Here is a 56,495-nt window from a genome sequence, read left to right on the forward strand (position 1 = left end):
TGGCTTCCACCAGCACGTTCGGGCTGATGGAGTTCACCCGCAGACCGCGCGGCAGTTCGATGGCGGCCGCCTTGACGAAGCCGTCGATGGCGCCGTTGACCAGGGCGGCCGAGGCGCCGGTGCGGATAGGGTCGCGGTTCAGAATACCGCTGGTCAGGGTGAACGAGGCGCCGTCGTTGGCATATTCCCGTCCGATCAACACCAGGTTGACCTGGCCCATCAGCTTGTCTTGCAGGCCGAGGCTGAAGTCTTTTTCACTCATGTCGGCCAGCGGGACGAAATTCACGTTACCGGCGGCGCAGATCAGCGCATCGAACTTGCCGGTCTGCTCGAACAGTTTGCGAATCGACGCGCTGTCGCTGATGTCCACATGCAGGTCACCACTGCTACGGCCGATCTTGATGATCTCGTGACGCTGGCCCAGTTCCTCTGCCACGGCCGAGCCGATGGTGCCGTGGGCGCCAATCAATAGGATTTTCATCGTGGGGTTCCTCCAGTGGGTGATTGAGCTTTCAGTCTAGAGTGGATTTTTCCATTGATAAGCGCACTAATAGGCAACCTTTGGTTTTCTTTTGGAAACAATCCATGAGCGAGATGGATGATCTGGCAGCCTTTGCCGTGCTCGTCGAGGCCGGCAGTTTTACCCTGGCCGCCCAGCAACTGGGCTGCAGCAAAGGGCAGTTGTCCAAGCGTATCAGCCAGTTGGAGGCGCAGTTTGCCGTGGTCTTGCTGCACCGCACGACACGGCGTCTGAGCCTCACCGCTGCCGGTGCGGCCTTGTTGCCCCAGGCCCAGGCGCTGGTGGTGCAAGTGGAGCGGGCGCATCAGGCCCTGGCCCGGCTCAAGGACGATATCGCCGGTCCCGTGCGCATGACGGTGCCGGTATCCCTGGGGGAAACCTTCTTTGACGGGCTGCTGCTGGAGTTTTCCCGGGATTATCCCGATGTCCAGATCGAGCTGGACCTGAACAACGGTTTCCGCGATCTGGCACGGGAAGGTTTCGACCTGGCCATTCGCACCGAAGTTGGCAACGACGAACGCCTGGTGGCTCGGCCGTTGCTGGTGATGACCGAACTGACCTGCGCCAGCCCGGCCTATCTGGAGCGTTATGGTGAGCCGCAGACACCCCAGGAACTGGCGAATCACCGGTGCCTGCTCAACAGTCACTACAGCGGTCGCGAGGAGTGGCAATACCATCACCAGCATGAACTGCTACGAGTGCGGGTCAGTGGCCCGTTTGCCAGCAATCACTACAACCTGCTGAAGAAAGCCGCGTTGGTGGGGGCCGGTATCGCCCGCCTGCCGTCCTACGTCCTGCCCGCGGAGCTGGCCGATGGACGTCTGCGCTGGCTGTTGCGGGACTATCGCACCCGCGATATGCCGCTGTACCTGGTGCACCCTTACCAGGGTGGCCTGCCTCGGCGCACCCAGGTACTGGCGGATTATCTGATCGGTTGGTTCAAGCGCAGCGGCGAGGCGCTGGCGCGGCTTCAGCGATAACGCTTGGCGATCAGGTGATCGATGGAAAGCACGCCGGGCCCCTTGGCCATCAGCAGCAACAGGATCGCCATCCAGGTGCCATGGGTCGGATAGGCGCCCGGGTAGACGAACAGCTGGATGGTCAAGGTCATGCCGAACAGCCCCAGCGCAGAGAACCGCGTGGCGAAACCCAGCAGGATCAGTACCGGGAAAAAGTGTTCGCCAAACGCCGACAGATGAGCGGCGATTTCCGGCGACAGCAGCGGCACCTTGTACTCGCTGGCGAACAGCGGGATGGTGGAATCGGCCAGGTGCGGCAGGCCGATATCGAAAGTGCCGGAGACCAGGTCCACGGCAAAGCCCTCGACCTTGGTCTGCCCGGATTTCCAGAACACGGCGGCGATGGAGAAGCGTGCGACAAAGGCAATCAGGCTGTAGGGGATCATCTCGAAGAGCTGGATGATCCGCCCGACCAGGCGCGCGATGGGGTTCTGCGATTCAGTATGAGTGTTCATGGGCGGGCCTTTTGTTCTAGATGCAAGTGGGTGATGGCGCTGTAGCGAATCAACAGGGCAAGGGCATGGCTTGGATCGAATGCCGCGCTGGCGTCATAAGCGTAGGCAAGGGCCAGCTCCAGCGGACAGCCGTTTTGCAGGCTCTGGACGAATACCAGGGTGCCGATATCGATCTTGAACACCTCGACCTGCCAGTGCCGGCGTAGAACCAGCGCGGCTTCAGCCTGGGTCGGGTCGAGCTGTTCCAGAGGGCCTTCGCCTTGATGGGCCTCCCATAACGACACGACCGCATGGGGCGAATTCAGCACGGCAACACTGGGGTGCAGGTGAACCTGCAGGCGGTTGAGGGTCTCGGGGTCGGCGAGGTAAACGCCGATCTGCTCCGGGCTCAGGGGCGTCGCATCGGCGGCGTGATAGGCGTTGATCCGCAAGCGCTCGAGCCGCGCCACGTCGGCCAGGTAAGGCACGCTCGCCGCCGGAGCGAAGCCCTGGATGAAACTGCCGAGGTCCTGGCCGTAATCATTGAGGATCGGGCTGACCGGCGGGAAGTGCTGGACATAAAGACCGGCCATGGAACGGAAGAACGCCTCTCCGACCAAGGCCATGACCACCGGATAGCTGTCCGCCAGGGCATTGATCAATGAGCTTTGGACGTTGTTGCGATACACCGCGAAACGGCTGGCCGGGTCGGCACCATTGGCGCTGCACAGGCCGGGCGGGCAGGCTTGCGAGGTGTCGAGCAGAGCGGCGCTGAAGCGGGCTTGATCGCTCATGCGCGCACCTCGGCTCGTTCCAGGAGGTCTTGGGCGTTCCCGGCTTCGGCCAGGAGTACGGCAAAGGCTGGCAGCTGGTTATCGCGTTCGATCAGCGTGGCCATCGGCCCGATTTTCGCCAGCACCTGTTGATACAACGCCCATACCGCCTGATCGATAGGCGCGCCATGATCGTCGATCAACAGGCGGTCACCGAGGTTGTCGGCATCTTCGGCAAAACCGGCCAGATGGATTTCGCCCACGGCGTGCAGCGGCAAGGCTTCGATGTAGGCCAGCGCATCACGCTGGTGGTTGATGCTGGAGACATAGACGTTGTTCACGTCCAGTAGCAGCCCGCAACCGGTGCGGCGGATGATTTCGCTGATGAATTCCGCCTCATCCAGGGTGGATCGCTGGAATTGCAGGTAGGTGGCCGGATTCTCCAGCAACATCGGACGTTTCAACGTGCTTTGCACCTGATCGACATGTTCGCAGACCCGTTGCAGGGTGGCGCTGTCATAGGCCAGGGGCAGCAAGTCGTTGAGAAACACCGGGCCATGGCTCGACCAGGCCAGGTGTTCGGAAAAGGATTGGGGTTGATAACGCTCGATCAGTATCGCGAGGCGCTTGAGGTGTTCGTGGTCCAGGGGGCCTTTGGCACCGATGGACAAGCCGACCCCGTGCAGCGACAGCGGGTACTGTTCGCGGATCAAACCCAGGTAATGATGAAACGGGCCGCCGGCGACCATGTAGTTTTCGGCGTGGACCTCGAAGAAACCGAGGTCCGGGCGCGTTTCGAGTACCGCTTGAAAGTGTTCGGTCTTGAGCCCCAGCCCGACCCGGGGCGGGAGCTCGGCCCCGCGGGCCTGAGCGCGGTGAAGAGGGGCGGATTGCAGTGGCATGGGCATCTTCGGCGCTCAGGCTGGCGGGTGGCAGGGCTCTGGTTGATCAGGCCTTGGGGGTGAAGGCTGCCAGCTGGCCTTTGCCGGTCGGGGAGGTCTGGCTTTCCAGGGTCACGCAAGTGCCTGCTGGCACGGATTTCCAGGAGTTGGCCTGGAAGTTTTTGGTCGAAGTACCGGCGCAAGTGGTGCCGGCGCCTGCGGCGCAGTCGTTCTTGCCTGCCTGGGCCACACCGAAGCATTTTTCCATGCTATCGGCAGCGTGGGCGCTCATCGGCAATGCGGTCATGCTCAGGGCAGAGCCGAGGGCCAGGGCGAGGGTGGCGGCGGACAGGGTGCGGGTAGTGGAAGTGCTCATGGTCAATCTCCGGTATGTCGTCAATGATGAAAGCAGAGGTTAGATGAGTTTCGTTGCTTTCTTGCCTTACTTGAGCCCTGAGGGCCAGGTTTGTTACAGCGCGCGGCAAAAAATATTCGATTATTTTTGCAGGCGGGCAGGAAAAGATTTTCCTGGCGTTGCAACAGCCAAAGAAAAGCCCCGAAATATCGGGGCTGTTCTCGTTACACAGGGGCATCAACCGCCCAGATACGCCTCGCGCACTTTCGGGTCGGTCAGCAGGTCGTTGCCGCTGCCTTCCATCACCACCCGGCCGTTTTCCAGCACGTAGGCCCGGTCGGCGATTTTCAGCGCCTGGTTGGCGTTCTGCTCCACCAGGAACACCGTCACACCGTCCTTGCGCAGCTGTTCGATGATATCGAAGATCTGCTGGATGATGATGGGTGCCAGGCCCAGGGACGGTTCGTCCAGCAGCAACAGTTTCGGCTTGCTCATCAGGGCCCGGCCAATGGCGAGCATCTGCTGTTCACCGCCGGACATGGTGCCGCCGCGCTGGTTGAAACGTTCCTTGAGACGGGGGAACAGTTGCAGGACCTTGTCCATCTGCTCCTGATATTCGCCCTTGTCGGTGAAAAAACCACCCATGGCGAGGTTTTCTTCCACGGTCAGGCGGGCAAACACCCGACGGCCTTCCGGCACCACGGCAATGCTCTTGCGCATGATGATGGAGGACTCCTGACCCACCAGCTCCTCGCCCATGTAGCGAATGCTGCCGCTGTGGGCGCGGGGCGAACCGCAGAGGGTCATCAGCAACGTGGACTTGCCCGCACCGTTGGCGCCGATCAGGGTGACAATCTCGCCCTGGCGTACTTCGACGTTGACGCTGTGCAGGGCCTGGATCTTGCCGTAGAAGGTGGAAACGTTTTCGAATTGCAGCATTTACGCTTCCCCCAGGTAGGCTTTGATCACTTCGGGATTATCACGGATCTGTTCCGGCGTGCCGTCAGCCAGGGGCGTGCCCTGGTTGATCACGACGATATGGTCGGAAATGCTCATGACCAGTTTCATGTCGTGTTCGATCAGCAGCACGGTGGCGTTGTGCTCTTCGCGCAGTACGCTGATCAGTGCCTTGAGGTCTTCGGTTTCCTTGGGGTTGAGGCCCGCCGCCGGTTCGTCGAGCATGAGGATCCGCGGACGGGTCATCATGCATCGGGCGATTTCCAGGCGCCGCTGTTGGCCGTAGGCCAGGGTGCCTGCCGGGCGGTTGGCGAACTCGGTCAGGTTGACCTTGGCCAGCCAGTACTCGGCGTATTCCATGGCCTCGCGCTCGCTCTTGCGGAACGCGGGGGTCTTGAACAGACCGGCCAGGAAGTTGGTGTTCAGGTGCCGGTGCTGGGCGATCAGCAGGTTCTCGACCGCCGTCATGTCCTTGAACAGACGCACGTTCTGGAAGGTCCGCACCACGCCCTTGCGGGCAATCTCATGGCCGGCCAGGCCCTGGATCGGCTGGCCGTCGAGGAGGATGCTGCCGGCGCTCGGCTTGTAGAAACCGGTCAGGCAGTTGAACACCGTGGTCTTGCCGGCACCGTTCGGGCCGATCAAGGCCACCACTTGTTTTTCCTTGACGGTCAGGGCCACGCCGTTGACCGCCAACAGGCCACCGAAGCGCATGCTCAGGCCGCTGACTTTGAGAATTTCACGGCTCATTTGCGCAGCTCCATGTGAGGACGTTGCATGGGCAGCAGGCCTTGTGGACGCCAGATCATCATCAGCACCATCAAGGCGCCGAACATCAACATGCGGTATTCGCTGAACTCACGCATCATTTCCGGCAGCAGGATCATCACCACGGCGGCCAGGATCACCCCCAGTTGCGAGCCCATGCCACCCAGTACGACGATGGCGAGAATGATCGCCGACTCGATGAAGGTGAACGACTCCGGTGTTACCAGGCCCTGGCGAGCGGCGAAGAAACTACCGGCGAAACCGGCGAAGCAGGCGCCCAGGGTAAAGGCCGAGAGCTTGATCACGGTCGGATTCAAGCCCAGCGCACGGCAGGCGATTTCGTCTTCGCGCAGCGCTTCCCAGGCACGGCCAATGGGCATGCGCAGCAGGCGGTTGATGACGAACAACGCCAGCAAGGCCAGCAACAGCGCCACCAGGTACAGGAACACCACCTTGCTCACCGGGTTGTACGCCAGCCCGAAGAACTCGTGGAAGGTCTGCATGCCTTCCCCAGCGGTGCGCTCGAACGACAGGCCGAAGAACGTTGGCTTGGGGATGTTGCTGATGCCGTTGGGGCCGCCGGTGAGACCGGTGAGGTTACGCAGGAACAGCCGGATGATTTCACCGAAGCCCAGGGTCACGATGGCCAGGTAGTCACCGCGCAAGCGCAAGACCGGGAAGCCCAGCAGGAAGCCGAAGCTGGCCGCCATCAGGCCGGCGATCGGCAGGCAGATCCAGAAGCTCAGACCGAAGTAGTGCGACAGCAGCGCGTAGCTGTAGGCGCCCACGGCGTAGAAGCCGACGTAACCCAGGTCGAGCAGGCCGGCCAGGCCAACCACGATGTTCAGGCCCAGGCCGAGCATCACGTAGATCAGGATCAGCGTGGCGATGTCGACCGCGCCCCGGGAGCCGAAGAACGGCCAGACCAGGGCGGCGGCGATCAGGCCGATGATGATCCAGCGTTGGGTCCGCGGCAGGCTCAGGAATTGGCCGACCTTGGGTGAAATCAACGGGCCACGGGATGACTTGAACAGTACGCCGACCTGCTGGCTGAAGAGCACCCGCAGGAACATCAGGACCGAGCACAGGGCAATCACACCCAGGGTCAGCGGACCGGTACCGTGCACTTCGAGGTTGATCCCGACAATGCTCAGCTTGAGGCCGAGCACCGGGAAGGCCACGGCCCAGACCAGCAAGGCGCTGAACAGCGCCGATTTGAGGTATTTGTTCATACTTTCTCAACCTCCGGACGGCCCAGGATGCCGGTCGGCCGGAACAACAGCACCAGAACCAAAAGACCGAATGCCACCACGTCCTTGTACTCGTCGCCGAACACGTCGGCGCCAAAGGCTTCGGCCACGCCCAGCACCAGCCCGCCGAGCATGGCGCCCGGAATGCTGCCGATGCCGCCCAGTACCGCTGCGGTAAAGGCTTTCAGGCCTACCAGGAAGCCGGCGTTGGGGTTGATCACACCGTATTGCATGCTCAGCAGCACGGCCGCGACCGCCGCCAGTGCGGCACCGATCACGAAGGTCAGGGCGATGATGTTGTTGGTGTTGATCCCCAGCAGGTTGGCCATCTTGATGTCTTCGGCACAGGCGCGGCAGGCGCGGCCCAGGCGGGAGCGGGAGATGAACAGGGTCAGGCCGAGCATCGCAAGCAGCGTGACGACGAACACCACGATCTGCATGTAGGAAATCAGCACTTCATGTGCACCACCTGGCCCGAAGGAGATATTGCCGGGGATCAGGTTGGGGATGGACTTGTCCTTGGAGTCTTGCGCGAGTAGTACGGTGTTCTGCAGGAAAATCGACATGCCGATGGCGGAGATCAGCGGAATCAGGCGATTACTGCCACGCAAGGGGCGGTAGGCGATCCGTTCGATACTGTAGCCATAGGCACTGGTGACGACGATGCTCGCGATAAACGCGGCGGTCATCAGCAGGGGGACGCTGTCGAGTCCCATCAAGCTCAGCCCGGCAATGGCGATGAACGCCACATAGGAGCCAATCATGTAGACCTCGCCGTGGGCGAAGTTGATCATTCCAATGATGCCGTAAACCATCGTATAGCCGATGGCGATCAGGGCATACGTGCTGCCAACGGTCAGGCCGTTAACCAGCTGTTGGAAAAAGTGATAGATGTCAGGCATTAAAGCGCTCCTAAAAACCTGATACGCATTTCACTGGTGGAGTCATTTTCCCGCTCGGACCCCGTGGATTTGCATCCACTTCGGGTGCAAGTTTTGCCAGCGAACCGCTGATGACGGTTTTGAGATTTTCAGGTGGGCGGGTTCCCGGATCACGGAAAGACAGGCCCATTACCTCGTAAAACAAAGCCCACGGCACGCCGTGGGCTTTATTGGCAGTCAGTCAGGGCAAGCCTTACTGAGGCGATACTTCGGTTTTAGGTTTGCCGAAGTGCCACTCGTAGACCACGAATTTGAAGTCTTTGAGGTCACCCTTGGCATCGAAGCTCAGGTCGCCAGTCGGGGTCTTGAAGGTCCCGGCGTGGATGGCAGCAGCCACTTTGGCCGGATCTTCGCTCTTGGCGGCGGCGATACCGCCGGCAATGACTTCAACCGCGGAGTAGGAAGGGAACACGAACGGGCCGCTCGGGTCTTCTTTCTTGGCTTTGAAGGCGTCAGCCAGGGCGACGTTGGCCGGATCCTGGTCGAAGGACTTCGGCAGGGTTACCAGCAGGCCTTCGGAAGCGTCCTTGGCGATCTGCGAGATGGAGTCGTTACCCACGCCTTCCGGACCCATGAACTTGGCCTTCAGGCCTTTTTCCTGGGATTGACGCAGGATCAGGCCCAGCTCAGGGTGGTAGCCGCCGTAGTAGACGAAGTCGACGTTGGCTTGCTTGAGCTTGGCGATCAGCGAAGAGAAGTCTTTGTCGCCGGCGTTGATGCCTTCGAACACGGCAACCTTGACGCCTTTTTTCTCCAGGGTTTGTTTCACGGCGGTGGCGATGCCTTCACCGTACTGCTGCTTGTCGTGGAGTACCGCAACGATCTTCGGTTTCACGTGGTCGGCGATGTAGTTACCGGCGGCAGGGCCCTGGGCGCTGTCCAGACCGATGGTGCGGAACACCATTTTGTAACCACGAGCGGTGATTTCCGGGCTGGTGGCAGCCGGGGTGATCATCACTACGCCTTCGTCTTCGTAAATGTCCGAAGCCGGTTGAGTCGAGCTGGAGCACAGGTGGCCGACAACGAATTTCACACCGTCGTTTACGACTTTGTTGGCTACGGCAACCGCTTGCTTCGGATCGCAGGCGTCGTCGTATTCAACGGCTTCGAGTTTCTTGCCATCAACACCGCCCTTGGCGTTGATCTGTTCGATAGCCATTTTGGCGCCACTGAACTGCATGTCGCCGTACTGGGCCACAGGGCCGGTTTTCGGGCCGGCGATGCCGATCTTGATGGTGTCTGCAGCGAAAGAATGGCTGGCAACCCCGGCCAGAACCATAGCGGCGAACAGTTTGGAAATCTGCTTAGTCATTAGTGCTCCACTCTTGCTGTTGTAGTTTTTAGAGTCCTACGGCCGGAGCTGTGGGACCGGGTCAGATTTAACGCCGATATCCCGGTTCATGCCCCGGCAACTGTACCGATACAGTTTAGTGTGCACGCTTATCGATTGGATAGCGGGCAGCCGGAGGCAAAATCGAGATATGTCGCTTGAGTGAAAGAAAAAGACAGAATAGCGGCAGATTGGCATGCAGATTTTTGTCTGGATGTTGCTAGCTTTCAGCTGCAATCCCTGGCGCCTTCGATCCCCTCGATCACCCCTTCAGTTTCATCTGGGTGTTTCCACGTGAGCCTCGACGTTATGATTGCGTCGATTTTTTCTCAGGTGGAACCCCATGATTCAAGAACCTAGCACCCTCTATGCCAAGCTGCTTGGTGAAACCGCATCTATTCGTTGGGAAGAGCTGCAACCGTTCTTTGCCCGGGGCGCCCTATTGTGGGTCGAGCCGGCACTGGATCTGATCGCCGCCGCCGAGGCAGTGGCCGAGAACCAGGCGGGGAAAGTCGCTGCGTGGCTGGAGAGCGGGGAGCTTGCCAAGGTGTCTGAGTCGCGGGCGCTGGATCTTTTCGAGCGCGATCCGACGCTGTGGGCAGTGGTGGTTTCGCCCTGGGTACTGGTCCAGGAAAGAGCAACAAAATAATTCAGCGCACCCTAATCGTGCATAAGCCTTGTGCGTTTATAGCCGGTCGGTGTGTAGGTCCGTAACTGCGTTGCGCAGTAATGGCAGTTTGCCCGTGGAGAAAATCCACAGTGATGACGGGCTTGATTACGGAGGGGCCCCTGTAGGCGCGAGCTTGCTTGCGATGGCGATCAACCTGTCGACAGCCGTTGGCTGGAAGGCCGCTATCGCGAGCAAGCTCGCTCCTGCAAAAGGCGGGGCAGGGTCTTAGTACTCGGTCTTGCCGGTGTGGTTGTTCAACGAAATGACCTTGGTCTTGCCGATGCGGTGACGGTAGATCTCGCGCAGGTACTTGATCGCCTTCTTCACGCAGTCGCGGGACAGGCGGATATCGTTGATCGAGACAAACTTTTCCTTGTCGTTGATCAGCTCGCGGTACTTCTTCTCGTACATCGGCTTGATCGCGTACCAGTTGGTGTCGAGGATCTTCGCCGGGTTTTCGAACTCGTTGAGCAGTTCGTCGAGACTGTCTTCGTCGAACTCGTCGCAGGTGATGAAGTCCAGCATCGAGTTGTCCAGCGTATCGTCGAAACGGTACGGGTTACGCGCGAAGCAACGCTTGATAAAGGCCACGATCAGCGTCAGGAAATCGTCCGACAGGCACGGGCTCTTGGCGATCAGGGTGGTCAGCGACAGGTTCGCCGAGGCGCCGATCACCAGGGCGTAGCGCTTGAGCGTGGTGTTGGGGAACAGGCTGTTGAGGTGGGTCTTGAGCCGGTTCAGGTCCATATAGGACAGTTTGTAGTCCTTGGGCAGGGAGACGATCGAGACCACCGACGAGCAATTCTTGAAGAAGTGCAAGTCGTGCAGCGCCGCGGCGTCGTAGCCCGAGGTCTTGTATTGCTCCAGGGCCGCGCGATAGCGCTTGGACTCGATCGGCAGCAGGCTGATGCCTTCGATGGCCTGAGTCACCTTGTTGAAATGCGGCAGGTCGATGGAACGGAAGAACAGGTCGTCGATGTTCAGCCGCTGGGGCTCTTTCTCGAACACTTTGAATTTGTCGCCGGTAGGCGCCGGCTGTTCCGGTACCACGGATTCTGCGTAGGCAATGGCCACGGGGCCGGCCAGACTCATAAACAGGTCGTTGGCATCCAGGCGAATGGTCTCGCCGATGTCGATGCCGGCACGTCGGAAATAGTTCTGGTCGTAGTCGGTGGTCACCGCCTGGGCGGTGAGGATGTTGAAAATCTGCTGGGAAATGTACTGGTTGGCGTGCTTTTCCATGGCATTGACATCAATGTTCTGGATGTTGCCGTCATCGTTTTCTTCGGCATAACGCATGATGTCGTTGGAGATCAGCATCATCGCGTTCCACGGACGAATGCGCCCCATGACACTGGCTTCGCTGCCGTCGTCATTGTCGAAGTTATAGGAGAAGTCCCACTCTTCGGACAGGTACTTGCACAACAGTCGACCGGCGTTGATATGCAGTGCTTCGGACATTTCACTGCGGTGATCGGAAATGTTCGGCAGTACGCAGATGCCGCTGGTGAAGATCGGTTCGAACACGAAGGAGTGGCCACTCTTGCTGTCGTGCTCGTCGGCCGGCTTGGTGTCGAAGGTCTTGTTCATGTAGGAGTATTGCTGGGCCAGGCCGAATTCCGAGGCCATGCCCGAACCGGTACCGCCGCCGGCGCTGAAAATCGAGAAGTACAGGCGCGACTGGTTGGCCTTGATCCCGCAGGAGTCGATCAGATACGAGTGGATCATCTTCCAGTCGGGGCTGGAAAAGCGCTGGGTGTCCTTGTTCAGGATGATCTTGGCCAGATACTGGCCGAGGATCGGCGCGTTACCCGCACCACCGGCATGGACTTCCGACAGGTCCATGATCTTCATCTTGCTGTAGTCGCGGATAAAACCGCTTTTTTCGCCCTTGCGCGAGAAACGGATGCGACCGGCGATGTCCTTGTCCAGGTCGCCGAGCATCACCAGGGGTTCCACCAGGAACACCGGCTTGGCGGATTTGTTCTGCACCAGGCGCAGGTTGTTGCGGATCCACTGCGCCGGGCGGTAGCCCTTGTCGCTGACCTTGTCTTCGTTGTTGAACTCATTGAGGTAGAACTTGCGGGCGTTGTACACCAGTTCGGCGACGTCCAACGCAATGTTCGAGCCGCAGCGACCCAGGCCGATCAGGCACACGGACGGGAATTCCTGCTCACGGCGGGCCTCGTTTTCGCCTTCGGTATGGAGCGAACGAGGGAACACCATGTCGCGCAGTCCATCGAGGTTGTCGAGGATGCGGTCAGTGTTGGTTTCCGTGAAGTACAGGTACTGCTGGGTCGACAGCGGACGTGGGGTGGAATAGGCCTTGTAGGTTTTTTCCGCGACCGTGGGCACTATCAGATCGGATACTACGTTGGCTGGAGTATTTTTAGAGGTCATTGTGCGCCATTTGCCTGGTCTGGTTCGGCGGTCGAAAAGATATCAACGCGCCATCACGGAGTGAGAGATCGCGACTGTACCTCGCGATATTGGCCTGAGCGATAGGGTTTATCCCTAGGTTCCCCTAGGGGGGAGCCTTGCTTGCAATACCGAAGGATCGGCCAAAAATTGGCGTTCTTTAATTGGCGGGGAACTTTTTATGAATTTTGTACTATCAGCGGATTGAAGGCGCTGGAGGGGAACTGTCGACGCTGGTTGAGTTGGCGTAGCACCGGCAGCAGCTCTTCGAGCGGAACCGGTCGGCTGAGCAGGTAGCCCTGGATATAGTCGCAGTCGTACTGCGCGAGGAACTCGTATTGCTGTTGGGTTTCGACGCCTTCGGTGACCACTTGCAGGTGGAGGGTATGGGCCATGACGATAATCGCCTGGACGATTTCCATGTCCTGGGTGGATTTGGGGACGTCGATGATGAACGAACGATCGATCTTCAGGGTGTTGAGGGGCAGGCGCTTGAGGTAGGCGAGGGAGGAGTAGCCGGTGCCGAAATCGTCGATGGACAGCGACACACCGAGGCTGCGGATCTGCCGCAACAGCTGCAGGGTGCTGGAAATATTGCCCATCAGGGCGTTCTCGGTGACTTCCAGCTCCAGCCGCCGAGGTGGCACGCCGGCGGTACGCAGGATAATTTCGATTTCATCGGCCAGCTCTTCCCGTGCCAGGTTCAGGGCCGAGCAGTTCACGGCGATTTTCAGTTCGTCGCAGCCGCGCTCGGACAGCCAGGCCAGGTCCTCGCAGGCCTTGCGCATGACCCAGCCGTCGAGCTCGGCAATCATCCCGTTGGCTTCGGCGATGCCGATGAAGCGATCGGGTGAGAGCAACCCGTGCTGGGGATGTTGCCAGCGCACCAGGGCTTCGAGTTTGGCCACCACTCCACTCTTGAGGTCGTAGATCGGTTGGTAATACAACGCCAGGCCGCTGCCGTCGCGCAGGGCGTGGCGCAATTCCTCTTCGAGTTGCAGCTCCAGGGTGGCGCGGGTTTTCAGGTTGGAGCTGAAGAAGTGCAGGCTGTTACGCCCCGCGCCCTTGGACTGATACAGCGCCAGGTCGGCGTTCTTCAGCAATTCCTCGCAGGATTTGCCGTCATCGGGAAATATGCTGATGCCGATGCTGGTGGTCATGACCATGCGCCGACCGGCCAGCTCTATGGGCTCCTTCATTTTCAGCATGATGCGCTGGGCCATGTGCCGGGCTTCGTCACGGTTGTGCAGGCCGATGAGGATGCAGAATTCGTCACCGCCAAAGCGCGCCACCACATCGTCGTGACTGCGGGTCGCGCTCTTGATATGCCCGGCGATGACCTTGAGCAGTTCGTCACCGGCATCGTGGCCGAGGCTGTCGTTGATCCGCTTGAAGTGATCGATGTCGAGGAACATCACCGCCAGCATGCCGCCGCTGGTGCTGCGCTCCATCAGCCGTTCGGCGAAGAGCTGGTTGAAACCGCGGCGGTTGATCAGGTTGGTCAGGGCGTCGTAGTGAGCCACTTGCGCCAGTGACATCCGTGCCTGGTCCAACTGGCTGAGCAGGGCGTTGACCCGTCGCAGGTCGTGTTCCTTGTGTTGCAGCTTCTTGTCCGCCAGGGCCGCGCTGATGCTGCTGCCGATGATCAGCAGGGCGATCAGGGCGATGGTCATGCCCAGTTGCAGGTGATTGTTGTCCGCCAGTGCCGGCAGGGGGCTGCCGGCTGGCAGCATCAGGTGCAGCGACCACATGCCGATGAAGTGGGTGCTGAAGATACCGGCACCCATCACCAGGCTGGCGGTGTACTTGAGCAGTTGATGGAAGATCCCGCTGCCGCTGCGAAAGCGCCGTGACAGGATCAGGGCCGCGAGGCTGGCGCCGATGGCCACCAGCACGGAAAGGCCGACGAGGAGTGGGTCGTAGTACTGCACGGCACTCGATTGCAACGCCGACATGCCGACGTAGTGCATGGCCGCGATACCCAGTCCCATGAACAGCGCGGCGCGCAGGTACTGTGAGGCGCGCAGCTCGGCGTTGCCCAGGGTGTACATGGCCAGGAAGGAGGCCAGCAGGGCGATCAGCAAGGAGGAGAGAGTGACCGGCAGGTCGTATTGAATGTCGATGGGCGCCTGGAACGCCAGCATGCTGATGAAGTGCATGGCCCAGATGCCGCCGGCCAGGCAACAGGCACCGACCCAGCGCCAGACCCGTTGCTGCGAAGGCTTTTCCACATGACCGACGCGTTCGGCCATGTCCAGCATGGCAAAAGAGGCAGCGCACGCGACCAGATAAGCCAGCAGGACCAGCAACGGATTATGGCTGCAATTGAGCAGCAGCTGCCCGTTCTCGGGAAGCTCGTTAACAAAATGCAAGCCCAGCCATTCCATAGCATGCCCCACCTGACGCCTTGGACTACCGGTGCGCTCAGCACCGACCAATGCGTTGGAGTATAGAGGCTCACCTCGGGCCGCAAGGGATCATGGCAGAGTGCTGCCAATGATTTGGAAATGACCTAAATAGCGATTGGTACTAAGAAACCCGATTCCTCCGGCTCCAGCGGGGGCAGTCCGGCCGCTGCCCGGGCTTTGTCGCAGTACTCGTTGTGCACGCCGTCGACCCACGAGGCCTCGAATTCCCGGCAGGTGCTCGAGCGTTGATGGTAGATCGAACAACTGACCTGCTCACCGACTTTACCTTCAAGGGCGGTGCAGCGTGGCGCGGCGCGTTCAGTACCCAGCATGGCCACATGGTTGGGACTGACCTGGGTGACCAGTTCGTCGGGCACCAGGCCTCCGGCCGAGGCACATTCTCCCCAATAGAAAGACACGCGAAAATACGCACAGCAGGCACCACAATTCAGACACGGATTAGCGTCGGGCATGGAAGGTCACGGAGAAAGTGGGGGGAGGTGATCGGCGGCTATTCTAGGCTTCGGCCCGGGCTTTGGTAGGTATTTTTTGCATAACCTTTGCCCGCGTTCCATGGGGCCGACACACGGCGGCAGGGCAGGGGCGCTCGGGGCATTGCCGGGTATCAGCGTCACGAATGGTGGCAGACAGTCCCGGCCATGCTGACTAGATTGAGGATTCCGGGCTCAACGCGTCTGGCGGGCCAGCCCCTATAACAATAAAAGAGACGGACCCCATGCAGAACTCGACCCAAGCGGCGAATGCCTGGCGCATTCTGTTCCTGCTGTTCCTCGCCAACCTCTTCAACTTCTACGACCGTACCCTGCCGGCGATCATCATCGAGCCGATCCGCATGGAGTGGCATCTGAGCGACTTTCAGATTGGCATCATCGGTACCGCGTTCACCATTGTCTATGCGATTGCCGGCCTGCCCCTGGGGCGGATGGCCGACAACGGCTCGCGCAGCAAGCTGATGGGCTGGGGGCTGGCGGTCTGGAGTGGATTGACGGCGGCGAACGGCCTGGTGGGCAGTTTTGCGACCTTCCTGCTGGTGCGCATGGGTGTCGGTATTGGCGAGGCCGCTTATGCGCCGGCGGCCAACTCGTTGATCGGCGACCTGTTCCCGGCGCACCGTCGGGCGCGGGCCATGGGGATCTTCATGCTCGGCCTGCCGCTCGGGCTGGTGCTGGCGTTCTTCACCACCGGCGCGATGGTCAAGGCCTTTGACAGCTGGCGCGCGCCGTTCTTTATCGCGGCGGTCCCCGGGTTGCTGCTGGCGGGGTTCATGTTCTTTATCAAGGAACCGAAGCGCGGTGCGGCGGAAACGGTGAAGGTCTCCCAGGAGAAGGTCGACCGTCCGGTACGTCGCCTGCTGGCGATCCCGACGTTTCTCTGGCTGGTGCTGGCTGGGCTGACCTTCAATTTTGCCACCTACGCCTGCAACTCGTTTCTGGTGCCGATGCTGCAGCGCTATTTCCTCATGCCCTTGCAGGAGGCGGCAGTAGCGACCGGTGTGATTGTCGGGGTAACCGGGTTGCTGGGGTTGACGCTGGGGGGCTGGGTCGCGGACAAGCTGCACCAGCGTATTGCCAATGGCCGGCTGTTGTTCGCCGCGGTGAGCCTGGTGATCTCGACGCTGACCACGGCCTGGGCGCTGCATGCCGGGCGGATCGAGATTGGGGTGTTCGTGGTGGTGTTCAGTATTGGTTGGCTGTTTGCCTACAACTTCTACACCTGTGTTTATACAGCGATTCAGGACGTGGTCGAGCCACGGCTGCGGGCGACGGCCATGGCCGTGTACTTTGCCGGTTTGTATCTATTGGGCGGTGGCCTGGGGCCGGTGGTGGTGGGGCTGCTGTCTGATCATTTCGCCCATGCGGCGATGTTGGCGGCAGGGGCCGAGCAGATGAACGAAGCGTTCAAGGCCGTCGGACTGCATGACGCGATGTACCTGATTCCGGGAGCCTTGTTGTTGACGCTGGCGTTCCTGTTCCAGGCGGCGCGGTGTTTCAACAAGGATGCGCAGCGTATGCGCGAGGGGATGGCGGCGGATGCACCGGCTGGGGCGCCTGTTACCGCTTGATAGCGAACCCTTGCAGGAGCTGGCAAGCCAGCTCCTGCAGAGGAGGGTGGTTGGCTGTCAGCCCGCCACCAACACCCGAATCGCTTCCAGGCGCAGCGCGGCTTTTTCCAGCATCGCCAGGCCTTGTTCACGCTGTTGACGCAACGCCACCAGTTCACTGTCGCGAACACTCGGGTTGACCGCCTGCAACGCTGTCAGGCGCGCCAGCTCTTCATCGGTATCCGCTGCCAGGCGTCGTTGGGCCTCGGCCACGCGCTCGGCGTGACGCGGTGCGATCTTGGCTTCACCGGCGTTGATCTTCGGCGTCAAGCTGTCGCGCTGGGCCTGGATGAACTTGTTGGCGCTGGCCCGTGGCACGCTTTCCAACTGGTCGTTCAGGGTTTCGAAAGCCACCCGGGTCGACAGGTCGTTGCCATTGGCATCCAGCAGGCAGCGCAGTGCCGCCGGCGGCAGGTAGCGGCCCAGTTGCAGCGAGCGCGGCGCAACCACTTCACTGACATAGAGCAGCTCGAGCAACACGGTGCCGGGCTTGAGCGCCTTGTTCTTGATCAGCGCCACGGCGGTGTTGCCCATCGAACCGGACAGCACCAGGTCCATGCCGCCCTGCACCATCGGGTGTTCCCAGGTGATGAACTGCATGTCCTCGCGCGACAGCGCCTGGTTACGGTCGTAGGTGATGGTCACGCCTTCGTCGTCGCCCAGCGGGAAGCTGGCGTCGAGCATTTTCTCGCTTGGCTTGAGGATCAGGGCGTTTTCCGAATGGTCTTCGCTGTCGATACCAAAGGCGTCGAACAGGGTTTCCATATAGATAGGCAGGGCGAACTGGTCGTCCTGTTCATGGATCGCCTCGACCAGTGCATCGCCCTCGCCGGCGCCACCGGAGTTGAGCTCCAGCAGGCGGTCGCGACCGGTGTGCAGTTCGGTTTCCAGGCGTTCACGCTCGCCACGGGCTTCGTCGATCAGCGCTTGCCACTCGCCGTCGTCGGCGTTTTCCAGCAGCGGCAGCAGGCGCGGGCCGAACTGGTGCTGCAAGGCGTTGCCGGTCGGACAGGTGTTGAGGAAGGCGTTCAGCGCTTCGTGGTACCACTGGAACAAGCGCTCTTGCGGGCTGGTTTCCAGGTACGGCACATGCAGTTCGATCACGTGTTTCTGGCCGATCCGGTCCAGACGGCCGATACGCTGCTCCAGCAGGTCCGGGTGGGACGGCAGGTCGAACAGCACCAGGTGGTGGGAGAACTGGAAGTTGCGACCTTCACTGCCGATTTCCGAGCAGATCAGTACCTGGGCGCCGAATTCTTCGTCGGCGAAGTAGGCGGCGGCGCGGTCACGCTCGAGGATATTCATGCCTTCGTGGAACACCGTGGCCGGAATACCGGAGCGCACGCGCAGGGCGTCTTCCAGGTCCATGGCGGTTTCGGCATGGGCGCAGATCACCAGGACCTTGGTGCGCTTGAGCATCTTCAACTGGTCGATCAGCCACTCGACACGCGGGTCGAAGCGCCACCAGCGGGTTTCGTCGTCGGTGTCCGGTTGGGCCTGGAAGCTGACTTCCGGGTACAGCTCGGCGTGTTCGCCCAACGGCAGTTCGAGGTATTCGTCCGGGCAAGGCAGCGGGTAGGCGTGCAGCTTGCGCTCCGGGAAACCCTGCACGGCGGCGCGGGTGTTGCGGAACAGCACGCGGCCGGTGCCGTGGCGGTCGAGCAACTCGCGCACCAGGCGGGCGCTGGCATCGGCGTCGCCAGCGTTGACGGCGTCGAGCAGGGCCTGGCCTTCATCGCCGAGGAAACCCTGGATGGTCTTGTGTGCGGCAGGCGACAGGCGGCCTTTATCCAGCAGTTCCTGGACGGCTTCGGCCACCGGACGGTAGTTCTCGCTCTCGGCACGGAAGGCCTTGAGGTCATGGAAACGGTTCGGGTCGAGCAGGCGCAGGCGGGCGAAGTGGCTGTCCTGGCCCAGTTGTTCCGGGGTCGCGGTCAGCAGCAGGACGCCGGGAATGGTTTCGGCCAACTGTTCGACCAGGGCGTATTGCGGGCTGACCTGCTCTTCGTGCCAGACCAGGTGGTGGGCTTCATCGACCACCAACAGGTCCCAACCGGCGGCAAACAGCGCGTCCTGGGCCTTCTCGTCGTCCACCAGCCATTCCAGGGCCACCAGGGCCAACTGGGTGTCTTCGAACGGGTTGCTGGCATCGCTTTCGATAAAACGTTCAGCGTCGAACAGGGCGACCTGCAGGTTGAAGCGCCGGCGCATCTCTACCAGCCACTGGTGCTGCAGGTTTTCCGGCACCAGGATCAGCACACGGTTGGCGCGACCCGAAAGCAGTTGGCGATGGATCACCAGGCCGGCTTCGATGGTCTTGCCCAGACCCACTTCGTCCGCCAGCAAGACCCGCGGTGCGATACGGTCGGCGACTTCCCGAGCGATGTGCAACTGGTGAGCGATCGGTTGCGCACGCACGCCACCCAGGCCCCAGAGCGAGGATTGCAACTGGCGACTGGTGTGTTCCAGGGTGTGGTAGCGCAGCGAGAACCAGGCCAGGGGGTCGATCTGCCCGGCGAACAGGCGGTCGCTGGCCAGGCGGAACTGGATGAAGTTCGACAGCTGGGTTTCCGGCAGCGTGACGGCTTCGTTCTGCGCATTGAGGCCGTGGTAGACCAGCAGTCCGTCGACATCGTCGACTTCACGCACGGTCATCTTCCAACCTTCGAAGTGGGTAATGGTGTCGCCCGGCGAAAACCGCACGCGGGTCAGAGGCGCATTCCGTAGCGCATACTGGCGGGTGTCGCCAGTGGCCGGGTAGAGCACGGTCAACAAGCGGCCATCCTGTGCCAGAACGGTGCCTAAACCCAACTCCGCTTCGCTGTCACTGATCCAGCGTTGCCCCGGTTGATACTGCTGCGCCATGCTGCCTGACTCCCGCCTTGAAAAAGCCGACTATGTTAACGGAATCGACGCTTTCAGGCCAAAAGAAGCTCACAAATACCGCGCTTTTAGCGAGCATCCCGCCTTTATAGGTGCGAGACCTGGAGGAAAGGGTAGCTCATCGGGATCTCGGGCACCTTTGTGTGTTAATCCGGTCACACTTTGACCATCCCGGGCTCAAGTCGCCGAGCCTGCCGCCGACAGCCTGACGACAGGAGAACGCCATCATGCTGCCACCGATACTACCTCTGAGTGTCGTACCGGTTACGTCCCAGACGGACCCGATTCGACCGCAACCGAACATCCCCCCAGTGGTGCCGGTCCAACAAGGCTCCAATGAGAGCACCATCGATCTGCAAAAACGTGACCCGGATGAGGCCGGCTGGCTGCTGCGCGAGGAACAACGGCGCCAGCAGGAGCAGAGACAGCGTCGCCATGAAGCCGACAACGACCCCGAACTGCACCTGGCCGTCCCGGGCGATGAGCTGAATGCCGACAACACCGTGCCCGTGGTGGCGCTGATGGAAGATCAGCCGCGTCAGGGGTTGCTGGTAGACGTCGAAGTCTGACGGCGCTCGTTGGCCAGGGCCAGCAGGGCCTTGAGCAGGGTGTCGATCTCTTGCGTGGTATTGAGGTGACTGACGGCGATTCGTGCAATGGCCGGCAAGCCCCGGGCCCGCATATCCATTGGCGTATAGGCGGTGCCATTGGCCCCCAGGTTGATGCCGTTTTCGGCCAGTCGCTGTTTCAGTTCAAAAACATCCCAACCCTTGAGCGTGAACGCAATCAGCCCTGATTGTTGTCCGGGCACGCCGAGGTCGCGCAGTTCAAGGCCGTTGATCTGTCCCAGTGCCCGGCGCAGTGGTTGGCTCAAGGCCTGGATTCGCTGGTGAATGCGCTCGATTCCCAGCACTACGGCCTCTTTCAACGCATTTTCCAGCCCGGCCAGCAGCGCCATGGAGACTTCGCTGGTTTCAAAGCGGCGGGCATCGTCCCGTGGAGTGAAGGCTCGGCCGTCCCAGGGCGCCGAGAGTACATCGAGGGTTGCTGGCCTGAGCTGCGTCATGAATCCCGGGCGTATATAGAGCAGTGCCGTACCCCGCGGCCCGCGCAGGAATTTACGCGCAGCACCCTTGAGCACATCGCAGCCGAGGGCCTGGACGTCACAGGGCAGTTGCCCCAATGCCTGTCCGGCATCGATGAAGTAGGCAATGCCATGACGCCGTGCGACTTCGCCGATGGCCTGCGCCGGGTTGATCAGGCCGCCGTTGGCCGGCAGCCAGGTCAGGGCGATCAGCTTCACACGGGAATCGATCATCTGCTCCAGGGCGGACACCGACACCGCCCCGTTCTCGCCACAAGGGATCACCTCAAGTCGGGCGCCGGATGCGAGGGCCTGGCCCATGCAGGCCAGGTTGCCGCCCCATTCGTGCCGTCCCACCAGGATCCGGTCGCCCGGACGCCAGTCCCCCAGGGCGCTGAAGGCCATGCCCCAGGCCGCCGAGCCGCTGCTGGTAAAGGCAATGGCGGCGCTTTCGGTGCCGAGCAGTTGGGCCGCCCATTGGCGAGCCTGCTCCTGCAACCTGGCGCCTTCAACAGCGGCTTCCATGGGCCCGATGTTCGCCTCGCACAGCAGTTGCGCGTTGATGGCGTCCAGCGTGGCCTGGCTGGGCAGGGAGGCGCCGGCGTGATTGAAATGGATCACCCGGGCGCAGCCAGGGGTGGCGGCACGCAGGCGAACGATTTCGTCCGCGAGAGGGTCGTTCATGGCCGTAGCTCGAAAATCGCGTCGATCTCCACGGCTACACCGCTGGGCAGGCTGGCGACGCCGATGGCGGTGCGTGCATGGCGGCCCTGGTCGCCGAGGGCGTTGACCAGCAGGTTGGAAGCGCCGTTGGCCACGGCGCCCTGACGCTGGAAGTCGGGGTGGCTGGCGACAAAGACGCCGAGCCGGACGATCCGCACCAGTCTGGAGAGATCGTCTTCAAGGGCATGGCCCAGCTGTGCCAGCAGACCGAGTGCGGCGAGTTCCGCAGCCTGGGCACCTTCCGCCTCCCCCAGGGTGTCACCCAGACGTCCGATAAAGGCCGGTTTGCCGTCCTGCAGGGGAATCTGCCCGGAAATATACAACTGGTTCTGGCTGATGACGTAATTCACGTAGTTGGCGATCGGCTGCCCAGGTTGCGGCAGCTTCAAGCCCAGTTGGGCGATTCGGTCGGACAGGGAATGATTCATGGGTCAACCTCCGGGAAAGAGGCCTGAGCATGCTGGGCCCGCCACGGTCCGACAAACCCATAGATTTAATCCGACGTATCCAGATAACTCATGCGTCGGCGGCGCTGCACTGCTCCAGCAACCACTCGCAGAAGCATTCGGCGGCGGTGTTCAAGGCTGTGTTGGGTTTGACCAGCCAATAGCCGATCTCGCTTTCGTAGGCCGGCTGGTTGAAGGCCTTCACCAGCGCTCCCTCTCTGAGCCGACGTTCGATCAGGTGCTGGCGCCCCATGGCGATTCCCTGTCCGGCGATGGCCGCTTCGACCACGATGTTGTAGTCATGGAGCATGACGCTCGGGTAGGGCCGCAGGTCGAAGTGATGCCGGCGGGACCAATCGATCCATTCAAACGGTTGCGGTGCCTGTGACATCAGCAGCGGGCCGCGCTCGACGCCGTCGGCCTTGAAGGCCGGGCTACAGACCGGAAAGAGCCGTTCACCCATCAGGCGCACGGCGTTGACATGGGGCCAGCCGCCTTTGCCATAACGAATCGCCAGGTCCACTTCGGCGCCGGGTACGTCGGCGAGTTGAATCGAGGGCTCCAGTTCAACCTTGATCTGCGGGTAGAGACGGATAAAACCGGCCAGGCGCGGGGCCAGCCAGAGTGTGGCGAAGGAGGCGAGCAAACCGATGCGCAGTACCTGGTTTTGCCGGGGCAGGCTGATCAGGCGGCTGGCCTGGGCGATCTGCTCCAGGGCCGGGCGGATTTGCTGGTAGTACCGCTCGCCTTCTTCTGTGAGGTCGATGGCGCGAGTGCGTCGGATAAACAATCGCTGCCCCAGGTGCTGTTCGAGTTTCTGCACCTGATGGCTGATCGCGCTTTGGCTGACGCACAACTCATCGGCGGCCTTGATAAAACTCAGGTGACGGGCCACGGCCTCGAAGGCGCGCAGGGCCATCAAGGGTGGCAGATCCTGGTGCAACGCCACTTCAGCGCTCCTTTGGGTTTGATCGAGACCCGGGGATTGTGCTGGGAAATGGTGTAGCTGCCCAGGCCTTGTTGAGAGGGAAGTCTGGATAACCGGCCGACTTGCCCGCATTATTAGCCCATAGCGCAGGTCGAAGGCGGCCCATAGTGGCCCTTCGATGGAACTCGACGGATAGCGATGTAACCTGACCATGAACCCAGACGACAAGTTGATCGACCTTAATACCGAACGGGCCAAACGTGTCCATGATCTCAATGAAAAGCGCTTGAATGAAGTTCGCCAGGCGTTTGAACAGGCCATGCCATTGGGCAAGGGCAAGAAAAAACCGAAGAACAAACCGAAAAAGCGCTGATAGCCCCGCTGATTCTTGATATGGGTCAGTTATTTCCTTTCTCCCGCGCCCAGCCTCGGGCGGCATTGACCCTGGTCAATTTCTCACTGTGCCTGCTGGGCTAACTTAGCTCCATCGCAACAGGGCAAGTGCAGGAGGCCAGTCATGTTCTTCGATAACGTGGTGATCGCCGGAGTGCTGACAGTCGGACTCATGGTGATGTTCTTCGCCGGTTTTGGAATTTTTATCTGGAAAGACTCACAGAAACGGAAGAAACCGTAGAGCTTCCAGGGAACGAGCACGCAAGGCATTTTGGGCGACTTCGGTCGCCCTTTTTTTTGGTTTTTTTCCAGGCGCAACAGGTATTGGCGTTCCCACTCAATCACGGGAAATAAAAAAGGTGCGGTCCCGACAGGAGCGCACCTTTTTTCGTTAACCGCTCGAGATCAGCTGCCGAGCACTATCGTCGACAGCCAGAACAGGCCGGCGGACAAGCCGATGGTCATTGGCAGGGTCAACAGCCACGCCAGCAGGATGGTCTTGATGGTGCTGCCTTGCAGGCCGCTCTTGCTGGCAATCATGGTCCCAGCCACACCCGACGACAGTACGTGGGTGGTCGAGACGGGCAGGGCGACGATATTCGCCAGGGCGATCAGGCCGGCGGTGGTGATTTGCGCCGACATGCCCTGGGCATAGGTCATGCCCTGCTTGCCGATCTTCTCGCCGATGGTCAGGACTACACGTTTCCAGCCGATCATGGTGCCCAGGCCCAGGGCCAGGGCGACGGCCATGATTACCCAGAACGGTGCGTATTCGGTGGTGGCGGTCAGGTCCTTGCGCAGTTTCTCCAGGTCGGCCTTTTCACGGGAATCCAGGCCTGGCAACTTGCCGACTTGCTTGGCGGTGTCATCCAGGCAAAGCAGGTCGCGACGCACTTCGATGCGCTTGTCCGGCGACAGCGAATGGTAGTCGGTCACACCCGTGAGGTTGCTCATCAGGGCGTTGATGTTCGCTTCGGTCCGTTGCGGGTTGCAACGGAACTTGCCCGGCATATCGTCCGCTACATTCTTGCCCAGGGCGAGGAAGTCGCTCAGGGTGGCGTTGTTACGCTGATAGAACTGACTCAGGTGCAGGGTTGCATCGCGGGTGCGTTCGATCTGATAAGTGGTGGTACTCAGGTCGAGCACGAATTGCGCCGGGACGATACCGATCAGCACCAGCATGATCAGGCCGATGCCTTTCTGGCCATCGTTGGAGCCGTGCACGAAACTCACGGCCATGGCGGAGATCACCAGCACCATGCGGTTCCAGAACGGCGGGTGCTTCTTGTCGTCGAGCTTGCGCCGTTGTTCCGGGGTCTTGTGCATCTTGGACTGCGGGCGCCACCATTTCAGGCCGACCAGTATCAGGCCCGCCAACAGCAAACCGGCAATCGGCGAGAAAACCAGCGAGGCACCGATATCCACGGCCTTCTGCCAGTTCACCCCTTCGCTCACCGGAATACCGTTGAGCAGGGCATTGGCCAGGCCGACACCGAGGATCGAACCGATCAGGGTGTGGGAGCTGGAGGCCGGGATACCGAAGTACCAGGTGCCCAGGTTCCAGGCGATGGCCGCGGCGAGCAGGGAAAACACCATGGCCAGGCCATGTCCGGTGTTGACGTTGATCAGCAGCTCGACCGGCAACAGGTGGACGATTGCATAGGCCACGCCGACGCCGCCCAGCAGCACGCCGAGGAAGTTGAACACACCGGAAAAGAACACCGCCAGGTGGGGCGGCATGGCTTTGGTGTAGATAACAGTGGCTACCGCGTTAGCGGTGTCATGAAAGCCGTTGATGAACTCGAAGCTGAGGACAAAGGCCAGGGCGAGCACCAGGCTCACAAGCACCCAGGCATCCAGTCCGCTGAATAAATCGATCATGAAGGTTTTCTGACCCGGTCATAAGGGGGCGCGATTATGCCAGAAAACTTTCAGCTGAGGGCCTGCCTGACACCATTTGACCTGAGCGGGTGGTCAAGGCCGACGATTGACACGCGGATGGCGTAAGTCTTGGCGTCCAGCGGGCCAGGTATTGTCCGGGTAGGAAAGACCAGGCGGCGACGGGCAGGGCTCGGCAAGGTTCAATACCGATTAAGCCTAAGGCTCTTCGGCCTTGAGTTCCTTTTCCATTTTTTGCAGTTCCTGGGTAAACGCCTGATCCAGAAGACTGGCTCGTTTGCGCCAGGGTTTGCGTTCCGGTTCGGGTTGCGCGGCGTAGGTGGTGACAGCCCCGCCGTAAACATCCTTGTAACGTTGTTCCTGGCGCTCAAGTTCCGCGCGCAGTTCGTCTTTCGTCACAGTACTACCTAATTTGAGTTGAATGATTGTGTTCCATTAAACACAACCGCCCCGGCGAGACGTTCAATGTCGAGCTTGAACGCTGACAGTCGAACCCCTGTCGGGCCAGACGGCCTTGAGGTCGCACAGGGTATTATAGCGGTCGGTTTGACTGACACTATCGCGAAGATAAGGGAGTTCGTCAACTTTGTCGGTGACTTTTGTGATGTAGGATGTTTTAACTGTAACTTGAGGGCGAGGTAACCGCTGCCTGTTTTTTGACGACAATTATCAATTCAAGTTGCAGTGCAATAAGCCCGATACTTGGAAGTACAATCCCGGGTCTGTTGAAAAACCACTGTTCAACTTCTGAAATAGACGGCGTGTGCACGATCGCGAAGGGGAAAAAAACGGCCTCACTTCGTGGGTGAGGCCGGACCGACGGATCCCCCGGTGGGTACCTGACCAGTATCCCGGGAAATCCGTAGCGGCGCGTTTAAGGTATAAGCTGCGGCGATCAGGGTCAATTGCGATTATCGGTCATTGGTTCGATAATCGCACAAAGTTGAAGGTTCCTGGCTTGCCTATCCGCCGGGGCCAGGCCTGTAATGGGTCTCCACGGCAGACAAGGAATTTGCAATGAACGATCAACTGCGTGATGCCTTCGCCTCCGTGGCGCCGCCCATCGTCGCCTCGCCGGCCAAGCGTATCCAGGCGCTGACCGGCGACCCCGACTTCATGACCTCGCTGGCCCGTGGCCTGGCGGTGGTGCAGGCGTTCCAGGAGCGCAAGCGGCACCTGACCATTGCGCAGATCAGCCACCGCACGGAAATTCCACGGGCGGCCGTGCGCCGTTGCCTGCATACCTTGATCAAGCTCGGCTATGCCACTACCGACGGACGGACCTATTCGCTGTTGCCCAAGGTGCTGACCCTGGGGCACGCCTACCTGTCGTCCACGCCCCTGGCGGTATCGGCGCAACCCTACCTCGACCGTATGAGCGATCAACTGCACGAAGCCTGCAACATGGCGACCCTGGAGGGTGACGACATCCTCTATATCGCCCGTTCCGCCACCACCCAGCGGCTGATCTCGGTCGATCTCTCGGTGGGCGGGCGCTTGCCGGCCTATTGCACGTCCATGGGCCGAATCCTGCTGGCGGCCCTGGACGACGCTTCGTTGCACGAGTACCTCGACCACGCCGATTTGCACGCCAAGACCAGCCGGACCCTGCACACTCGCGATGCCTTGCTCGAATGCCTGCAACAGGTGCGCCAGCAGGGTTGGTGCATTGTCGATCAGGAACTCGAACAAGGTTTGCGTTCGATTGCCGTGCCGGTCTACGACGCTTCCGGGCAAGTGCTGGCGGCGCTGAATGTCAGTACCCATGCCGGGCGTGTCAGTTGCAGCGAGCTGGAGCAGCGGGTGCTGCCGAGCATGCTCAAGGCCAGCCGTGAGCTGAGTGCCCAGTTGTTTTCCTGAGCCCCACACCGGCTACGCTTTCCCGGGCGAATGGCTCGAAAGGTAAACCGGTAGCTTGCAAACAAGTTGTTCGATTATCGAACGGTTAATCGATTATCGGATTGTTTGGCCGTCGACCCCCGGCTTACCCTGATCTCATCACGGCGCTGAACCGCGCGCCGCCCTCAGGCTGGTTTAAACCGGGAGTCTGCACCCATGGCTGAAATCCTTTCGCTGCATGAAGCGGTGAAGCAGTTCGTCAACGACGGCGATACCGTCGCGCTCGAAGGCTTCACTCATCTGATTCCGACGGCGGCGGGTCATGAAATCATTCGTCAGGGCAAGAAAGACCTGACGCTGGTGCGTATGACCCCCGACCTGGTCTATGACCAGCTCATCGGCGCCGGTTGCGCCCGCAAGCTGATCTTCTCCTGGGGCGGCAATCCGGGCGTGGGCTCGCTGCACCGCCTGCGCGATGCCGTCGAGAAACACTGGCCACACCCGCTGGAAATCGAAGAGCACAGCCATGCCGACCTGGCCAACGCCTATGTGGCCGGCGCTTCCGGCTTGCCGTTCGCGGTATTGCGGGCCTACGCCGGTTCCGACCTGCCGAAGGTCAATCCGCTGATCAAGACGGTTACCTGCCCGTTCACCGGTGAAGTGTTGGCCGCCGTCCCCTCGGTACGCCCGGACGTCACCGTGATCCATGCGCAGAAGGCCGACCGCAAGGGCAACGTGCTGCTCTGGGGCATTCTTGGTGTGCAGAAGGAAGCGGCCCTGGCGGCCAAACGCTGCATCGTAACGGTCGAGGAGATCGTCGACGACTTGCAGGCGCCGATGAACGCCTGCGTCTTGCCGACCTGGGCCCTGAGCGCGGTCTGTCATGTGCCAGGTGGCGCGCACCCGTCCTACGCCCATGGGTATACCGAGCGCGACAACCGTTTCTACCAGGCTTGGGACCCGATTGCCCGCGACCGCGCCACCTTTACCGCCTGGATCGACGAGTACATCCATGGCACTGCGGACTTTGCCGAGTTCCAGCGCAAACTGGCCCACGCTTCGGAGGTTAAGTGATGACCTACACCACCAATGAAATGATGACGGTGGCCGCGGCCCGTCGACTGAAGAACGGTTCGGTCTGCTTCGTCGGCATCGGCCTGCCGTCCAAGGCCGCCAACCTGGCGCGCCTGACCTCTTCGCCGGACGTGGTGCTGATCTACGAGTCGGGTCCGATTGGCGCCAAGCCCAGTGTATTGCCACTGTCCATCGGTGACGGCGAGCTGGCGGAAACCGCCGACACCGTGGTGCCGACCGGTGAGATCTTCCGTTACTGGCTGCAAGGTGGGCGCATCGATGTCGGCTTTCTCGGCGCGGCCCAGGTCGACCGTTTCGGCAATATCAACACCACTGTGGTCGGTGACTATTTCTCGCCCAAGGTCCGCCTGCCCGGTGCCGGTGGCGCGCCGGAAATCGCCGGCTCGGCGAAAAGCGTCCTGATCATCCTCAAGCAGTCGGCGCGCTCCTTTGTCGACAAGCTGGACTTCATCACCTCGGTCGGTCATGGCGAAGGCGGCGACTCGCGCAAACGCCTGGGCCTGCCGGGTGCCGGTCCGGTGGGCATCATCACCGACCTGTGCATCATGGAGCCGCAAGCCCCCAGCCACGAGTTCGTGGTCACCGCGTTGCACCCGGGGGTGACCCGCGAGCAAGTGATCGCCGCCACCGGCTGGGCCGTGCGCTTTGCCGATCAGGTCGCGGTCAGCGACGTGCCCAGCGAGACCGAGCTGAACGCTTTGCGTGACCTTGAGGTCCGCACTGCCGCGGCCCATGGCCAGACCCCAGGAGAAGCCTGATGCGCGACGTCTTTATCTGTGATGCCATTCGCACCCCCATCGGTCGTTTCGGTGGCGGCCTGGCCGGTGTCCGCGCCGATGACCTGGCGGCGATCCCGATCAAGGCGCTGATGGAACGTAACCCGTCGGTGAACTGGAACGAGGTCGATGAGGTATTTCTCGGCTGCGCCAACCAGTCCGGCGAAGACAACCGCAACGTCGCCCGCATGGCGCTGTTGCTGGCGGGGTTGCCGGAGACGGTGCCCGGTGTGACCCTCAATCGCCTCTGCGCCTCGGGCCTGGATGCCATTGGTACCGCGTTCCGCGCCATTGCCAGCGGCGAGATGGAACTGGCGATTGCCGGTGGTGTGGAATCCATGTCCCGTGCTCCTTTCGTGATGGGCAAGGCTGACGCGGCGTTCTCGCGCAATATGAAACTGGAAGACACCACCATTGGCTGGCGTTTCATCAACCCGCTGATGAAGGCCCAGTACGGTGTTGATGCGATGCCGCAGACCGCCGACAACGTGGCGGACGATTACCAGGTGTCGCGCGCCGATCAGGACGCCTTTGCCCTGCGCAGCCAGGAACGTGCGGCGCTCGCCCAGGCCTCGGGTTTCTTCAGCGAGGAAATCGTAGCGGTGCGTATCGCCCACAAAAAAGGCGAAACCGTGGTCGAGCACGATGAGCATCCACGGGCCGATACGACGCTGGAAGCCCTGACCCGACTCAAGCCGGTCAACGGTCCGGACAAGACCGTTACCGCCGGCAATGCGTCCGGTGTCAACGATGGGGCCGCCGCACTGATCCTGGCGTCTGCCGCGGCGGTGAAGAAACATGGCCTGACGGCCCGTGCCCGGGTACTCGGCATGGCCAGTGCGGGTGTCGCACCCCGGGTCATGGGGATCGGTCCGGTACCGGCGGTGCGCAAATTGACCGAGCGGCTGGGGCTGGCCGTCAGCGACTTCGACGTCATCGAACTGAACGAAGCGTTCGCCAGCCAGGGCCTGGCGGTGCTGCGTGAGCTGGGTCTCGCTGACGATGCCGCGCAGGTCAATCCGAACGGTGGCGCCATCGCCCTCGGCCATCCGCTGGGCATGAGCGGCGCACGCCTGGTGCTGACCGCACTGCACCAGCTGGAACGGATCGGTGGCAGCAAGGGCCTGGCGACCCTGTGTGTCGGCGTCGGGCAGGGGATGGCGCTGGCGATTGAACGGGTCTGAGAGTCGCGGGCAATAAAACAGGCGCCCGGATGATGGCCACGGACTGTCATTCGGGCGATTGTTCTTGTAAAACAGGTCTGTTGCGAAGTATGTCTAAACTGCAACTTACCTCCTTCGAGTGATGACACATGACAACAACAACGATGCCGTACACCCCCGAAGAACGTAACAAAAGAATTTTTGCCATTGTCGGTGCCTCTTCCGGCAATCTGGTCGAGTGGTTCGACTTCTACGTCTATGCCTTCTGCGCCATCTACTTTGCCCCGGCGTTTTTTCCATCCGGCGATCCCACGGCGCAGTTGCTCAACACCGCCGGCGTGTTTGCCGCCGGTTTCCTGATGCGGCCCATCGGTGGCTGGTTGTTCGGGCGCGTGGCTGACAAGCACGGTCGCAAGAACTCGATGATGATCTCGGTGCTGATGATGTGCGCCGGCTCCCTGGTGATCGCCTTCCTGCCGACCTACGCGAGCATCGGTGCCTGGGCGCCGTTTCTGCTACTGGTCGCGCGCCTGTTCCAGGGCCTGTCGGTGGGCGGGGAATACGGCACCACCGCGACCTACATGAGTGAGGTGGCCCTGCGCGGCCAACGCGGCTTTTTCGCCTCGTTCCAGTACGTGACCCTGATCGGCGGGCAATTGCTGGCGGTGCTGGTGCTGGTGATCCTGCAGCAGTTCCTCTCCGAGCCTGAGCTCAAGGCCTGGGGCTGGCGGATCCCGTTCGTGATCGGCGCCATCGCGGCATTGATCTCGCTGTTGCTGCGTCGCTCCCTGAAGGAAACCACCAGCAAGGAAACCCGCCAGGACAAGGACGCCGGCAGCATGCGGGCGTTGTTCCGCGACCACAAGGCGGCCTTTATCACCGTACTCGGCTATACCGCCGGCGGCTCGCTGATTTTCTACACCTTCACCACGTACATGCAGAAGTACCTGGTGAACACCGCCGGCATGACCGCCAAGACCGCCAGTTTCATCATGACCGGCGTGTTGTTCCTCTATATGTGCATGCAACCGTTGTTCGGCCTGCTCTCGGACCGTATCGGCCGGCGTAGCAGCATGCTCTGGTTTGGCGCCCTGGGCACTCTGTGCACCGTGCCGATCCTGCTGACCCTGAAGACCGTGACCAGCCCGTTCCTGGCCTTCGTGCTGATCACCCTGGCGCTGGCGATCGTCAGTTTCTATACCTCCATCAGCGGCCTGGTCAAAGCCGAGATGTTCCCGGTCCAGGTGCGTGCACTGGGCGTGGGCCTGGCCTACGCGGTGGCGAATGCGATCTTCGGCGGCTCGGCGGAATACGTGGCCCTGAACCTGAAGTCGGTGGGGATGGAAAACGCCTTCTACTGGTATGTGACGGTGATGATGGCGGTGGCCTTCCTGTTCAGCCTGCGCCTGCCGAAAGAAGCGGCGTACCTGCACCACGATCACTGATCGGTTCGCGCGCCCTTGATGGGCGCGCATGAGCTGGGTAACCAGCAGGCCATACATTGGGTTTTTACTTGAAGGGGATGAACGTGGGTTTCGTACGACTTGCCGAAGGTGAACTGCATTACCAACTGGAGGGGCCAGCCGATGCGCCGGTGCTGGTGCTGTCCAACTCGCTGGGGACTGATCTGGGCATGTGGGACACCCAGATGCCAGCGTTTACCGAGCACTTTCGGGTATTGCGTTACGACACCCGTGGCCATGGCCGTTCGCTGGTAACGCCGGGGCCTTACAGCATCGAGCAACTGGGGCAGGATGTCTTGGCATTGCTCGATGCATTGCATATCGAGCGGGCGCATTTCTGCGGCCTGTCCATGGGCGGTCTGATCGGCCAGTGGCTGGGGATCAACGCCGGCCATCGCCTGCATCGGCTGGTTGTCTGCAACACCGCGGCGAAGATCGGCGATGCGGCCGGCTGGAATCCACGGATCGAAGCCGTATCGACGGGTGGCCAGGCGGCGATGCTGGCCCTGCGCGATGGGGCGGTTTCACGCTGGTTCACCCCTGAATTCGCCGAGGCGCATGGGGATCGGGTCAAGCCGATCACCGAGATGCTCGCCGCCACCTCGCCCGAGGGCTATGCGGCCAACTGCTGCGCAGTGCGCGATGCGGATTTTCGCGATCAACTGGCGCAGATCCAGCGGCCGTTGCTGGTGATTTCCGGTACCGAGGACGGGGTGACGCCGCCCTCAGGTGGGATCTTTATCCAGCAGCACGTCGAGGGCGCCGAATACGCCGAGTTCCATGCCGCGCACTTGTCCAACGTGCAGGCCGGCGATGGGTTCAGCCAGCGGGTGCTGGACTTTCTGTCTGCCAGGGTGTGAAACATTGCGAGTGAAACCCATCTCTTTTAGATGAAACTTTCGCGATAGCCTGAACACACCCCCGGTGTTGTGCTCTGATGATCGCCATGGCCCTTCTGCCATGGCCTTGATCCGGACCTGCCCAATCCCATGAAGTCGTTTGTTGCACTGCTGTCAGCGCTCGTGATCGCCACGAGCCTGGCCGCTTGCATCGGTCCGCCGATGCCCCTGACCCCGCAAACCGAGCAAGCCCTGGGCTCGCAGCCGCCGATTCGCTTTTTGCTGACCTTCGATGACGGTCCCAGCGCCTCGAGTTTCTGGAACCCGACGGCATCGGTGCTCGATGACCTGGCCCACAACCCCATTCAACCGGGAATCAAGGCGATATTTTTCGTCCAGACCCGTGCGCCCAGGGCCGGCAACAGCGACATCGGCCGTGCGCTGATGCGCCGCGAGCACGCCGAAGGCCATATCCTCGGTTTTCATACCGCGACCCCTTGGCACACCAATCACCGCTCCCTGAACCCAGAGGAACTCGAGCAGTCGCTCAACGATGGCAGTGCGGACATTGCGGCAGTCACCGGCGCGCCGCCGACGATCCTGCGCCCGCCCTTCTGGAACTATGACAAGCGCACCTTCGCCGCCTACCAGAGGCATGGCCTGCACGTGTTGTTGACGGACTTGAGCGCCAATGACGGCAAGGTCTGGGGGATCACCGCCAGCCCACAACGGCGGGCCAATCTGCTCAAGCACCTGGCCGAAGTCCGCGAGCAGATCGCCCAGGGTGAAATGCCGGTGGTCGATGGGGTGATTCCGGTGGTGGTGACCTTCCACGACCTCAATCGCTACACCGCCCGGCATATGCAGGAATACCTGCAGATCCTGATGGACTGTGCACGGGACACCGGGGTGCGGACCGCCGAGCAACCCTTCTATACGGATCGCTCGGCGTTATTGCGGGCCATCATGGCGCGCACGGTGCATGACAGCTCCGTGCCCGTGCACCTGCCCGGGTTGTGGAACTGGTGGTGGGACAGCGATTCGCACTAGACCGATGGCGACCTACAGCAACGAAATCGGATAGCTGATGATCAAGCGGTTTTCGTCGAATTCGTTGCTGTTGAAGTTCTTGCGCAGGCTGGAGTTGCGCCAGCGCAGGCTGAGGTCGCGCAAAGTTCCGCTCTGGATGGTGTAGCCCAGTTCGGACTCCCGTCCCCATTCCTTGCCGTTGCTGAGGGTCGCGGTGTGCACGTTGTCCCCGCTGATATAGCGGTTCATCAAGGTCAGCCCCGGTATGCCGAGCGCGGCGAAGTTGTAGTCATGGCGTAACTGCCAGGACTTCTCCCGGGCATTGTCGTAACTGTTGTTGTAGCTGTCGTTGGCCAGGGTGCCGCCGCTGGTGCCGTTGACGCGCATCCAGGCGCTGTCGCCGGTGAGTTTCTGCAACCCGAGATAGAAGGTGTTGCCGCCGTATCGCGCCGAGAACATCCCGGACCAGGTCTTGTTCTGCAGTTCGCCGGCCCGGGCGCTGCCATCGTCCTTGCCATAGAAGAAACCGAGGTTGGCGCCCAGGGTCCAGTCACCCAGCGCTTGGCTGTGCTGCAGATTGAGGTACTGCTGGCTGTAGATGTCCTTGAGCTGGGCATTCCACACCCCGATCAGGGTGCGCTGGTCGTTGAAAGTGTATTCGCCGCCCTGGAAGTTGAAGCGCTCGGAGGTGATGCCCGGCTTACCGTTCATGGACATGGCGGTCATGCTTGAGTCGTTACGTGGGCTGTTGTCCTGGAACTGGCCGCCGTAAAGGGTCAGGCCATCGATTTCCTTCGAGGTGATCTGACCGCCGCGGAAGGTTTGCGGCAGCGAACGACCATCGTCCGAGCGCAGGATCGGCAGGATCGGCATCCACTCGCCGACTTTCAATTGCGTCCTGGAAATCTTCGCCTTGAAGGCCACGTCCAGGCGCCCGAAGTTGCTGGCCGGGCGTCCGTTGCCGTCCAGCGGCAGCAACTGTGTACCGCCAGTGCCTTTGCCGCCGTCGAGCTTTTGCGAGAAGGTTCCGAGTACATCGACACCGAATCCCACGGTGCCCTGGGTGAAGCCGGAGCGGGCATCGAGGATAAAGCTCTGGGTCCATTCCTCGGCCTTTCCCTGAGGGTAGGCCGGGCTGGTGAAGTTGCGGCCGATGTAGAAGTTGCGCAGGTTCAGGTTGGCCTGGGCGTCCTCCACAAAACCATGATCTTCGGCCATGGCCGGCAGGGTCGCGCCGGTCATGGCGATGGCCAGCAGGGCGTGGGTGGACAGGTTGCTCGTGTTCAGTGGCTTCATGGATCGGTTTCTCTAATTGTTAGGGATGAGGCAGGACGCAGCCGCAACCGGTGGTTGCAGACAGGACGTTCGAACGGGGAGAGGGCGAGTGTGGTCAGCCGGTGAGGGCGAGGTATCGAGACATGGCGGGTTAACCTTGTTGTTATGGTTATTGTTATGGCTATGGGTCAGTGCAGGAATGGTGCTTTGGATTAACCAGGTAGTTCAATTGAGGCTTGGCGGTTCTGGGCGATTATCGAACGGAACAGTTCAGGCATAAAAAAACCCGCCAATGGCGGGTTTTTGTGTCGCGTGAAAGGCTTCAGCCCTTCGGTGGTGTCTCGTCGATCGGGTTGGCCTGACCGGTCTTCTCATACCAGCCACCGCCGAGGGCCTTGTACAGGTTGACCTCGCTGGTGAGCTGCGACAGGCGATCACTGATCAGCGCTTGTTGGGCGCTGAACAACGAGCGCTGGGCATCGAGGAAGGTCAGGTTGCTGTCGACACCAATGCGGTAGCGACGCTCGGCCAGGCGGTAGTAATCCTGGTTGGCGGCGACCAGATCACGCTGGGCCTGCAATTGCTGGTTGAAGGTCTGGCGTGCGGCCAGGCCATCGGAGACTTCCTGGAAGCCAGTCTGAATGGCTTTCTCGTAGTTGGCGACGCTGATGTCTTTCTGGATTTTCGAGTAATCCAGGCTGGCTTTCAGGCTACCGGAGTTGAAGATCGGAATGTTGATGCTCGGTGCGAACGACCAGGTCCCCGAACCGCCCTTGAACAGACCGCCCATGTCCGGGCTCAGGGTCCCGGCATTGGCGGTCAGGCTGATGCTCGGGAAGAACGCCGCACGGGCGGCGCCGATATTGGCGTTGGCCGCCAGCAACTGGTGCTCGGCGCCGAGAATGTCCGGACGCCGTTGCAGCAGGTCGGATGGCAGGCCGGCCGGCATGTCGCTGAGCAGCTTGGCCGACAGCGGCTGGGCTGCCGGCAGGTTGGCCGGTATACCGCTACCGAGCAACAGGGTCAGGCTGTTCTGGTCCTGGGCAACCTGGCGGGTGAATTGCGCCAGGCTGCTGCGGGCACCTTCAACCGAGGTCCGCGACTGGCTCACATCCAGGGCGGAAGCCACACCGACTTCGTTGCTACGCGAGGTCAGCTTGTAGCTTTCCTCGTAGGCCGCCAGGGTGTCCTGGGTCAGCTTGAGCAGTTCCTTGTCGGCCTGCCAGGTCAGGTAGGCGTTGGCCACGCTGGCCACCAGGCTGATCTGGGTGGTACGGCGGGCTTCTTCGCTGGCGAAGTAGGTCTGCAGCGCCTGCTCGCTCAAGCTACGGACACGGCCGAACAGGTCCAGCTCGTAGGAGCTGACCCCGAGGGTCGCCGAGTACTGGCTGTTGATTGTTTCCCGGCCGGTGCTGGAGACATTGGCTGGAACGCGTTGCCGACTGCCACTGCCATTGGCCGTGACCGCCGGGAACAGGTCCGCGCGCTGGATCTGGTACTGGGCGCGGTAGGCGTCGATGTTCAGCGCCGCGACCCGCAGGTCGCGGTTGTTTTCCAGGGCGACCTGGATCAGCTGTTGCAGCGCCGGGTCGCTGAAGAACTGGCGCCAGCCTTGTTCGGCGGCGGCGACATTCGCCGCCTGGGCCGGCGAGTAGGCCGGTCCTTGCGGGTATTGCGCCGCTACCGGCGCTTCGGGGCGCTGGTAGTCGGGGATCAACGAGCAACCGCTGAGCACGAAGGCCGCGACCGCTACACTGAGAAGGGACTTGCTCATTGGCCAGCCTCGTTGCTTGGAGTTTCAGTAGTGTCTGACTTCTTGTGCTTTTTCTCGCCGCCGATGGACGACACCGACACGAAGAACAACGGAACCCAGAAGATCGCCAGAATCGTCGCGGTGATCATACCGCCAATCACGCCGGTACCGATGGCGTGCTGGCTACCTGAACCGGCACCGGTGGAAATCGCCAGCGGCACCACGCCGAGGATGAACGCCAGGGACGTCATGATGATCGGGCGCAGACGCATGCGGCAAGCCTCGATGGCGGCATCGGCCAGAGTGCGGCCCTGCTCATGCAGCTCCTTGGCGAACTCGACGATCAGGATGGCGTTTTTCGCCGCCAGGCCGATGGTCGTCAACAGGCCCACCTGGAAGTACACGTCGTTGGACAGTCCGCGGAAGGTCGTCGCCAGCAGCGCACCGATAATACCCAGCGGTACTACCAGGACCACGGCGATTGGAATCGACCAGCTTTCATACAGCGCCGCCAGACAGAGGAAGACCATCAGCAGCGACAGGGCGAACAGCGCCGGCGCCTGGGAGCCGGACTGTTTCTCCTCGTACGACAGGCCGACCCAGGAAATCCCGACACCCGCCGGCAGTTTCTTGGCAAGGGCTTCGACTTCGGCCAAGGCTTGACCGGTACTGTAGCCAGGCGCCGGAGCACCGAGCACTTCCACGGCGGAAACGCCGTTGAAACGCGACAGTTTCGGCGAACCGTAGACCCACTCGCCCTTGGCGAACGCGGAGAACGGCACCATCACCCCGGTGCTGTTGCGCACGTACCATTTCTGCAGGTCTTCAGGGCTCATCCGTGAACTCGGCTTGCCCTGCACAAACACCTTCTTCACCCGACCACGGTCGATGAAGTCGTTGACATAACTGGCACCCAGCGCAATCGACAAACTGTTGTTGATGTCCGCGATGGACAGGCCCAACGCGCTGGCACGTTCGTCATCGATGCTCAACTGGTACTGCGGTTCATCGTTCAGGCCGTTTGGACGCACCTGGGCTAGCACCTTGCTTTGTGCTGCCATGCCAAGGAACTGGTTGCGCGCGGCCATCAGCTTCTCGTGGCCGATACCGGCCTGGTCTTGCAGATAGACGTCGAAACCGATGGCGTTACCCAACTCCAGTACGGCCGGTGGGGCGAAGGCAAACACCATCGCGTCGCGGAAGGAGAAGAAGTGCTGTTGTGCGCGGGCGGCGAGGCCGAACACGCTGTTCTGGCTGGTGCGCTGGTCCCACGGCTTGAGCATGATAAAGCCCAGGCCCGAGCTCTGACCGTTACCGGCGAAGTTGAAGCCGCTGACGGTAAACACCGAAGACACGGTGTCGCTTTCCTTGGTCAACAGATACTCACGCATCTCATCGAGGACCACCTGTGTCCGCTCGGCGCTGGAGCCGGAGGGCGTCTGCACCTGGGCGAACAATACGCCCTGGTCTTCTTCCGGCAGGAACGAGGTTGGAATGCGCATGAACAACCAGATCATGCCGGCAAAGATGATCACGTAGACCAGCAGGTACGGCGCCTTGTGGCGCAGGATGCTGCCGACGGTGCGTTCATAGCCGCGCACGCTGCGGTCGAAGTTGCGGTTGAACCAGCCAAAGAAGCCGCGCTTGTTCTCGCCGTGGTCGCCCTTGGCAATCGGCTTGAGCATGGTGGCGCACAGGGCCGGGGTAAAGATCAGGGCGACCATTACCGAGAGGGCCATGGCCGACACGATGGTGATCGAGAACTGTTTGTAGATCACCCCGGTGGAGCCGGCGAAGAACGCCATCGGTAGCAATACCGCCGAGAGCACGAGGGCGATACCCACCAGTGCGCCCTGGATCTGCCCCATGGATTTCTTGGTGGCTTCCTTGGGCGACAAACCTTCCTCGCTCATCACCCGTTCGACGTTTTCCACCACGACGATGGCATCGTCCACCAGCAAGCCGATGGCCAGTACCATACCGAACATGGTCAGGGTGTTGATGCTGAAACCGGCGGCCGCGAGGATCCCGAAGGTCCCCAGCAATACCACCGGTACAGTCATGGTGGTGATGATGGTGGCGCGGAAGTTCTGCAGGAACAGGAACATCACCAGGAACACCAGCACGATCGCCTCGACCAGGGTTTCAACCACGCCCTTGATCGATGCGCTCACCACCGGGGTGGTGTCGTACGGGTAAACCACCTGCATGCCGGCCGGGAAGAACGGCTCCAGCCTGGCGATGGTCTCGCGCAAGGCCTTGGCCGTGTCCAGGGCGTTGGCGCCGGCAGCGAGTTTCACTGCCAGGCCGGACGCCGGCTTACCGTTGTACTGGGCGTTGACGCTGTAGTTTTCACCGCCAAGGGCGACGTCGGCGACATCTCCCAGACGTACTTGCGAGCCGTCCTGGTTGACCTTGAGCAGGATCGCCTTGAACTGTTCGGCGGTTTGCAGGCGGGTCTTGCCGATGATGGTGGCGTTCAGCTGTTGACCCGGCATGGCCGGCAAACCACCCAATTGCCCGGAGGCGACCTGGACGTTCTGCGCGGTGATGGCGTCTTTCACGTCCACCGGGGTCAGCTTGAAGTTGTTCAGCTTGGCCGGGTCGAGCCAGATACGCATCGCATACTGGGCACCGAAGACCTGGAAGTCACCGACACCGGCGGTCCGCGAAATCGGGTCCTGCATGTTGGAAACGATGTAGTTCGCCAGGTCGTCGCGGTTCATGCTGCCGTCTGTGGAGACGACACCAATGACCATCAGGAAGTTCTTCACCGACTTGGTCACGCGAATACCCTGTTGCTGCACTTCTTGCGGCAGCAGCGGGGTCGCCAGGTTCAGTTTGTTCTGTACCTGGACCTGAGCGGTATCGGGGCTGGTGCCCTGATTGAAGGTGGCGGTAATGGTCATGCTGCCGTCGGAGTTACTCGACGACTCGATATAACGCAGGTTGTCGATACCGTTGAGCTGCTGCTCGATCACCTGGACCACGGTGTCCTGCACGGTCTGCGCCGAAGCGCCCGGGTAGGTCACGGCAATCGCGATGGCCGGCGGTGCAATGGCCGGGTACTGGTTGATCGGCAACTTGAGGATCGATAGAGCCCCGACCAACATGATCACCAGGGCGATAACCCAGGCGAAGATGGGACGGTCGATAAAAAATTTCGACATGGTTTACTCCCCTTTGCTGCCTGCGGCTTTAACTGTTGCCGGGGCAGGGGCCGGGTTGGCTGCCTTCACGTTAGTGGCTTCGGTGGCCTTGACTTCAACGCCAGGACGCACGAACTGGAGACCTTCGGTGATCACGCGATCGCCGGCTTTCAGGCCGTCTTCGATCAGCCATTGGCTGCCGACGGTACGGCTGGCCTTGAGCTGACGCAGTTCGACCTTGTTGTCCGGGCCGACGACCAGCGCGGTCGGGGTGCCTTTCAGATCGCGGGTCACACCTTGCTGCGGGGCAAGAATTGCGGCGCTGTTCACACCGGCCTGCAACTGTGCATGCACGAACATGCCGGGCAGCAAGGTGTGATCCGGGTTCGGGAACACCGCGCGCAGGGTCACGGAGCCGGTGGTTTCGTCCACAGTGACTTCCGAGAACTCCAGCTTGCCGTCCTGCTTGTACTGGCTGCCGTCTTCCAGGGTCAGCTTGACCGAGGCGGCATTGTCACCGGCTTTCTGCAGTCGACCGCTTTCCAGCTCGCTGCGCAGTTGCAGCAGCTCGGCGGTGGACTGCGTCACGTCGACATAGATCGGGTCGAGTTGCGAGATCGTTGCCATGGCATCGGTCTGGCCGCTGCTGACCAGTGCGCCTTCGGTGACCGAGGAACGACCGATACGGCCGGACAACGGTGCGTAGACCTTGGTGTAGCGCACGTTGATCTGGGCGCTTTGCAGGGCGGCTTCCGATTGCAGACGGTTGGCGACGGCGGTGTCGTAGTCCTGGCGGCTGACGGCTTGCTCATTCACCAATTGCTTGTAGCGATCGGCAATCGATTTGGTCGATTGCAGGTTCGCCTCGGCGCTTTTCAAGGTCGCGTCATAGACCGACGAGTCGATCTGATACAGCTGCTGGCCGGCTTTGACATCGCCGCCTTCCTTGAACAGACGCTTGAGAATGATGCCATTGACCTGGGGACGGACTTCCGCGATGCGGTACGCCGTGGTTCGACCGGGCAGCTCGGAGGTCAGGGTAAAGGCCTGGGTTTGCAGGGTAACGACACCGACCTGAGGCGCGGGAGGCGGTGGCGGGGCAGCCTTTTCCTCTTTACATCCGCTGAGCAGCGATGCCAGGGCGACGGCGGTGACCAGAGCGGTAACAGCTGGCTTGAGTTGCATGAAGATCCTCGGGTCAGGCGCGCACGATGCGCACAAGAGAAGTGGAAGGGTCAGAAAGGTGATCCGGGTGGATAAATAGGTTGCTAATGAATATACTTACATTCATGGTTGTTTGTAAATACTTGCGCTTTGCGCAGAAATAGTTACAAAGCATGTAATTTAGCCCGGGAAAAGGCACAAGAATCGCCTCCCGCCATTAAGTTCCGATTACGCCCGGCGTTTGTTCGCGCCACCCTGATTGAGGTTTTACTGCCATGGTCCGTCGCACCAAAGAGGAAGCTCAGGAGACCCGGAGACAGATACTCGAAGCTGCCGAAAAGGCCTTCTATGAGCGTGGTGTGGCGCGCACGACCCTGGCCGATATCGCGAGCCTGGCGGGCGTGACCCGGGGTGCCATCTATTGGCATTTCAGCAACAAGGCCGAGTTGGTCCAGGCGATGCTCGACAGCCTCCAGGAACCGCTGGATGCGTTGGCCCGGGCGAGCGAGAGCGAAGAGGAGCTCGATCCGCTGGGCTGTATGCGCACGTTGCTGATTCAGGTGCTTCGTCAGGTTGCGCTGGACCCCCAGACCCGGCGAATCAACGAAATTCTGTTTCATAAGTGCGAGTTCACCGATGAAATGTGTGACCTGCGCCGTCAGCGCCAGGCCGCCAGTGTGGACTGCAATCTGAAGATCGGCTTGACCCTGCGCAACGCCGTTGCCCGCGGACAATTGCCGGAACAGCTCGACCCGGTCCGTGCTGCCGTTGCCATACACGCCTACATCCATGGGATTATTGCTCAATGGCTGTTGGTCTCCGACAGCTTTGAACTGCAGACGGAAGCGGAGCGTCTGGTTGATACCGGGTTGGACATGCTGCGCCTGAGCCCCAATCTGCGCAATTAAGTCAAAATGCGTATTTGATTCTAGTTGTATCCAAGCTGGACGTGAGCGAAGTTGGCGCGTCGTATCGACGGGCATCAGCAGGTCATTATCTACCCGACCGCTCTATCTTGGTAGTTAGTCAGCTACGTATTTTGTAGTGAAAGTGTTTCGAGTCTGTGAATGAATGTGCCGATTTTTTGCACAAGGTATTGAGCTGGCGCCCAAGGGCATTGCGATGGTTTTCCTCGACGGGCTGGCGGTGGCCTGGGGGAGGGTGTCAGACAGCGGCAACGCTCGGTGTTTTTCCTCGCAGGCGCTGCCGTGACCCGGTGTTGACCATCGCCATTGTTCAGTGACGGCTATGACTCAACTCATGCTGAATTTGACGTTGTAGCTGTAGGGCGGTGCCTTGAGGGTTTTGCTCAGTCGTGCCTTGCAGGACGCCTGGCGCTCACCGATGGACTCGGCTTTCCTGATCCAGATGGGCAGGTAGTTGGGCTGCTGGGTTTGGGCGAAACGTTCTTGCAGGGTGTGTTGGGCGACGAATCGGCATTTGCGCGGCCCGGCGCCATAGATGAACCAGGCCCTTGGACTGTCCAGTACCAGTTCGCGGCGCTCGCCGCTGGCGATGTTGAAGCTTGACGGCGCAGCGCCAGCCAGGTCGAGGCCGGTTCCCAGGAGTTCGAGAGGACCCTGGGTGTCGTTGCTGATCTCGATGGACGTGACTATTTTGGACCGTCTGGCGTTTGACGGATCGGGTTCTGTGGCCACGGATTCGGGCGTGCCAACGCCGGAAGCGAAGGCGGCCAATGAAATCAGGCCCGAGAGCACGGCACAGAACAGCGCGAGGCTGATGGACTGCAGGAGGGGCGTCATCTTATTAATTCCTTTTAATGAGGTCTTTGAGGCAGCGTCATCCCATGACACTGCACGCCTGGCCGATTCCGGCGAAGCGTTGGGTAAGTATGGGGTTTGTCGCCGAAAACACCCGGAGTAAAGGGCTGCGCGGCATGTAGGCTTATTCCGATATTGAGGTGAGCGTCTTTAATGAGGTTGCTTATTTGCCGAAGGCTGTCTTACTCGCACCCATGAAAAAGCCCCGGCTCTTGCGAGCCGGGGCTTTCTGTTTACGGTCTTTACAGGGGAGTGCTTACAGCGTCGGGTAGTCGATGTAGCCGACCGGGCCTTTGCCGTAGAAGGTTTCCGGATTCGCCGGGTTCAACGGCGCATCGGCCTTCAGGCGGGCTGGCAGGTCCGGGTTGGCGATGAACGGCACGCCGAAGGCCACCGCATCGGCCTTGCCGCTGGACAGCCAGGCGTTGGCGCTGTCCCTGGTGAAGCGTTCGTTGGCGATGTAAGGGCCGCCGAACGCCGCCTTCAGTTGTGGACCGAGGCTGTCGCCGGCTTCTTTCTCGCGGGAGCAGATAAACGCGATACCGCGCTTGCCCAGCTCACGAGCGACGTAGGTGAAGGTTTCCGAGAGGTTTTCATCGCCCATGTCGTGGGAGTCGGCGCGTGGCGCCAGGTGCATGCCGACGCGGCCGGCGCCCCAGACTTCGACCACGGCGTCGGTCACTTCGAGCAGCAGGCGTGCGCGGTTTTCCAGGGAACCACCATAGTTGTCGGTGCGCTGGTTGGTGCCGCTTTGCAGGAACTGGTCGAGCAGGTAGCCGTTGGCACCGTGGATTTCCACGCCGTCGAAACCTGCGGCCTTGGCGTTTTCCGCACCGACCCGGTAGGCGTCGACGATATCGGCGATTTCAGCGGTTTCCAGGGCGCGTGGGGTCGGGTAGTCCGACAGTGGGCGCACCAGGCTGACATGGCCCTTGGGTTGGACGGCGCTTGGTGCGACCGGCAGTTCGCCGTTCAGGTACGAAGGATGGGATACCCGGCCCACGTGCCACAGTTGCAGGAAGATCCGCCCGCCAGCAGCGTGGATGGCCTTGGTCACGTTAGCCCAGCCACGCACTTGGTCGTTGGACCAGATACCCGGGGTATCCGGGTAGCCGACGCCCATTGGCGTCACGGAAGTGGCTTCGCTGATGATCAGGCCGGCGGAGGCGCGCTGTACGTAGTACTCGGCCATCAACGCGTTGGGCACACGACCTTCATCGGCGCGGCAGCGGGTCAGTGGGGCCATGATGATGCGGTTGGGCAGTTCCAGGTCGCCGAGTTTGATCGAATCGAAAATAGTTGCCATGTGTACAACCCTCATGATTATCGGTTAATTGCAGGATTCAGTGGGTAGCGGGTGCCAGCTCGTCGTTACCGCTCTGGCGAAAGGTAATCAGGGTGACCAGCAGCGCGAGGACCGCCAGTGCCGCGGCGGCCAGGGGCACGCTGGTGAGGCCGAAGCCGTGGGCGATGACGCTGCCGCCGACCCAGGCACCGAGGGCGTTGCCGAGGTTGAAGGCGCCGATGTTCAGGGTCGAGACCAGGTTGGGTGCGGCCTGGCCGTAGGTCACCACGTTGATCTGCAGGGCCGGTACGGCGGCGAAGCAGGCCGTTGCCCAGAGGAACAGGGTGATTTCGGCGGGGATCAGCACCAGGCTGCTCCAGGTCAGCACGGTGGCCAGCACGGCCATGGAGATGAACACGCCGATCAGGGTGGCGGCGAGGTTCTTGTCCGCCAGCTTGCCGCCGATGATGTTGCCGAGGGTCAGGCCCAGGCCCATCAGCACCAGGGTCCAGGTCACGCCCCGTGGTGAGACGCCGGTCACCTCGCCGAGCAGCGGCGCGATGTAGGTGAACAGGGCGAACACGGCGGCGGAGAACAGTGCGGTCATGCTCAGGGACAGCCAGAGTCCGGCGCCCTTCAGCGCGGCCAGTTCGGCGCGCATGTCGAGTTTTTCCTCGTCACGCTTGGCCGGCAGGTAGCGGATCAGGCCGATCAGCGCGATTACGCCGATCACCGTCACTGCCCAGAAGGTCGAGCGCCAGCCGGCCTGTTGGCCCAGTGCGGTGCCCAGGGGAACGCCGAGTACGTTGGCCAGGGTCAGGCCGGTGAACATCAGGGCCACGGCCGAGGCACGCTTGTCCGGGGCCACCAGATTGGCCGCAACCACCGAACCGATGCCGAAGAAGGCACCATGACACAGGGCGGTGACGATCCGGGCGAACATCAATACGTTGTAGTCACTGGCGACGGCGCACAGCAGGTTGCCGACGATAAAAATCCCCATCAGTGCGACCAGGGCGGCCTTGCGCGGCAGCCGGGCGGTGGCCATGGCCATGAACGGTGCGCCGATCGCGACGCCCAGGGCGTAGCCGGTCACCAGCCAGCCGGCACCGGGAATCGACACGCCGAGGTCCGCCGCGACATTGGGCAACAGGCCCATGATGACGAACTCCGTGGTGCCGATAGCGAAAGCGCTGAGGGCCAGGATGAGCAATGAAAGGGGCATCTTGTACGATCCTTGGTTAGAGCTCTTGGCTCATGATGCGGAGGAATTCCTGAATGGTTTCCTCGTTGCGTTTGAAGAAGTGCCACTGACCGACTTTCTGGCTGCTGATCAAGCCAGCACGTTGCAAGGTCGCCAGATGCGCGGACACGGTGGACTGCGACAGGCCGCAGCGTTGGTCGATCTGTCCGGCGCAGACACCGTGTGTGTGCCCGTGCTGCTGGTCGGGGAACTGGTTTTGCGGGTCTTTCAGCCAGGTGAGAATGTCTCGGCGTACTGGGTGTGCCAGCGCTTTTATTATTTCGTCGAGGTCAAGGGTCATGGTCGTTGCTCGGGGTGGATAAAACGTTATATCGCGATGGGGCGAAATATATATTGGTGTTTCGCGATATACCAATATGATTTTGATCTGATCTCCGTGTGATTCGCTATATCGGGTTATAACGATATGGGCCAGCGAGGTGCTAAGCTGTCGCTCATGAATTATCTCGCACACCTGCATCTGGGCGGCCAACGCCCGGAACAACTGCTCGGCAGCCTCTATGGCGATTTCGTCAAAGGTCGCGTGCAAGGGCAGTTCACCCCGTCGATCGAAGCGGCGATCCAGCTGCATCGGCATATCGATGTGTTTACCGATCGCCACCCCTTGGTGGGGCACGCCTTGTCGCGGTTTTCCCAGACGCGGCGGCGTTATGCCGGGATTGTCCTGGATGTGTTCTTCGATCACTGCCTGGCGCGGGACTGGGCGCTTTATGCCGAAGGCGAGTTGGACAGCTTTACCGCCCAGGTTTATCGCGTTCTGGAAGGCGAGCCGAACCTGCCGGGGCGCCTGGCCGAGATTGCGCCGTATATGGCGGCGGATGACTGGTTGGGGTCCTACCGCGATTTCGAGGTGCTGGGGCCGGTGTTGCGGGGGATTTCGCGGCGTTTGTCGCGGCCCGAGGAGCTGGCGCATGCGATGGATGAGCTGGAAGGGTTGTACGAGCCGTTGAGCGAGGACTTTCGGCTGTTCTATCCCGAGTTGCAGGCGTTTTCCCGGCAGGAATGCCATCCACTGTAGGAGCCGGCTTGCTGGCGATAGCGATTTTTCAGGCGACTGTGATGTCGACCATCAGATGGCTATCGCCGGCAAGCCGGCTCCTACAGGGTTATGCTGCGTTTTCAATATCTTGCAAAGAGGTGGTTTCGGCTTCGGCCTGACGTGGTGTTGAACGCTTCACCTCAGCCACTTCACCGAACAGCGCCATCTGCACCGCCTGCTGCGCCTGGAAGGCCAGCGCCGCACGTTCCTGGCCATTGCAGGCAATTGGTTCGAGTATCTGGATTTCCACATCGCCCTGATCATTGGAGAACAGGCGCATCAGGTGCGAGAGCAGATCGTCATCGCCAATGAACGGCGCCAGCCTGTCGGGCTTGCCATCGCGCAGATAACGAATGGCCACCGGTTGCAACGCGACATCCGCATCGATCGCCGCCGACAGCAGGCGACCGTGGAAGGTGCGCAGCGAACGACCATCGGTGGTGGTGCCTTCCGGAAACATCAGCAACGGGTGCTGCTGCTCCAGATGACGGGTCATCTGCTTGCGGATGAGTTGACTGTCACCCGAGCCTCGGCGGATAAACAGGCTGCCGGCTTTCGCGGCCAGCCACCCGGCCACCGGCCAGGTCCGGACTTCGGCTTTGGACAGAAAGGACATCGGGGCCAGGCCGCCGAGCAGGGCGATATCGGTCCACGACACATGGTTGCTGACCCACAACATCGGCTGGCTGGGCAGTTCGCCGCGTACGGTCACGCGAAAGGGCAGGGCATTGCTCAGGCGCGCCATGAAAAAGCGTGACCAGCGTTGCCGCCGCACCATGGAGTTGGCGATTTTCAGGCGTTCGAACACCCCGAACACACTGGCCATGCTCAGGCCCAGCGCCACCACCAGCAGCACCCGGGCAATCCGCGCGTACACCCGCAGGCGGCTCATCAGACGGCCGCCTTGAAGTGCCGTGCGTAGCGTGGGCACAACTCGTCGCGCTTGAGCAGGATAAACACGTCGGCCACCTGGAAGTCTTCGTCCCAGCACGGCTCGCCGCAGATCTTCGCGCCCAGGCGCATGTAGGCCTTGAGCAGCGGCGGCATTTCGGCGATGACGTTGCCGGGAATATCCAGCGACGGCAGCGGCTTTTTCGGTTCGGCGCGCAGGTGCTCGGTGCACAGGTAACGTTCGCGCAGGCGTTGCATGATGGCCTGGGCCTGGATGCCGCCGTCCTGCATCGAGATGCTGGCGCAGCCCATCAGGTAGCTGTAGCCGCCTTCGTTGAGGACTTCGGCCAGTTCGCCCCAGAGCACGGCGATGGTGCCGCCGTTACGGTAGGCCGGGTCGACGCAGGTACGCCCGATTTCCAGGATCGGCCCTTGCAGATGACCCAGGCCGTGCAGGCTGAATTCTTCTTCGCTGTAGTAGCGGCCCAGGGTGTTGGCGGCCTTGTGGTCGAGCAGGCGGGTGGTGGCCACCAGGCGGCCGGTGTTCAGGTCGCGCACGCCGATATGGGAGCAGTGCACATCATAATCATCCATGTCCAGGCCCAGTTCAGCGCCTTTGAGCTTGGCATTGAATTCGCCGCTGAAGACGTTGAAGCGCAAGGCCTGGGCTTCTTGCAATGCCGTGGCGCCCAGCAGGCGTTCGGCTTGCAGACGGCGTTCACTGCCGGTGTCGCTGATGCGGGCGATCTGGGTCATTACGAGTCTCCGGTTGCCGGCCAGGGGTGCGGCCAGTCGACTTTGTTGTGCAAAGTCAGGCTATTTAGCCCCGGTGTCATCGCCATGAAGCTTTGGTGATGCTTATATGACACGGCCTCGGGAGCGTTTCCGGGCCTGTGTTTCACCTCGCAGGGTCCGTGCACCCGAATTGTCATCAAACGGTCTTATGCTGGCGCCTGGCTATTTCTGCGAGCGGGCTCCATGTCCAAGGGTTCGACCTTTTTCTCTGCCTTGTTGTTGGCGTTAAGCGTCACTGCCCGTGCCGAGGTCTGGCCGGGCGAAGACTGGTCCCTGGGGCCGCAGGTGTCCGGTCCGGCGCTTGAAGCCCTGGAGTCCTACGCGTTTCCCCCGCGCGACGATAACTCGCGCAAAGGTGTCCGCACCGATGCGCTGCTGGTGATCCGCCACGGCGAGATCATCTATGAGCGTTATGCCGGTCCCACCCACGTCAATACCCCGCACCTCACCTGGTCCGTCAGCAAAAGTGTGATGGCCACCGTGCTGGGCGTGGCCTACGGCCAAGGCCTGTTCCAACTGCATGATTCGGCGGCGCGCTTCTACCGGCCCATGCGCGCGCATCCCAATGTGACCCTGGAACACTTGATGAACTGGTCCTCCGGTATCGACTGGCAGGAGGACTACGAATACGCGCCGTTGAAGTCGTCGGTGGTGGCGATGCTCTACACCCTGGGGCACACCGATATGGCCGGCTATACCGCCGCCCATGGCGAGTACCACCGGCCGGGGCAGTCCTTCCGTTATTCCAGCGGCGACAGCAATGTGCTGTCCGCCGCCTTGCGCCGGATTGTCGGGGCCAAGCGTTATCCGAACTATCCCTGGACCGCGCTGTTCGACCCGTTGGGTATTCGCAGCGCGGTCTGGGAGCGCGATGCCAGCGGCACCTTCGTCGCCTCGTCCTACGCTTATATGACGGCTCGGGATCTGGCGCGGATCGGTCTGCTGATGGAGCGCGAGGGACGCTGGGGAGAGCGGCAATTGCTGCCCAGGGCCTGGGTGAATTTCAACCTGCGGCCCTTCGCCGGCTACAAACCGGGACAGGATGAGGCCGTGGGTGGTGGCCAGTGGTGGCTCAATCGTTCGATCAAGGGCGCCGCCAAGCCTTGGCCAGATGCCCCGCCGGACACCTTCGCCGCCCTCGGGCACTGGGGCCAGGTGTTGTACGTGATTCCCAGTTCGGACCTGGTCATCGTGCGCTACGGCGATGACCGCGACGGCAGCTATCGACACAACGAGCTGCTCAAGCGGGCACTGGCCGCTTTCGCGCCGACGGTGACGCCATGAGTGCCTGGGGCGTTGTGCGTCGGCGTCCGCTGGTCAGCCTGCTGCTGATATTGCTGGTGGCCGTGGGCGCCTGGATCTGGCATGAGCGGCAGGCGTTGCGGGCCTTTCCCGGGATCATCAGCGCCTACACCGCCAAGGAGTACTGTTCCTGCCGTTATGTGATGAACAACCCGGCGGACTATTGCCTGGGCTATGTCAAACAATCGGTGTCGATCAGCGACTTCCAGGATGATCCCCAGCAGCATCGGGTCACTGCCCGGGGGCTGGGGCGTAGCAGCAGCGCCGTCTGGCTCGGTCCGCGCGAAGGTTGCCGGTTGGAGCCCTGATCCGTGGTTTGCCACCTCTATCCGGGGCGGGTAAGGTGGTGCCTACGTTCAATCAGGAGCTTGCATGCACCGGTCCCGCCTATTTCTGGCCCTGCTCGGGGTGCTCGCCCTGCCGGCCCAGGCCAACTGGTACCTGGACAATGAGTCCTCACGCCTGTCATTCATTACTACCCACAACGCCGATATTTCCGAAGTCCATCGCTTCCTGACCTTGCACGGCAAGATTGACCGCCAAGGCGTCGCCACACTGGAAGTGGAACTGGAGTCGGTCAGCACCGGTATTCCCCTGCGTGACGAGCGCTTGCGTCGCGATCTGTTCGAAATCAAGACCTGGCCCGAGGCGCAGGTTGTCGCGCAGATCAATGTCCAGCCCATCAGTGACCTGGCCCCTGGCGCGCAGTTGGAGTTGCGTCTGCCGCTGGTGGTGAAACTGCGTGGCAAGGAGCACAGCTACAACGCCGAGCTGCTGGCGACCCGCCTCGATGACCGACGCTTCCAGGTGGTGACTCTGGAACCGCTGGTGCTGCATGCCGAGGACTTCGACCTGCTGCCGGGGCTGGCGACACTACGCAAGGCCGCCGGTCTGTCGGCCATCAGTTTATCGGTACCGGTGGGCGCGGTACTGATTTTCGCAGCGCGCTGACATGGCCGGAGCGATCTTCCCTTGGCGCGCCGACAACGTGTTCGAGCTGCTCATCGATGGCCCGAGTTTTTTTCCTCGGATGTTTGAGGCGATTGCCCACGCCGAGCGCCAGGTGGAGCTGGAGCTTTACCTGGTGGAGGCCGGCGCCTGTGCCGAGGCCATGGTGCGAGTGCTGGCCGAGGCGGCTGAACGTGGCGTGCGGGTGCGCTGTCTATTCGATGATTACGGCAGCCTGGCCTTTACCCTGGGCCTGCGTCGACGCTTGATCGAGGCCGGGGTCGAGTTGCGCTTCTACAATCGCCTGAGCTGGCGCCGTTGGGTACGCAACCTTTACCGCGATCACCGCAAGCTCCTGCTGGTGGACCAGTCGGTGGCGGTGGTCGGCGGGACCGGCGTTACCGATGAGTTCTGGACGCCGGATGAAAACCGCTTCGAATGGCATGAAGTCATGGTGCGAATCAGCGGCCCCCTGGTGCTCGACTGGCAGTTGCTGTTCGACCGTCAGTGGCTGGCCAACCAGCAACGTGCCGCCTGGAGACCCCTGGCGCCCTTCGGCCTGCCACGCCTGCCCAAGGTTCCTCCGGCCGGGGAGGGCCTGGGCCGGGTAGCCTATGCCGACGCTCGCCAGCATCGGGATATCCTGCGTTCCCTGGTGCGCGGGCTGAACAGCGGCAAGCAGCGCATCTGGCTGGCGACGCCATATTTCCTGCCAACCTGGAAAGTCCGCCGTTCCCTGCGTCGGGCGGCCAGCCGGGGGATCGATGTGCGCCTGCTGTTGACCGGGCCGCGTACCGACCATCCGTCGGTGCGTTACGCTGGCCATCGGTATTACCCGCGCTTGCTCAAGGCCGGGGTGCAGATTTTCGAGTACCAGCCGTGTTTCCTGCATTTGAAAATGGTGCTGATCGATGACTGGGTCAGTATCGGTTCGTGCAATTTCGATCATTGGAACCTGCGTTTCAATCTGGAGGCCAATCTCGAAGCCCTCGATCCGTCGTTGACCCGGGCGGTGGAGAGCAGTTTCCTCAATGACTTCGCCCTCAGCCAGTCGGTCAGCCTGCAGGACTGGAAGGCGCGGCCGCTGTGGCAGCGCGCCAAGCAGCGGTTGTGGGGGTGGGTCGATCGGCTGGTCGTCAATGCGCTGAATAGACGGGGTTGATAGGCTCCGATCCAATTTTTCTCAGTTTTCTGGGCTGTGTCGTGGCATACGCTATTCTCTTGGTGTTGTCGGCGCTCGTCGGGTCAGAGCGTTTTACCAGCGGTACGAGTTGATAATCACGCGCTTATGTGGCGTGATGTTTATCGGCTTTGCCGTCAACGCGCAGGTCCATGCGTTGCTGGGGTTGATGCCGAACAAGGCTTGAATCTGCTGCAAGGGGAGGGCAGGAGGCCGGTATTTCCATGGATAGACGTTGACGCTTACTTTTTTTGGGCGATCTCTTTCTGATGGAATCCAAGACTGTCACACCGCTGGCCAGCTTTATCGACTTGCTGATGGACGCCGTGTGCGCGGTGGATGTTGAAGGGCGATTCGTCTTTGTCAGCGCCGCCTGCGAGCGGGTTTTTGGTTACACCCAGGACGAACTGATTGGCACGCCGATGATCGACCTGGTGCTTCCGGCCGACCGGGAGCGCACCTTGATGGCGGCCAGCGAAATCATGGGCGGCCAGCCCAAGCCATATTTTGAAAACCGCTACGTGCGCAAGGACGGCCAGGTGGTACACATCATGTGGTCGGCACGCTGGTCCGAAGTCGACCAGTTGCGCATCGCCGTGGCCCGGGACGTCACCGAGCGCAAACTGGCGGAGTCCCGGCAGGCGGCGCTCTACGCGATTTCCGAAGCCGCCCACGCTACGGAGGACCTGCTGGCGCTGTTCCAGCGGGTGCATCAGATCATCGGTGAATGGCTGCCGGCGGAAAACTTCGGCGTGGCGCTGTACGATCAGGCGCGTGACCAACTGAGTTTCCCCTACCTCATTGACGATCGGCGTGAGCCGCACAGTGTCGACGGTCATTGTGCCGAGGTCGTACGTAGCGGCCAGCCATTGTTGTTGAACATTGAAGGCGCGCCCTCCTGCCTGGGCGTACCGCTGAACTCCCAGAACGGCACCATTGGTGCGCTGCTGGTGAAAAGCAGCGGCGGCGAGCGCTATACCGAACATGATCAGGAACTGCTGCAATTCGTTTCGGCGCAGGTCGCGGCGGCTATCGAGCGCAAGCAATTGCATGCGCGACTGGAGTACATGGCGCGCTACGACCAACTGACTCACCTGCCCAACCGGGGTTTCCTGCAGGAACGCCTGAAGGCCGCCTTGGTTCGGGCTCAGCGAGAGGGTGGGCTACTGGCGTTGCTTTATGTCGATCTGGACAAATTCAAGCAGGTCAACGACAGCTTTGGGCATGCGGTGGGCGATCTGCTCCTGCAGGAAGTGGCTCGGCGTCTGCAACGATGTGTCCGGGATACCGACACCGTGGCGCGTATCGGTGGTGACGAGTTCGTTATTCTGCTGGAGTATTTGCAGCAACCGGAGCATGCGAACCGAGTGGCCGACAAGGTCCGCAGACTGCTGGGCGAGCCCGTGCAATGGGAGGATTGTGGTCTGATCGTCGTGGCCAGTATCGGGATTGCGCTGTATCCGGAAAATGGCCAAGAGGCGCAGCAACTGTTCAAGCATGCGGATGAGGCCATGTATGGGGTCAAGCGGGGGGTGGTGACGCACTGACAGAGGCGATTGTAGGTATTTGTATCTGTGCTTGTACAATATCGCTAAAGTTCGGTGGTTCCAGGCCGATGTCAGGGAGACATATTCCCTGAGTGAGTTTTGGTCATGGTTTCCATCAGCAGCGTTACCATCAATGCGCCTAATGCCGTCGCGTCCTCCTCGCTCGGTACTGCGAAGTCCACCGATACCGATACAGTCAGCAAGACCAAAATTGCGAAGCCCGCCAATACCGATCAAGACAGCAAGACCAAAGATGAAAGCTCATCCGGGGTCAAGGTCAACCTGTCCGGTGCCGGGATCAATGCGTCCAACGCTGCCCAGGCGGCCTCCTCGGAGCCGGATAACATCAAGCAACTGCGCAAGCAGATCGAGCTGTTGCAGAAGATGATCGCCCAGAAACAGGCCGAGCTGCAGCAGCTTCAGGCGAACCATAATATGAGTCCGGAGCAGAAGGCTGCGCAGGTCAACGCCCTGAATGGTGAGTTGTCGGCTCTGTACGGATCGCTGGCCGCTCTGAACGGTGCGTTGATTAAGGCGTTGAAGTTGCAGGGAGGGGGCGGCGCTAATTAATGGCTTGGTTCTGACCTCGAGAGTGCCGGGGGCTGTAGGTGTCTGCTCGAAAAATGATGGGGATTTTGATATCAAAAAAAATGAATTCAAATAGCAATATTATGAGTTTGTCAGCGGTGTCCGGTGTTGCCAAAATACGGGTCTGATTTCAAGAACGCTCTTTTTCGTGCCTCCCCCGGTACACAGGCTCATTACTATTAATGAGCCTTTTTATTGAACGTAAAAAATGATCAAGTCTATTTTGTCGAGTTTTTATCCGGCGCCACTCAATACAAGGCCTGGAGAATGGCTGCGCGCGTCTATGGGGGCGTGTGCAGGTGTTCTTGTTACGGCCTGGGTATGCCAATACTTTTATGGGCTGGAGCTGACGCTTCACCTTGTCGGCCCGGTAGGTGCCTCCGCTGTTTTATTGTTCGCTGTTTCTACGGGAGCGTTGGCTCAGCCCTGGTCGATAGTCGGCAGTTATTTTGTCGCGACGGTGGCGGCGCTGATAGCCGTGTCGCTACTCGGCCATTCTTTTTTAAGCGCCGGTGTCGCGGTGGGATTGGCCATTGGTGGTATGTGTATTCTTCGCTGCCTGCACCCTCCCGGTGGTGCCATGGCGCTCTGTGTGGTCCTGTCTCAAACCGATTTGGCACCCTTGGGGCTATCCGTTTTTTATCCCGTCATGCTCAATGCCGGAATGCTCCTGGGATGTGCATTGGTATTTAATAATCTGACAGGCGTGCGCTATCCCAAAGCCCATATCAACCCCGCCACGGAGATCAGCCAAGCGCAAAATATCTCTCCGTTCGAGAGGGCAAGTTTTAATAGTGATGACCTTGATGCTGCTTTGGCGGAGGTTGAGGGATTTGTTGACGTGACAAGAGAAGACCTGGAAAGAATCATTCGTTCCACTGAAATGCACGCTTCAAGACGACGTATGGGTGATATCCAGGCGTCCCGGATCGCGTCGAAGGAGGCTGTCAGGGAGCCCGGTCAGATCAGCGGATCCCAGCGTTGAGACCAGTCGTTGTCCCGAGTGACAATATCTTTCAATAGCCTTATCGCAAGCTGTAGTTCGGCTGATGATCGGCTACGAGAATAGACCAGGAAAGTCGGGTAGCTGAACTCCGGGGCGGAGCTGACGCGTTCAAGAATCCCGCTTTCAATATAGGACTGCACGACACGGGTTCTGAAGTAGCCTGATCCGCCGTTGTCGAGGATATATTGCAGCGCCACGGGGCCCAGGTTGAAGGACAGCGCCGCCTTGGCCTTTTCCGGTAATGCGGCATCATGGGATTGCCGAAAACCGTCGCCCCAATCGATGTAGACATAAGGGTCCGGTTTGGCGATCAAGCGGACCAGGATCAGTTTCTCTTCGAGAATCTTTTCGACCTGCAAATCAGGCCAATACGTCGGCTGATAAACCAGAGCGGCATCCAAAAGGCCCAGCTCCAGTTGCCGCAACAGCATTGACCCATCTCTTATCTCGGTCTTGATTGCATGGGTCGGTACGGCTTTCTGGATTTCGCGAACCCAGTCCAGGATCAGTGGGTTGCACAGGCTGACTTCACCGCCGATGTGCAAGATCTTGTGGAAGCCTTCGGGCAGGGGTAAATCCCTGACGGCGGCTTCCCAGGTTTGAACCAGCTGATTGGCATAAACAACGAAGGCTTCGCCGTCCGCCGTCAGTTTGGCGCCTGCTCTGTTGCGCACAAATAATTTGCTGTTGAGGCTGCTTTCCAATTTTTGCACGCGGGCGGTGATCGCTGTCTGGGTGACATGCAAGCGCTCCGCGGCGGCAATCAAGCTGCCGCATCTGACGATTTCCAGGAAAGTTTTAGCCAGCTCGATATCCATGCTTATGCGCCAGGAAATACGTTATGGAGCCATGCGAAGGCAGGCCTTGTAAAGCTCAGTCAGGGCGTGCTTTTTCAGCGCTACGGCCTGTGCTTGCCAGACCATGATGCACTCCGGATAACGGGTGTTCACTTCAGGCAATTCCGTTCTTGACCTGGGCTTCGAACCCACTCAGGACCGCCTTGCAGGCTGGGTGCGCGGCGCGGTTGTCGCATGGTGGCTATCTTCTTTCAGCCTTTTCCGATTTTCAGTCATCTTTCTAGGGTATGGCCTTTTGTTATTACTGGCGGCTCTCTAGAATTCGCCCGGCGCTCCGGCCATGGAGGCGCTATGCCATCAATTAAGGAAGTTGTCATGCAAATGGGAAAAATTCTGGGCTTGGCTCTGATGCTCGGGCTGAGTGGTTGCGCAAGCTTCACCAAGGACGAAGTCGCTCCGGTGAAACTGCCCTCGATGTCGAGCTATTCGAACAAGCCGAATGTCTATGTGGACTTCAAGTTCTACCAGGGCGTGCCAAAAAGCCCTTCAGCCGTTGAAGTTCCGCAAGCACGCGACATGCTCAAGCCTGAGTTGCAAAAAGTGCTGAACGATTCCGGGCTCTTTGGTCGGGTCACGCTGGATGAGTTCCAGAAGCAGCCTGGTGATTACAACTTGCACCTCAAGGTGTACAACCATCCAGCGGGTGGTGGTGCAATGGTCATGGGCTTTATCAGTGGTCTCAGCCTCATGATCATCCCGGCGATCGCCACCGATCAATACACCATGAGTCTCGAGGCGGTTGACCAACAAGGGGCAGCAATCAGCAATGGCAGTAACCATGACTCGATCAATACCTGGATGGGGATCTGGTTTGTGCCTTTGATGGGCAACACCCCAAAAGCGGCCATCAATGACACTTTCAGCCGCCAGGTCAATGCGCTGCTCAAGCAAATGGTCGAGAGCAATAGCCTGAAATACTCGGCACTCGACTCAGGCGTACCACGGGCCTGATAAACAAAGGGCCGCATAGCGGCCCTTTTTACTCTTACTTAAGGGCCTGGATGAATTGTGGGTCGCTGTACAAGGACTTCAGCAAATCACGGACCATCGGGTTGTAGGCATTAGCGGCGTTCGGAATCGCAATAGCTCCGATAAAACTGCTGTTCCACTCGTGGTTCACATCTTTGGTCGCGTCGTAGACCACCTCATTGCCCTTGAGCAGGGTAAAGCGGGCAGAGAGTTGGCCGGTACCGCTACTGGCTCCGGCCGTCAGCTCATTCTTGACCAGCAATACATTCAGGTGCCGCTCCGCTTGCGGATCCAGC

General features: G+C 60.8%; 54 protein-coding genes and 1 pseudogene (2 of these 55 only partly in view). 24 read left to right on the forward strand and 31 right to left on the reverse strand.

The window, feature by feature from the left end; genetic code table 11:
- Window positions 1–481: the 5' portion of a short chain dehydrogenase gene (locus tag HX866_RS02490; protein WP_177099687.1), read on the reverse strand. The gene continues 119 nt to the left of window position 1, outside the view; 481 of the gene's 600 nt are visible here — the first part of the coding sequence; it begins with the start codon at window positions 479–481; its stop codon lies beyond the left edge, outside the window.
- Window positions 482–585: 104 nt separating this feature from the next.
- Here HX866_RS02490 and HX866_RS02495 point away from each other — a divergent pair, with 104 nt between their 5' ends.
- Complete coding sequence (locus HX866_RS02495) at window positions 586–1,500, forward strand: LysR family transcriptional regulator (RefSeq protein WP_177124063.1); 915 nt, start codon at window positions 586–588, stop codon at window positions 1,498–1,500.
- On the opposite strand, the gene HX866_RS02500 is transcribed toward HX866_RS02495, so the two are convergent.
- The 9 genes from HX866_RS02500 to HX866_RS02540 form a co-directional block, all read right to left on the reverse strand.
- A complete protein-coding gene (locus HX866_RS02500) occupies window positions 1,491–1,994 on the reverse strand; it encodes a DoxX family protein (protein ID WP_177137908.1) in 504 nt (167 codons plus the stop codon). The two genes, HX866_RS02495 and HX866_RS02500, sit on opposite strands and share 10 nt — an antisense overlap.
- Window positions 1,991–2,767: an HvfC/BufC N-terminal domain-containing protein gene (locus HX866_RS02505; protein WP_177137910.1), complete on the reverse strand. Its 777-nt coding sequence runs from the start codon at window positions 2,765–2,767 to the stop codon at window positions 1,991–1,993. Before HX866_RS02505 ends, HX866_RS02500 begins: the two co-directional genes overlap by 4 nt.
- Complete coding sequence (gene bufB, locus HX866_RS02510; RefSeq protein ID WP_177137912.1) at window positions 2,764–3,648, reverse strand: MNIO family bufferin maturase; 885 nt, start codon at window positions 3,646–3,648, stop codon at window positions 2,764–2,766. Before bufB ends, HX866_RS02505 begins: the two co-directional genes overlap by 4 nt.
- Window positions 3,649–3,694: 46 nt before the next feature.
- Entirely contained in the window at window positions 3,695–4,003 is a 309-nt protein-coding gene (locus HX866_RS02515; protein ID WP_177137914.1) for a BufA1 family periplasmic bufferin-type metallophore, read from the reverse strand.
- A 216-nt stretch (window positions 4,004–4,219) separates the two neighbouring features.
- A complete protein-coding gene (locus HX866_RS02520; RefSeq protein ID WP_177092879.1) occupies window positions 4,220–4,921 on the reverse strand; it encodes an ABC transporter ATP-binding protein in 702 nt (233 codons plus the stop codon).
- On the reverse strand, window positions 4,922–5,689 hold the full coding sequence (livG, locus tag HX866_RS02525; RefSeq protein ID WP_177092878.1) for a high-affinity branched-chain amino acid ABC transporter ATP-binding protein LivG: 768 nt from the start codon (window positions 5,687–5,689) through the stop codon (window positions 4,922–4,924).
- Window positions 5,686–6,939 carry a high-affinity branched-chain amino acid ABC transporter permease LivM gene (locus HX866_RS02530; RefSeq protein ID WP_177092877.1) on the reverse strand — a complete coding sequence of 418 codons (1,254 nt, stop codon included), beginning with the start codon at window positions 6,937–6,939 and terminating at the stop codon, window positions 5,686–5,688. Before HX866_RS02530 ends, livG begins: the two co-directional genes overlap by 4 nt.
- Window positions 6,936–7,859: a high-affinity branched-chain amino acid ABC transporter permease LivH gene (gene livH, locus HX866_RS02535; protein WP_177092876.1), complete on the reverse strand. Its 924-nt coding sequence runs from the start codon at window positions 7,857–7,859 to the stop codon at window positions 6,936–6,938. The genes HX866_RS02530 and livH overlap by 4 nt, the downstream gene beginning before the upstream one ends.
- A 232-nt stretch (window positions 7,860–8,091) precedes the next feature.
- Window positions 8,092–9,210 (reverse strand): branched-chain amino acid ABC transporter substrate-binding protein, encoded by a 1,119-nt coding sequence (locus HX866_RS02540; protein WP_177092875.1) that lies wholly within the window; start codon window positions 9,208–9,210, stop codon window positions 8,092–8,094.
- A 361-nt stretch (window positions 9,211–9,571) separates the two neighbouring features.
- On the opposite strand from HX866_RS02540, the gene HX866_RS02545 reads away from it, so the two are divergent.
- Window positions 9,572–9,877, forward strand: coding sequence for a DUF2288 domain-containing protein (locus tag HX866_RS02545; RefSeq protein WP_177092874.1), 306 nt, complete (start codon window positions 9,572–9,574; stop codon window positions 9,875–9,877).
- Window positions 9,878–10,123: 246 nt separating this feature from the next.
- Here HX866_RS02545 and HX866_RS02550 read toward each other — a convergent pair whose 3' ends face one another.
- From HX866_RS02550 to HX866_RS02560, 3 genes are all read right to left on the reverse strand, one after another.
- A complete protein-coding gene (locus HX866_RS02550; RefSeq protein ID WP_177092873.1) occupies window positions 10,124–12,298 on the reverse strand; it encodes a hypothetical protein in 2,175 nt (724 codons plus the stop codon).
- Window positions 12,299–12,495: 197 nt separating this feature from the next.
- On the reverse strand, window positions 12,496–14,703 hold the full coding sequence (locus tag HX866_RS02555; RefSeq protein WP_177092872.1) for a putative bifunctional diguanylate cyclase/phosphodiesterase: 2,208 nt from the start codon (window positions 14,701–14,703) through the stop codon (window positions 12,496–12,498).
- 125 nt (window positions 14,704–14,828) lie between these two features.
- Complete coding sequence (locus tag HX866_RS02560) at window positions 14,829–15,197, reverse strand: YkgJ family cysteine cluster protein (protein ID WP_177092871.1); 369 nt, start codon at window positions 15,195–15,197, stop codon at window positions 14,829–14,831.
- A gap of 263 nt (window positions 15,198–15,460) precedes the next feature.
- Between HX866_RS02560 and HX866_RS02565 the strand changes: the two genes are divergently transcribed.
- Window positions 15,461–16,807, forward strand: coding sequence for a spinster family MFS transporter (locus HX866_RS02565; protein ID WP_177092870.1), 1,347 nt, complete (start codon window positions 15,461–15,463; stop codon window positions 16,805–16,807).
- Window positions 16,808–16,864: 57 nt separating this feature from the next.
- Here the strand turns inward: HX866_RS02565 and rapA are convergent, their stop codons facing one another.
- Window positions 16,865–19,711, reverse strand: a complete 2,847-nt coding sequence (gene rapA / locus HX866_RS02570; protein ID WP_177092869.1) for an RNA polymerase-associated protein RapA — start codon at window positions 19,709–19,711, stop codon at window positions 16,865–16,867.
- 245 nt (window positions 19,712–19,956) lie between these two features.
- On the opposite strand from rapA, the gene HX866_RS02575 reads away from it, so the two are divergent.
- Window positions 19,957–20,298, forward strand: a complete 342-nt coding sequence (locus HX866_RS02575; RefSeq protein WP_177092868.1) for an aspartate-semialdehyde dehydrogenase — start codon at window positions 19,957–19,959, stop codon at window positions 20,296–20,298.
- Here HX866_RS02575 and HX866_RS02580 read toward each other — a convergent pair.
- The 3 genes from HX866_RS02580 to HX866_RS02590 all read right to left on the reverse strand — a co-directional run bounded on the left by HX866_RS02580 (window position 20,268) and on the right by HX866_RS02590 (window position 22,931).
- Window positions 20,268–21,497, reverse strand: coding sequence for an aminotransferase class V-fold PLP-dependent enzyme (locus HX866_RS02580; protein WP_177092867.1), 1,230 nt, complete (start codon window positions 21,495–21,497; stop codon window positions 20,268–20,270). The genes HX866_RS02575 and HX866_RS02580 overlap by 31 nt on opposite strands.
- Window positions 21,494–21,964 (reverse strand): RidA family protein, encoded by a 471-nt coding sequence (locus HX866_RS02585; RefSeq protein ID WP_177092866.1) that lies wholly within the window; start codon window positions 21,962–21,964, stop codon window positions 21,494–21,496. The genes HX866_RS02580 and HX866_RS02585 overlap by 4 nt, the downstream gene beginning before the upstream one ends.
- An 88-nt stretch (window positions 21,965–22,052) precedes the next feature.
- A complete protein-coding gene (locus tag HX866_RS02590; RefSeq protein ID WP_177092865.1) occupies window positions 22,053–22,931 on the reverse strand; it encodes a LysR substrate-binding domain-containing protein in 879 nt (292 codons plus the stop codon).
- Window positions 22,932–23,121: 190 nt separating this feature from the next.
- Here HX866_RS02590 and HX866_RS02595 point away from each other — a divergent pair, with 190 nt between their 5' ends.
- Both HX866_RS02595 and ccoM read left to right on the forward strand, forming a co-directional pair.
- On the forward strand, window positions 23,122–23,283 hold the full coding sequence (locus tag HX866_RS02595) for a hypothetical protein (protein ID WP_177092864.1): 162 nt from the start codon (window positions 23,122–23,124) through the stop codon (window positions 23,281–23,283).
- A 144-nt stretch (window positions 23,284–23,427) separates the two neighbouring features.
- Window positions 23,428–23,544, forward strand: coding sequence for a cytochrome c oxidase subunit CcoM (ccoM, locus tag HX866_RS34580; protein ID WP_305729465.1), 117 nt, complete (start codon window positions 23,428–23,430; stop codon window positions 23,542–23,544).
- A 164-nt stretch (window positions 23,545–23,708) separates the two neighbouring features.
- Here ccoM and HX866_RS02600 read toward each other — a convergent pair whose 3' ends face one another.
- Together HX866_RS02600 and HX866_RS02605 are read right to left on the reverse strand one after the other, a co-directional pair.
- Window positions 23,709–25,184: an inorganic phosphate transporter gene (locus HX866_RS02600; RefSeq protein WP_177092863.1), complete on the reverse strand. Its 1,476-nt coding sequence runs from the start codon at window positions 25,182–25,184 to the stop codon at window positions 23,709–23,711.
- 216 nt (window positions 25,185–25,400) lie between these two features.
- Window positions 25,401–25,601 (reverse strand): hypothetical protein, encoded by a 201-nt coding sequence (locus tag HX866_RS02605; protein WP_177092862.1) that lies wholly within the window; start codon window positions 25,599–25,601, stop codon window positions 25,401–25,403.
- 618 nt (window positions 25,602–26,219) lie between these two features.
- Here HX866_RS02605 and pcaR point away from each other — a divergent pair.
- From pcaR to HX866_RS02640, 7 genes are all read left to right on the forward strand, one after another.
- Entirely contained in the window at window positions 26,220–27,062 is an 843-nt protein-coding gene (pcaR, locus tag HX866_RS02610; RefSeq protein ID WP_177092861.1) for a pca regulon transcriptional regulator PcaR, read from the forward strand.
- Between the two features lie 195 nt (window positions 27,063–27,257).
- Window positions 27,258–28,115, forward strand: a complete 858-nt coding sequence (locus HX866_RS02615; protein WP_177092860.1) for a CoA transferase subunit A — start codon at window positions 27,258–27,260, stop codon at window positions 28,113–28,115.
- Window positions 28,112–28,894, forward strand: a complete 783-nt coding sequence (locus HX866_RS02620) for a CoA-transferase subunit beta (RefSeq protein ID WP_177092859.1) — start codon at window positions 28,112–28,114, stop codon at window positions 28,892–28,894. Before HX866_RS02615 ends, HX866_RS02620 begins: the two co-directional genes overlap by 4 nt.
- On the forward strand, window positions 28,891–30,096 hold the full coding sequence (pcaF, locus tag HX866_RS02625; protein ID WP_177138071.1) for a 3-oxoadipyl-CoA thiolase: 1,206 nt from the start codon (window positions 28,891–28,893) through the stop codon (window positions 30,094–30,096). Before HX866_RS02620 ends, pcaF begins: the two co-directional genes overlap by 4 nt.
- A gap of 128 nt (window positions 30,097–30,224) precedes the next feature.
- Entirely contained in the window at window positions 30,225–31,520 is a 1,296-nt protein-coding gene (locus HX866_RS02630; protein WP_177124056.1) for an MFS family transporter, read from the forward strand.
- 83 nt (window positions 31,521–31,603) lie between these two features.
- The gene (gene pcaD / locus HX866_RS02635) at window positions 31,604–32,398 is read left to right on the forward strand and encodes a 3-oxoadipate enol-lactonase (protein ID WP_177092857.1); all 795 of its coding nucleotides are present in this window, start codon (window positions 31,604–31,606) and stop codon (window positions 32,396–32,398) included.
- Window positions 32,399–32,527: 129 nt separating this feature from the next.
- Window positions 32,528–33,427, forward strand: a complete 900-nt coding sequence (locus HX866_RS02640; protein ID WP_177137916.1) for a polysaccharide deacetylase family protein — start codon at window positions 32,528–32,530, stop codon at window positions 33,425–33,427.
- A 12-nt stretch (window positions 33,428–33,439) separates the two neighbouring features.
- On the opposite strand, the gene HX866_RS02645 is transcribed toward HX866_RS02640, so the two are convergent.
- The 4 genes from HX866_RS02645 to HX866_RS02660 form a co-directional block, all read right to left on the reverse strand.
- A complete protein-coding gene (locus tag HX866_RS02645) occupies window positions 33,440–34,702 on the reverse strand; it encodes an OprD family porin (protein ID WP_177092855.1) in 1,263 nt (420 codons plus the stop codon).
- A 301-nt stretch (window positions 34,703–35,003) separates the two neighbouring features.
- The gene (locus HX866_RS02650; RefSeq protein ID WP_177099714.1) at window positions 35,004–36,455 is read right to left on the reverse strand and encodes an AdeC/AdeK/OprM family multidrug efflux complex outer membrane factor; all 1,452 of its coding nucleotides are present in this window, start codon (window positions 36,453–36,455) and stop codon (window positions 35,004–35,006) included.
- A complete protein-coding gene (locus tag HX866_RS02655; protein WP_177124055.1) occupies window positions 36,452–39,604 on the reverse strand; it encodes an efflux RND transporter permease subunit in 3,153 nt (1,050 codons plus the stop codon). Before HX866_RS02655 ends, HX866_RS02650 begins: the two co-directional genes overlap by 4 nt.
- Before the next feature lie 3 nt (window positions 39,605–39,607).
- Window positions 39,608–40,768, reverse strand: a complete 1,161-nt coding sequence (locus HX866_RS02660) for an efflux RND transporter periplasmic adaptor subunit (protein WP_177092852.1) — start codon at window positions 40,766–40,768, stop codon at window positions 39,608–39,610.
- A gap of 254 nt (window positions 40,769–41,022) precedes the next feature.
- On the opposite strand from HX866_RS02660, the gene HX866_RS02665 reads away from it, so the two are divergent.
- Complete coding sequence (locus tag HX866_RS02665; protein ID WP_177137918.1) at window positions 41,023–41,655, forward strand: TetR family transcriptional regulator; 633 nt, start codon at window positions 41,023–41,025, stop codon at window positions 41,653–41,655.
- Window positions 41,656–42,000: 345 nt separating this feature from the next.
- Here the strand turns inward: HX866_RS02665 and HX866_RS02670 are convergent, their stop codons facing one another.
- From HX866_RS02670 to HX866_RS02685, 4 genes are all read right to left on the reverse strand, one after another.
- Window positions 42,001–42,510, reverse strand: coding sequence for a hypothetical protein (locus HX866_RS02670; RefSeq protein ID WP_177092850.1), 510 nt, complete (start codon window positions 42,508–42,510; stop codon window positions 42,001–42,003).
- 274 nt (window positions 42,511–42,784) lie between these two features.
- The gene (locus HX866_RS02675) at window positions 42,785–43,834 is read right to left on the reverse strand and encodes an alkene reductase (RefSeq protein ID WP_177092849.1); all 1,050 of its coding nucleotides are present in this window, start codon (window positions 43,832–43,834) and stop codon (window positions 42,785–42,787) included.
- Between the two features lie 37 nt (window positions 43,835–43,871).
- Window positions 43,872–45,038, reverse strand: coding sequence for an MFS transporter (locus tag HX866_RS02680; RefSeq protein ID WP_177092848.1), 1,167 nt, complete (start codon window positions 45,036–45,038; stop codon window positions 43,872–43,874).
- 16 nt (window positions 45,039–45,054) lie between these two features.
- Window positions 45,055–45,357, reverse strand: a complete 303-nt coding sequence (locus HX866_RS02685; protein WP_177092847.1) for an ArsR/SmtB family transcription factor — start codon at window positions 45,355–45,357, stop codon at window positions 45,055–45,057.
- Window positions 45,358–45,513: 156 nt separating this feature from the next.
- Here HX866_RS02685 and HX866_RS02690 point away from each other — a divergent pair, with 156 nt between their 5' ends.
- Window positions 45,514–46,095, forward strand: a complete 582-nt coding sequence (locus tag HX866_RS02690; RefSeq protein ID WP_177092846.1) for an acyl carrier protein phosphodiesterase — start codon at window positions 45,514–45,516, stop codon at window positions 46,093–46,095.
- A gap of 88 nt (window positions 46,096–46,183) precedes the next feature.
- On the opposite strand, the gene HX866_RS02695 is transcribed toward HX866_RS02690, so the two are convergent.
- Both HX866_RS02695 and olsB read right to left on the reverse strand, forming a co-directional pair.
- Window positions 46,184–47,008: a lysophospholipid acyltransferase family protein gene (locus tag HX866_RS02695; RefSeq protein WP_177137920.1), complete on the reverse strand. Its 825-nt coding sequence runs from the start codon at window positions 47,006–47,008 to the stop codon at window positions 46,184–46,186.
- On the reverse strand, window positions 47,008–47,763 hold the full coding sequence (gene olsB / locus HX866_RS02700; protein ID WP_177092844.1) for an L-ornithine N(alpha)-acyltransferase: 756 nt from the start codon (window positions 47,761–47,763) through the stop codon (window positions 47,008–47,010). Before olsB ends, HX866_RS02695 begins: the two co-directional genes overlap by 1 nt.
- 222 nt (window positions 47,764–47,985) lie before the next feature.
- On the opposite strand from olsB, the gene HX866_RS02705 reads away from it, so the two are divergent.
- The 8 genes and pseudogenes from HX866_RS02705 to HX866_RS02740 all read left to right on the forward strand — a co-directional run bounded on the left by HX866_RS02705 (window position 47,986) and on the right by HX866_RS02740 (window position 54,352).
- The gene (locus tag HX866_RS02705; RefSeq protein ID WP_177137922.1) at window positions 47,986–49,086 is read left to right on the forward strand and encodes a serine hydrolase domain-containing protein; all 1,101 of its coding nucleotides are present in this window, start codon (window positions 47,986–47,988) and stop codon (window positions 49,084–49,086) included.
- Window positions 49,083–49,412: an amidase gene (locus HX866_RS02710; RefSeq protein WP_177137924.1), complete on the forward strand. Its 330-nt coding sequence runs from the start codon at window positions 49,083–49,085 to the stop codon at window positions 49,410–49,412. The genes HX866_RS02705 and HX866_RS02710 overlap by 4 nt, the downstream gene beginning before the upstream one ends.
- A 64-nt stretch (window positions 49,413–49,476) precedes the next feature.
- On the forward strand, window positions 49,477–50,055 hold the full coding sequence (locus tag HX866_RS02715; RefSeq protein ID WP_177099728.1) for a YceI family protein: 579 nt from the start codon (window positions 49,477–49,479) through the stop codon (window positions 50,053–50,055).
- Between the two features lies 1 nt (window position 50,056).
- On the forward strand, window positions 50,057–51,214 hold the full coding sequence (locus HX866_RS02720; protein WP_177092840.1) for a phospholipase D-like domain-containing protein: 1,158 nt from the start codon (window positions 50,057–50,059) through the stop codon (window positions 51,212–51,214).
- A gap of 14 nt (window positions 51,215–51,228) precedes the next feature.
- Window positions 51,229–51,419, forward strand: a pseudogene (locus tag HX866_RS02725) (LysE family translocator); the annotation flags it as partial.
- An 82-nt stretch (window positions 51,420–51,501) separates the two neighbouring features.
- Complete coding sequence (locus tag HX866_RS02730; protein ID WP_177092839.1) at window positions 51,502–52,779, forward strand: GGDEF domain-containing protein; 1,278 nt, start codon at window positions 51,502–51,504, stop codon at window positions 52,777–52,779.
- Between the two features lie 105 nt (window positions 52,780–52,884).
- A complete protein-coding gene (locus HX866_RS02735; protein ID WP_177137926.1) occupies window positions 52,885–53,349 on the forward strand; it encodes a hypothetical protein in 465 nt (154 codons plus the stop codon).
- 226 nt (window positions 53,350–53,575) lie between these two features.
- Window positions 53,576–54,352, forward strand: a complete 777-nt coding sequence (locus HX866_RS02740) for an HPP family protein (RefSeq protein WP_177137929.1) — start codon at window positions 53,576–53,578, stop codon at window positions 54,350–54,352.
- Here HX866_RS02740 and HX866_RS02745 read toward each other — a convergent pair.
- The gene (locus HX866_RS02745; RefSeq protein WP_177137930.1) at window positions 54,328–55,191 is read right to left on the reverse strand and encodes a LysR family transcriptional regulator; all 864 of its coding nucleotides are present in this window, start codon (window positions 55,189–55,191) and stop codon (window positions 54,328–54,330) included. The two genes, HX866_RS02740 and HX866_RS02745, sit on opposite strands and share 25 nt — an antisense overlap.
- A gap of 354 nt (window positions 55,192–55,545) precedes the next feature.
- Between HX866_RS02745 and HX866_RS02750 the strand changes: the two genes are divergently transcribed.
- On the forward strand, window positions 55,546–56,181 hold the full coding sequence (locus HX866_RS02750) for a hypothetical protein (RefSeq protein ID WP_177100525.1): 636 nt from the start codon (window positions 55,546–55,548) through the stop codon (window positions 56,179–56,181).
- 34 nt (window positions 56,182–56,215) lie between these two features.
- Here the strand turns inward: HX866_RS02750 and HX866_RS02755 are convergent, their stop codons facing one another.
- A protein-coding gene (locus tag HX866_RS02755) for a hypothetical protein (protein ID WP_177137933.1) crosses the window boundary here: on the reverse strand, window positions 56,216–56,495 show its 3' portion. 266 nt of this gene lie beyond the right edge of the window; 280 of the gene's 546 nt are visible here — the last part of the coding sequence; the start codon falls outside the window, past its right edge — the gene reads right to left on this strand; its stop codon occupies window positions 56,216–56,218.

It is taken from the genome of Pseudomonas gingeri, from assembly GCF_013386165.1.
GTDB classification, from domain to species: Bacteria; Pseudomonadota; Gammaproteobacteria; order Pseudomonadales; family Pseudomonadaceae; genus Aquipseudomonas; species Aquipseudomonas gingeri_C.

Coding starts and splice junctions, on each gene's coding strand:
- HX866_RS02495 (WP_177124063.1), top strand. CDS start 586: ATGAGCGAGATGGATGATCTGGCAGCCTTTGCCGTGCTCGTCGAGGCC.
- HX866_RS02500 (WP_177137908.1), bottom strand. CDS start 1,994: ATGAACACTCATACTGAATCGCAGAACCCCATCGCGCGCCTGGTCGGG.
- HX866_RS02505 (WP_177137910.1), bottom strand. CDS start 2,767: ATGAGCGATCAAGCCCGCTTCAGCGCCGCTCTGCTCGACACCTCGCAA.
- bufB (WP_177137912.1), bottom strand. CDS start 3,648: ATGCCACTGCAATCCGCCCCTCTTCACCGCGCTCAGGCCCGCGGGGCC.
- HX866_RS02515 (WP_177137914.1), bottom strand. CDS start 4,003: ATGAGCACTTCCACTACCCGCACCCTGTCCGCCGCCACCCTCGCCCTG.
- HX866_RS02520 (WP_177092879.1), bottom strand. CDS start 4,921: ATGCTGCAATTCGAAAACGTTTCCACCTTCTACGGCAAGATCCAGGCC.
- livG (WP_177092878.1), bottom strand. CDS start 5,689: ATGAGCCGTGAAATTCTCAAAGTCAGCGGCCTGAGCATGCGCTTCGGT.
- HX866_RS02530 (WP_177092877.1), bottom strand. CDS start 6,939: ATGAACAAATACCTCAAATCGGCGCTGTTCAGCGCCTTGCTGGTCTGG.
- livH (WP_177092876.1), bottom strand. CDS start 7,859: ATGCCTGACATCTATCACTTTTTCCAACAGCTGGTTAACGGCCTGACC.
- HX866_RS02540 (WP_177092875.1), bottom strand. CDS start 9,210: ATGACTAAGCAGATTTCCAAACTGTTCGCCGCTATGGTTCTGGCCGGG.
- HX866_RS02545 (WP_177092874.1), top strand. CDS start 9,572: ATGATTCAAGAACCTAGCACCCTCTATGCCAAGCTGCTTGGTGAAACC.
- HX866_RS02550 (WP_177092873.1), bottom strand. CDS start 12,298: ATGACCTCTAAAAATACTCCAGCCAACGTAGTATCCGATCTGATAGTG.
- HX866_RS02555 (WP_177092872.1), bottom strand. CDS start 14,703: ATGGAATGGCTGGGCTTGCATTTTGTTAACGAGCTTCCCGAGAACGGG.
- HX866_RS02560 (WP_177092871.1), bottom strand. CDS start 15,197: ATGCCCGACGCTAATCCGTGTCTGAATTGTGGTGCCTGCTGTGCGTAT.
- HX866_RS02565 (WP_177092870.1), top strand. CDS start 15,461: ATGCAGAACTCGACCCAAGCGGCGAATGCCTGGCGCATTCTGTTCCTG.
- rapA (WP_177092869.1), bottom strand. CDS start 19,711: ATGGCGCAGCAGTATCAACCGGGGCAACGCTGGATCAGTGACAGCGAA.
- HX866_RS02575 (WP_177092868.1), top strand. CDS start 19,957: ATGCTGCCACCGATACTACCTCTGAGTGTCGTACCGGTTACGTCCCAG.
- HX866_RS02580 (WP_177092867.1), bottom strand. CDS start 21,497: ATGAACGACCCTCTCGCGGACGAAATCGTTCGCCTGCGTGCCGCCACC.
- HX866_RS02585 (WP_177092866.1), bottom strand. CDS start 21,964: ATGAATCATTCCCTGTCCGACCGAATCGCCCAACTGGGCTTGAAGCTG.
- HX866_RS02595 (WP_177092864.1), top strand. CDS start 23,122: ATGAACCCAGACGACAAGTTGATCGACCTTAATACCGAACGGGCCAAA.
- ccoM (WP_305729465.1), top strand. CDS start 23,428: ATGTTCTTCGATAACGTGGTGATCGCCGGAGTGCTGACAGTCGGACTC.
- HX866_RS02600 (WP_177092863.1), bottom strand. CDS start 25,184: ATGATCGATTTATTCAGCGGACTGGATGCCTGGGTGCTTGTGAGCCTG.
- pcaR (WP_177092861.1), top strand. CDS start 26,220: ATGAACGATCAACTGCGTGATGCCTTCGCCTCCGTGGCGCCGCCCATC.
- HX866_RS02615 (WP_177092860.1), top strand. CDS start 27,258: ATGGCTGAAATCCTTTCGCTGCATGAAGCGGTGAAGCAGTTCGTCAAC.
- HX866_RS02630 (WP_177124056.1), top strand. CDS start 30,225: ATGACAACAACAACGATGCCGTACACCCCCGAAGAACGTAACAAAAGA.
- HX866_RS02640 (WP_177137916.1), top strand. CDS start 32,528: ATGAAGTCGTTTGTTGCACTGCTGTCAGCGCTCGTGATCGCCACGAGC.
- HX866_RS02645 (WP_177092855.1), bottom strand. CDS start 34,702: ATGAAGCCACTGAACACGAGCAACCTGTCCACCCACGCCCTGCTGGCC.
- HX866_RS02650 (WP_177099714.1), bottom strand. CDS start 36,455: ATGAGCAAGTCCCTTCTCAGTGTAGCGGTCGCGGCCTTCGTGCTCAGC.
- HX866_RS02655 (WP_177124055.1), bottom strand. CDS start 39,604: ATGTCGAAATTTTTTATCGACCGTCCCATCTTCGCCTGGGTTATCGCC.
- HX866_RS02660 (WP_177092852.1), bottom strand. CDS start 40,768: ATGCAACTCAAGCCAGCTGTTACCGCTCTGGTCACCGCCGTCGCCCTG.
- HX866_RS02665 (WP_177137918.1), top strand. CDS start 41,023: ATGGTCCGTCGCACCAAAGAGGAAGCTCAGGAGACCCGGAGACAGATA.
- HX866_RS02670 (WP_177092850.1), bottom strand. CDS start 42,510: ATGACGCCCCTCCTGCAGTCCATCAGCCTCGCGCTGTTCTGTGCCGTG.
- HX866_RS02675 (WP_177092849.1), bottom strand. CDS start 43,834: ATGGCAACTATTTTCGATTCGATCAAACTCGGCGACCTGGAACTGCCC.
- HX866_RS02680 (WP_177092848.1), bottom strand. CDS start 45,038: ATGCCCCTTTCATTGCTCATCCTGGCCCTCAGCGCTTTCGCTATCGGC.
- HX866_RS02685 (WP_177092847.1), bottom strand. CDS start 45,357: ATGACCCTTGACCTCGACGAAATAATAAAAGCGCTGGCACACCCAGTA.
- HX866_RS02690 (WP_177092846.1), top strand. CDS start 45,514: ATGAATTATCTCGCACACCTGCATCTGGGCGGCCAACGCCCGGAACAA.
- HX866_RS02695 (WP_177137920.1), bottom strand. CDS start 47,008: ATGAGCCGCCTGCGGGTGTACGCGCGGATTGCCCGGGTGCTGCTGGTG.
- olsB (WP_177092844.1), bottom strand. CDS start 47,763: ATGACCCAGATCGCCCGCATCAGCGACACCGGCAGTGAACGCCGTCTG.
- HX866_RS02705 (WP_177137922.1), top strand. CDS start 47,986: ATGTCCAAGGGTTCGACCTTTTTCTCTGCCTTGTTGTTGGCGTTAAGC.
- HX866_RS02710 (WP_177137924.1), top strand. CDS start 49,083: ATGAGTGCCTGGGGCGTTGTGCGTCGGCGTCCGCTGGTCAGCCTGCTG.
- HX866_RS02715 (WP_177099728.1), top strand. CDS start 49,477: ATGCACCGGTCCCGCCTATTTCTGGCCCTGCTCGGGGTGCTCGCCCTG.
- HX866_RS02720 (WP_177092840.1), top strand. CDS start 50,057: ATGGCCGGAGCGATCTTCCCTTGGCGCGCCGACAACGTGTTCGAGCTG.
- HX866_RS02730 (WP_177092839.1), top strand. CDS start 51,502: ATGGAATCCAAGACTGTCACACCGCTGGCCAGCTTTATCGACTTGCTG.
- HX866_RS02735 (WP_177137926.1), top strand. CDS start 52,885: ATGGTTTCCATCAGCAGCGTTACCATCAATGCGCCTAATGCCGTCGCG.
- HX866_RS02740 (WP_177137929.1), top strand. CDS start 53,576: ATGATCAAGTCTATTTTGTCGAGTTTTTATCCGGCGCCACTCAATACA.
- HX866_RS02745 (WP_177137930.1), bottom strand. CDS start 55,191: ATGGATATCGAGCTGGCTAAAACTTTCCTGGAAATCGTCAGATGCGGC.
- HX866_RS02750 (WP_177100525.1), top strand. CDS start 55,546: ATGCAAATGGGAAAAATTCTGGGCTTGGCTCTGATGCTCGGGCTGAGT.